We start from the raw sequence: 57,671 nt of genomic DNA, 5'->3' as shown, positions 1-57,671 counted from the left end.
TTGCCCAGCAGACCGGCGTGGGTTTCCTCAGTCGCCAGCTCGATCACGTCCAGCTCGATGCCGGGGTACTGCCGGTGAAACGATATCAGCTTGCTCTCCAGCAGATGGTTGCCGGAGCAGCCGATCCTCAAGCGGCCGCGCCTCATGCCGCTAAGCTGGCCGATTTCCAGCTTGGCTTGCTCCAGCTCGTAAATGACGCGGCGGGCATGCTCCATTAGAACTTGTCCGGCTTGGGTCAAGTAATTTTTTTTGCCGGAGCGTTGAAACAAAGGGGTCCCCAGCTCCTGCTCAAGAAGCCGGATTTGATGACTGAGCGTGGGCTGGCTAATGCCAAGCCGATCCGCGGCTTTGGTGAAATGCAGTTCTTCCCCCAAGACGATGAAGTATTCCAACAAGCGATGCTCCACGATACAACCTCCGACTTTCCTATGCCTTTAATAGATAATTTCTATGATTATAATCGATATTATGTCATTGATCAATGAAAGGGATACCGTTATAGTAAATGCAATAGAAAATAGAGAAGAAAAGAGGATGCGGAACATGGATCAGTTGAAAATCACGCTCAGCTCGAACAAAAAAGCGAAGCCGGCTGCGGATCAGCTTGGTTTTGGCAAATATTTTACCGATCATATGCTGCTCATGGATTATTCGGAAGAAAAGGGCTGGCATGACCCGCGAATCGTGCCTTACGGCCCGCTCATGCTGGACCCGTCGGCGATGGTGTTTCATTACGGACAGGAAGTGTTCGAGGGCATGAAGGCGTACCGTACGCCGGAAGGGAATGTCGTTTTGTTCCGGCCCGAGATGAATTTCCGACGGATGAACACATCGTGCATTCGTATGGGCATGCCCGAGGTTGATGCCGGCCCGGTCCTGGAGGCTATTCGCAAGCTGATTGAGCTGGATGAGGCTTGGGTTCCCGAAGGCGAAGGGAATTCGCTCTACATCCGCCCCTTTATGATCGCGACGGAAGCGGGCCTTGGGGTCAGGGCAGCCCGGGAATATCAGTTCATCGTGATTTTAACGCCGGTCGGGGCCTATTATTCGGAAGGGATCCATCCGGTACGGATTCATGTGGAGGATCAATACGTGCGGGCCGTGCGCGGAGGCACCGGCGAGGCGAAAACGTCGGGGAATTACGCATCCGGTCTCAAAGCCCAGGAGGACGCCAAGCAATTCGGATTTTCGCAGGTGCTCTGGCTGGATGGGGTAGAGAAAAAATACATCGAAGAAGTCGGCAGCATGAACGTGTTTTTTAAAGTGAACGGAAAGGTGATTACCCCGGAATTGAGCGGAAGCATCTTGGCGGGGATTACCCGGGATTCGGTGCTGCATTTGCTGCGGGAATGGGGGATTCCGGTGGAGGAGCGGCGCATCAGCGTTGGCGAGCTGTTTGAAGCAAGCCAGCGGGGCGAGCTGGAAGAAGCGTTTGGCACAGGGACGGCGGCGGTCATCTCTCCGATCGGCTGGATGCGATGGGAAGACCGTGAAATTGAAATTTCCGGGGGCAAGACAGGAGCGCTTTCCGAGAAATTATACAACGAGCTCACCGGAATTCAGCGCGGGGTGCTCCCTGATCCTTACGGCTGGAGACATGTCGTCAAATAAACGAATCAAGAGAGGAACCAAGCCAAAACGGTCATCCGCCCGGCAAACCGCCGGCCGCGGATGGCCGTTTTTGGCGCTGGCGTAAAGATCGGGTGCGGACAAGCAGGAATTTCCACTTTTGAAGGCGAATTGATTAATGACGTGTAAGCAGGGAGGGATAGGATTGCATACCGCTGAATTTGCCAGATTGCTGGATCTCATCGTGAAGGATTATCAGGACCATATGGAGGAGAAACTGGCTCCGACGCTGACGATGTCGCAATTGAACGTGCTGGAGCTCCTTACGCAGCAGGGCAATCTGAAGCCATCCGACTTGATTCCGCATTTATCGACGACGCCGGCGGCGGTGACGATGCTGCTGGACCGGATGGAACGGGGCGAATTGATCCGGCGCGACCGCGATGACCAGGACCGGCGCAACGTATGGATATCGATCACGGAAAAAGGACAGCAGGAGGTAGAGCGCGGCGTATCCGTCAGGAACGAATATTTAAGCGGCGTGCTTGACCGAATTTCGACCCACAATCAGCAACTGCTTGTTTATTTATTGGGGAAAATTGCCGGAACGAAATAACAGTATATCGGCATAACGGCGGCATATCAGGGCGCGAACCGAGGCGCAAACCAAATAGAGGCGGGATGCTTGGATTACCGGAAATCCAAACATCCCGCCATCTTCGTTTAAAAACTAAAAACCGTTTTCCCCCGCTTGAAGCATCGCCGCTAGATTGGTATATACGCGCTCCTCCCAGAGCTGCCAGGGATACTGGCGGGGAGGCAGCGAGATCAGGTCGACGGGCTGCTTGCCGACCGGATGCGGAAAACCTATGTACAGCGACCATAAAGCGATTTGCTGGCCCGGTTTGTTCAGGGCCGCGCCGTATTTCTGGTCGCCGTACAGCGGGCAGCCGATCCGGCTCATCTGCACGCGGATCTGATGCGGCCTGCCGGTGTGCAGCTCCACCTGCACCAGGCTGAGGCGCTCCTCGGCCGCAACGCCGAGCACTTTATAGTCGAGCCGCGCCTCTTTGCCGCCCGGCGTCCCGGCCGGAACGACGGCCACCGTATTGGTGCGCTCGTCCTTCAGCAGCGTGTCGGTCAGACGCCCCTGGCGCTGCGGCGGAGTGCCGTGCACGACGGCCACGTACGTTTTGCCGAAGCGGCGGCTGCGCACCGCTTCGGCCAGCCGCGAGGCCGCTTTCGACGTCTTGGCGAAGATCATCGCGCCGCCGACGGGGCGGTCCAGCCGGTGCACCAGCCCCAGGTAGACGTTGCCGGGCTTCTGGTAGCGGCGTTTGAGATCCTCCTTCAGCAGGTTCAGGAGATCAGGGTCGCCGCTGGCATCCTCCTGGGTCGGCACGTTCACCGGCTTTTCGATCCCGAGCAGGTGGTTGTCTTCGTACAGGATGGCCATCTCCGGCTGTCCCGTCGTCCGTTTTGCTCCGCCATCCATCATCGTTTACTCCTCCCAGCGGCCGAGAATGCCGCAGGGCAGATGCAGCCCGGATACGGTGATCGGCAGGCCCAGCTCCCCGGCGGAAATCCGCCCGCCGAACCGGCGCTTCACGGTCATTGATAACATGTTGTGCAGTACGGTTGGCGATATCCCGGTTGTATAAGAGTTGATCAGGAAAAACAGCGGCGTGTCCGATAAAATCGACAGGCACGATTCCACAAACGGGTACAGGCTTTGCTCCAGCTTCCACATCTCGCCGCCAGGGCCCCGTCCGTAGGACGGCGGGTCCATGATGATCGCGTCATAGCGGTTGCCGCGCCGCTGCTCCCGCTGCACGAACTTGAACACGTCGTCCGTAATGAAGCGGACCGGCCGGTCGCCAAGGCCGGAGAGGGCCAGGTTCTCCTTGGCCCACTGCACCATGCCTTTGGCCGCGTCGACGTGCACGACCGACGCGCCGGCGGAAGCGGCCGCGACCGATGCGCCCCCGGTGTAAGCAAACAGGTTGAGCACCGATATCGGCCGGCCCGCTGCGGCGATCTTGTCCATCATCCAGCGCCAGTTGGCCGCTTGTTCCGGGAACAGCCCGGTATGTTTAAAGTTGGTGGGGCGAATATAAAATTTCAGCCGGTCGTAGGAAACGGTCCAGCGGTCGGGAATTTGCTTCTTCATTTCCCATTGGCCGCCGCCCGAGGAACTGCGGTGATAATGGCCGTGCACCTCGCGCCACCGTTTATCCTCGCTCTCGATCGGCCAAATGATTTGCGGATCGGGACGGCGCAAAATCACGTCGCCCCAGCGCTCCAGTTTTTCCCCGTTCCCGGTATCCATCACTTCGTAATCTTTCCAGTCATCTGCTACGTACATAGTTACGATCCTTCCTTCCGCCGCCAGCACCTGCGGCTTTCCCTCCCGGGAAACATGTCCTTAATACGGTTGATCCGGTAGTTATTGTACCTTATTTTTCTATTCCCATGCCAGCATCCATGAAAACTTCTTCATTTTAGCGGATATTTATGATAGTCTTTTTTCCAAGCGCCGAAATGGATAGGTATGTCGCGTATTTCCAACGACCTGGACAATATCGGGGAAGTGGCCCAACACGGTCCGGAGGACCTGTTTATCGCCGGGATGACGCTGGTCGGCTCGTTCCTGCTCATACTGACAATCAACTGGAAGCTGGCGGTGCTCACGTTTCTGGTTGTACCGGTGCTCGTCTGCGCGATCGCCTGGATGTTCCTGAAAAATCCGCCGATCCTGATCCTCGACGAGGCGACGTCGGCGCTCGACACCGAAACCGAGCTGGCGATCCAGCAGTCGCTGGCCGAACTGTCGGCGGGCCGGACGACGCTCGTCATCGCGCACCGGCTGGCAACGATCAAAAATGCCGACCGCATCGTCGTCGTGACGGAGGAGGGTATTTCGGAGCAGGGGCGCCATGACGAGCTGATCGCCGCCGGCTGCTCCGGGCGCAGTTCGGGGAGATCAACGCCACGGCTTCGGCTTCAGCGGACTCGCGCAGCTGAGCCGAAATGAAGCGCGGCCTCGCCAGGGGGCCGCGCTTCATTTTTACGGAGGCCACGGAAATAGCGGTAAAAAGTGGCTTTATTTTCTCTAATATGGGAAGTTTGTTATAATAGAGGACTTTTTTACCGCTATGTTCTGAAAATGCGGATAAAGAGGCGTATTTCCCTGACTGTTGGCAGAAATAGATACTAAAAGTTCCGCTATTTTGCGAGCGCGAAGCAAAAGCTCAACATTAGCGCCACAATTTACCGTTATTTCCGGCAGACAGTGGCAGACAGCGAGAGACAGGCATAGTGCCCCCATCATAAGGCCGCCAGAGCTAATTGCTTTGGCGGCTTTTCCGATTTCCGCTATTTACGTTCGTACTCGTAATAATCCTGAGACCGCCAAACGCGGAAGCCAGCGTTTTCGTAGAGCTTTTTGGCGTTTGGGTTATCCAGGGCGACCTCGAGCCAAACATCGTAACCGGCCGCCTGTTCCCGCTTGATGACGTGGCGCAAGGCTGCGCTGCCGATGCCCTGGCCGCGCAGCTTCGCATCGACGACGAACCCGTAAATCCACGCTTCGCCTTCATGGCGGGAAATGCGGATTTTCCCGGCCGGCTCCCCAGCCAGCAAAATCAGCTCGTTTTGGGCCACTTCCCCAGGGGACAACTCCTCGTAAAAGCGCCGGACCTCTTCCGGCTCCATCTTGAACCCTTCGCTATCGAGCCGCTGTAACACGGCTTTGTCGGCTTCTTCGGCCGGCGCGAGCGAGATGGAGACGTCATCGGCGTCATTGGTGCGGGCGGCGTGTTCCCCGGCAAATCCGGAGGTTTCCAGCTTCATTTGATATTCGCTGAACGCAAAGCGGCAGCTCACGCTGTCCAGGAACCGCTTGCCGGTTTCCGAATCGCCCGGAGCGTTGAGCAAAATTTTCGCGTGGGCTTGCTGTGTCGGCGCATCCAAGGCACGCTCCAGCAAACCGGTAAAGATTCCTTGCCTGCGGTAATCCGGATGCACCATGCCGCAAATTTCCAGGCTGCCGCCAAACGAATATTTTCCGAGAAAAGCCACAAGCTTCCCGTCCTTGAAGTCGGCCAAGTGGACGCCGTCGTCTTCTTTACCGGCAAGCAGGGTGTCCCAGTTCAGCTTTAACGAAATTCCATCCTGCTGTTCGACGGCTTTTTGCAGTGCTGCAACATCCGCCCATGTAAATGTATGAGTCAAATTGAATCTCACTCCCTTCGCAAGTATTTTAGCCGATTTCAGCAACATAGGCACGAAGAATTGCCGAAGCTCCCTTATGCTGGCGTGCCGGGTTACCGGCTTTCCGGTTTGGCTTTCTTGATCGAGCCGCGCGCGATCCCCGCCATCCAATAGACAAACGGGATCAGAAATTCGGCGAAGATCATTAGTGCGGGCCAGTCGTTGGACAGAAAACGAGTTAATTCGGGCGGGGTCCTTGCGATGCACATGGAGAACACGATGATAAAGGCGGTTATAGGCAGCGTAAAGGGCTTATGGTCATTCACGCCGGTCAGTTGAGACAGGCAGGTTACCGCCGTAAAAACAATAAACGAGATTTTAACGAAAATGCTCGTCAGCCAAAGAATGATCAGAATCGGGTCCATCGTATCGATGAACGACCCGCCCCGGATAAAGCGGACCAGCTCCATATCGGGGTACATCAGATTGGCCCCCAGATTCGGCCCGAAGGTAAGCAGGACCGGGATCAGATGCGTAATGATGACCGCCAATGACGTAAGGGTTATAAAAAAATAAGTCCGGTAAACTTTTTTCGGTCTTTTCAAATAAGGAAAAAGCAAAAACAGGAAGGCCAGCTCGCCGAAAATGGAGATGGTCCCGTAGATGCTGTCCCACAAATCCTTCACCGTCAAATGGGTCGCTAGCGCGATGAACATGTCAATCTCCATTTCCTGAAACCCGATCAGCGGGATGGACAGGAAGGCCAAAGCGGTGATGAGGAATATTCCTTCGGCCGCAAGGAAAATTGTGTTTAACCCGCAGCGCACGGCGTAAGCGACACAAATGCCGAAGATGCCCACAACGGCCAAACTGGGGGTGTCGATCAAATACTCGGAGAGCAAATAGTCGGCCAGTTCCCTAAGATTGAGCGCGGCGAGAAGGATATGTATCAGCAAGATGTAAAGCATGAAGCAAAAATGCAAAGGCCGGCCGACAAGCTCGCTGCCATATTGCACGAGGAACTCGCCGGGACGCGAAGCCCCGACCTTATAAGCGGGGTATACCAGCACCAGAGCCAGAAAGCCTCCAACCAATGTGGCAACCGGTGCGGAATACTTGCTGCTCGCGATCATGATCCCCATGAAAAAAGCGATAACGGTGGTGAAAATATGTAAATTATAGAGCGAAAAAATTTGGGAAGAGGTTACATTTTTTAGCATGATTTTGGCCTCCTATCGCAATTATCCAAATATCCAATTTTGGATGGATACCCTGACATACTGAATAAACATCGGTACATTCCAACGTTCTTTCAGCAGGTATAACACTTCCGCGCAAGCGAAAAAACAGAGCGATATGAGCAGCACAAGCAGGCGGGGTTTAAGCCTTACTTGCTTTTTGCGCTGCCCAAACCAATCGAACAGGATAATAATCACATACATCGTTCCGATCCAGATCATCGCGCTACCTCGCTATTTATTGGTTTCTTGAACAACCGAGCGGTAAACGCCGCCGCTGCGGTTCAGCAGGATTTTGACTTTAACCTCGATAGGCAGCTCCTCCGCGTAGTAGGTTTTCCACTGCGGCCGAATATTCCTCCATATTTTAGGGTATCTCCAATCGAGATATTGGCTCATCAGGAACGCGTCGGAACGGGCTTTACGCGTTTTTTCCAGCACCTTTTTCAGCCGTTCTTCCACATCTTTTTGTAAAATGGCTTCCACTTGCTGAATGACGGCCGGATCCTTCAAATCGATTTTCGACAAGGAAGTTTGCACGAAAGCTTTCGCGCTGCTTGAAATTTGAAAGGCCACTTCCCCGCCTTTGACGTTTGGCTTGATGCTTGTTTTGATCCCTTCTATGAAACAGCTGATTTCTGCTCCGTCGCTTGGGGAAGCGATGGTGATGGTGGTCGTACTGAGCTGTGAGCTGATCCAGAGCGCGCCTCTTAACTCTTTTACGGAAAGCACCGTTTTCGCCATTTTTCCGCCGCTGAAAATCGCCGCGCCTCCCGTGCCCATCCAGCGGTCTTTTTTTGGATTTTCCACTTCGATCTCGGGCTGCTGCCCGAAAGTCAGCAAAGGAACAAGGATGTCACCGCCCTGGTACAAAGCGAGCTTATAGTCCTTGACCGTCGTATCCAAAGTGAAGTGGTTGGTGATGTATTTTCGCAAAATATCGCCGATGACTCTTTCAAACACCAACGGAATTCTCGTGATCTCCGTTACTTTATTGGGCGTTACGAACAGGTTGGCGCTCAGGCGAAAGGATGGCTGACGGAAAACGAACTCCACCACCTTGTCGAGCCCTTGCTCCGCAAGTCTCCTGCCGATGATGATGGAGCGCGTTTGACCGAAGGAAATATTTCTCGAAAGATCGACCTGAATCAACCGTAAAGCCTGGCTGATATTGTTTGCCCGTTTGGTGACAAAAGTGTACGGACTGCCTTGGGATTGTCCCGAGCCGCCGGCTTGCGCCGGGACCATACGGTTGGGCAACGGAAACCCGATGGACAGTTCGATCTCTCCGTTTTCCGTCAGATCGATGAGAACGGCATTCGCAAAAGCGCGATTGTTCAGCTCTTGGGAAGACCAGCAGCCGCCAACGCCTGTCAAAAGCAGGACCACCAGCGTGGCAGTACATATCGCTCTTCGCATTATTGTCACTCCAGTTCACTTTTTTCCTTCTCCCAGCCGCGGGCATTGTTTTTTTGCCGGGGTTCATGTTCCGCGATTTGAGCGGGCCGTCTGTACATCGCCCACCAGGGTACTCTGAGGAGCGTATCGCTCAGGTCTTCGGTAACCAGCGGTGCGATAGACGACATGTAAGGGACGCCAAAGGACCGCAGGTTCACCAAATGGATGTAGATCAGGATCATTCCGCAAGCGATGCCGTAAAGCCCGAACATCGAGGCTAGGATCATGATGGGGAACCTAAGCAACCGGAGAGCGAGCCCCAGATCAAAGTGCGGAATGATGAACGAAGCGATCCCGGTAAGAGATACGATAATGACCATGGCCGCGGAGGCGATGCCTGCCTGTACGGCAGCGGTGCCGATGATAAGCGCCCCGATGATGGATACGGCTTGCCCGATCGATTTCGGGATCCGGATCGAAGCTTCGCGCAGCGCTTCAAAGGCCAGCTCCATCGCAAATGCCTCGAGCAGCGCCGGAAAAGGAACGATTTCCCGGGAGGCGGCAATGGCAATCAGCAGCTGTGACGGGATCATCTCCGGATGGAACGTCGTGACGGCAATATAAAGCGACGGAAGCAGCAAGGACACCAATACGAAAAAATAGCGGATCCAGCGAATCCAGTTCGCTGACACGTACCGTTGGTAATAGTCCTCGGCGGATTGCAGCAGCATCGGCATCGTGACCGGGGCGAGCAGCACCATGGGCGACCCGTTTACGAGAATCGCGATCCTGCCTTCGAGCAGCGCAGCGCTGACGACGTCGGGCCTCTCCGTGTATTGCAATTGCGGGAAGGGAGAATAAGGGTTGTCTTCTATGCTCTCCTCTACGTAGGAAGAACTGAGCACGCCGTCCATTTTGAGGTAAGACAAGCGCCGCTGCACTTCTTTGATCAGTTCGGGTTTGCATACGCCCTCGACGTAAGCGAGCACAATATCGGTTTGGGTGTACTGTCCTTTAGTGATGGCCTGCGTTTTGAACTTTTTGTGCTTGATCCGTCTGCGCAGCAAGGTCAGATTTTTCTCCAGATCCTCGATAAATGCTTCCCTCGGCCCGCGGATGACCGACTCATTGGGCGTCTCCTCTATGGAACGGGTTGGGTATGACGAGATGGAAAAGGTCAGCATCCGCGCGTCTCCATCGATCAAAAGCAGAGCCCCGGCGTCCAAGACGGCATTTATGCCTTGGTTCAGATCACGGATCACACTGGTTTGGGAAACGGTGAGGCCTTCGTCCTCAAACAGGAATTGATAGATGTTCCTATCCTTCAATTGTGCTGATTCCCGCTGAAGGCTTCTGACAATGTAGTGCTGGGCCGTTTCCTGAGCGATCATTCCGCGGACATAGATGAGCACGCAGCGTTGACCGGAGCTGATCACGAACTCACGGTAGATCATATCCGAGCTGTTTTTCAGCTCCTCCTTAAGCCAGGCGAGCCGGATCGCCAGACTGCTGGTTGAAGCCATCCCGTTTGCCGCCGGCCCGCTTTGGTCTCTTGCCGGATTTCCGGCGGCTTTTCCGTTCCCGGCGTGAATCGTGCGCAGGAATTTTCTCCAAAACGGCATGAACGTTCCTCCTTCCTAAAGCCGGATTTTGCCTATTAAGATTTGCTTGAAGAAGGAAAAATATTCTGACCCGTCAAACCACGCGGCTCTTCATTGAGGGATTAATTTTGGACCAACATGGCAATAAAGGGTAACATATTTCAGTCAACTTGCTCGACGGAACGCCGTTTGCCCTGATTTTGCCGACCACTTTCGTTTCCTTGATTCAATCGTCGGAGGACTACTATGAACGTTGGCAGATCGGCACGCTGATCCGCACTTTGCGGTATGTGGCCGTCGGGATTTCATTAATTTTGCCGTCCTTATATCTGCGCTGGTGTCGTTCCATCAAGGCATGATTCCGTCCAAACTGGCATTTTCGATCGCCGCCGCCAGGGAGGGCGTCCCTTTTCCGGCCGTCGTCGAGGCTTTTCTTATGGAATTGACGCTGGAGCTGCTGCGGGAAGCCGGGGTTCGCTTGCCCAAACCGATCGGGCAAACGATCGGCATTGTCGGCGGTTTGGTCATCGGCGACGCGGCGGTGCAGGCGGGCATTGTCAGTCCGATTATGGTCATTGTGGTCGCGGTCACCGCGGTGTCCTCGTTCGCCATTCCGTCTTACAGCGCAGGGATCGCCTTTCGGATGCTGCGGTTCGTCACCATGATCGCCGCGGCGCTGCTATTTGTTTGACCGGACTCCGATCGAGGTCATCAGTCTGGTATTTCTGCTCGTGCTTGTGTATGGCGTGGCCGGGCCCAGTGTAGCCCTGTTCCGGCTTAACCTGCTGTTTTTGCCGATCGTCGTGCTGCTCCTGGTGGCGCTCATTCTAATGAACATCGGCTTCTTCGAAATCCGGAATTTTAAGCCTTTTTTTGCCGCGGATTGGCGCGATGTCGTGTTCGCTTCCAAAGAGTCGGTGTTTTCGTTTATGGGCTTGAAATCCTGCTGTTTTATAACACGTTCATCAATCAGTCCCAAAAAATAGCAAAAGCCGCGATGCTGGGCATGCTGCTGCCTTTTTGCCTGTATCTGCTCGTTTTTGGGTTTACGATCGGCGTGTTCGGCGTGGACCGTGACGGCCAGCGCGCTTTACCCTACCGCGGAATTGGCCAAGGAGGTTCAAGTGCCCGGCGGATTTTTCGAGCGGTTTGAATCGATCTTCTTTTCGGTGGCTAACCCCAGTCATTTACCTGGTCGGGATGCAGCCGCAAAATTTGCTGGAAATCAGGCTTTTCGGCGGGTGGATCAGCTATGTATCTCATTGCCAAAGAAAGCTTTGCGCTGTCGCGCATGCAAAAAAGCGGGGAACGAGGTGTCGGTTTCCGGCGCCGCCGTGTTTGACGGCGAGACCTTAAGCCTCAGAGGTTATTTAAATGACGACGAAACGTCCGGGTTGAATGTGCTGAAAGGAACTGCGCAGGACGGGATGCTGGAGTTTAAGCTTGACAATGATAACATGGCTTACGAAATCAAGGGATCCCGGCGCCAAATTTTCGCGGACATCTCCGATCCGGAGCATATTCGCTTTAAAGTCCGGGTCAACATGGAAGGAAATGTTGGCGAAACGCAGGAGAAGCTTAATTTAATGGACCGGGCGCAAATTGCGTAGTTCGAACGGAAAGCGGCCGAACATTTGGTCGCCATGATGCAGTCCACGCTGGAAAAAGTTCAGCTTGAGTATAAGCCGGATGTCATCGGTCTAGGGACCTATTTAAAACAGGAGTACCCCGCGGCGTGGAAAAAAATCCAAAACGATTGGGAACGGGGGGGAAACTATTTTTTCGCAGGCTGATATTGAGCTGGAAGCACGGGCCAAAGTACGGATTTTCGGTTCGACGATCGAGACGAAATAAGGAAGGGGAAATGGAGATGTGGCACTTTGTGCTGGACCGTTTGCCGTCCATGAAGGTGTGGGTGTGCGCAGTCCTTTCGGCGGCGATTCCCTGGGGAATTTATACCGTCAACCGGGCATTCCGCCGCTACGTGGACCCGCCCTGGAAAAAGGAACAGTCATAGCATTCTTTTCTCATAAATCCCTCCTAAAGCACTATTTATGAAATGTTATTCACGATCGATATTAAAGGTAATTAAGTTAATTCATCGGCGTTTCATGAGTCGCGGGGAAAAGAAGGGGATAAAATAAAATGAGAATTCATGTCATGGAGCTTCTGGAAGGCGACCGGCTCAGAACGGATGTGTTTAATCGGGCCGGACTGCATGTTCTTCCCAAAGGAACGAGCATTCGCACGGAGGAAATCGCGCTTCTGATCCGCCAAAGCATCGATTATGTCGATATCGAGCCGCGCGGTAGCGAAGCGTCCGAGCCTGAAGGCGAGCAAACCGATATAAAAGAGCGGATCAAGGAGAATTTCGATTTACCGCTGAAAGGCTTCCAATCGATTTTCCTTGAAGCGCTGACGACAGGCAAGTTCAACCAGTCGATGGTCGATCAGCATTTGGAGCCGATGCTCGAGGTGCTTGACCGCAATAAAGACGTCGTTTCGCTGCTTATCGCATTTACCGATGACGACGTAAATATTTATAACCATTCGTTGCAGGTTGGATTGTTATCGTATTACATAGCCACCTGGCTTGGGTATTCGGCCGAAGAATGTTATGAGATCAGCAGAGCGGGATATCTGCATGATATCGGCAAAAGCCGGGTTCGGCAGTCGCTCCGCAACCGTGAGCATGACCTGACGGGGGCGGATCTGGAGGAATTGCAGCGCCATACGTCGTACGGTTATGAGATTATCCGGAATTCGATGGGCGAAGAGAAGACGGCATTGGTCGCGCTTCAGCACCATGAGCGGGAGGATGGCACGGGCTATCCTCAAGCCCTTGGAAAAGCGGAAATTCACCCGTATGCGGAAATCGTGGCCGTGGCCGACGTGTTTGTCGGGATGACCGCGCCGGACGGAAGCCGCTCGCGGCAAGATCTTCTGACCGTGCTGCGCAAAACTTACGAGCTTGGTTTCGGTAAGCTGAACGAAAAAGCGGTACAGGCGTTAACCCGCCATCTGCTGCCTAATTTTATCGGCAAAAAAGCCCGCCTGAGCAACGGAGAGACCGTCACGATCGTGTGGAACAATCCGGCGGACATTTTTAAACCGCTGGTGCGGATCGATGAAGAGCGCTTCCGCGATTTATCGAAAGAACGGTCGATCGAACTGGAACAGGTATTCATCTAATACGTACAAAGGCTGCCCTGAAAACGCCAGCGGCAGCCTTGTTTTTTTATCCCCGGTTGTCCCGTTATTCCCACAATCCCAATGCCTGGTATACCTTTCTGGAAACAACGCCGTTCTGTATCAAGTTGTGATCCCGCTGAAACTGCCGCAAAGCCGCCGCTGTGTCGGCGCGAAACCGGCCGTTGCACACCCCTTGGAAATACCCGGCGCTTTTTAACCGGGATTGAATCAGCTGCACGTCTCCCCCCACATCACCTTCCGCCAAATCCCGCGGATTTTCCCAGGCATCCCCCAGGATATGGCCGTAAATGGTCACCTTGGTCCCGATCGGGACTAGATCGTAAAGCTCGAGCACGTCTCTGTTGCGCATCCGGATGCAGCCGTGGCTGAGGTGGCGGCCGATGGAGTCGGGACGGTTCGTGCCATGGATCCCATAGTATCCCCAAGGAACGTTAAGCCCCAGCCATCTGGGGCCAAATGCCGGCCCCCAATCCCTTCCTTTATAGGAAATCCGGTACTCGCCGACAGGGGTCGGAGTGGACGGATTGCCCACGGCAACGGGGTAAGTTTTGTACTTGTGGCCTTGGATGTTGACGATTAACCGATGCTGCCGGGGATATATCTCGAGCGAATATACCCCCTCCTCCTTGATGATGGGGAGCGACGGATCGGCCCCGGCGGGTCCGGCATGGCAAGCAGCCGCAAATCCAAGCAGCCCTGTCAAAATGGCTGCCCGTATGAACAATGTTTTGTTTTTCATCGTAGTTTACTCACCATTAATGTTGATAAAAACCGTTAGTAGTGTTAACGGGGGGCGCCGGGATTATGCGCGTCTTCGAAAAGCATGGGGCGGCTATACCGTTAAGCGCCATGGCAACCGTAAGAAGATTTTGCCGACGTGAGAAAATTGTGATATTTTAGTTTATAAGTAAACTATATTAGTGGGTATATCGGTAATATAGGATCTAATTATCATAATTATATTGTTTACTTGTAAATAAAAAACGAAAGGGGTATGACTTATGATTTCTTCAAAAACGATCCGGGAGCGCAGAACGATCCGGAATTTCAACGTTTCGCCAGTTTCCCGGGAACTTGTGGAATCCCTTTTGAAGCAGGCGGCGGGTCTGTATGAATCCGATGGCACTCCCCGCTGGCGCTGCATTTACATCGGAACGCCGGAGTCGCGCCGGCGTTTGGTGGAGTCCATGCTGGCCAAAACGAAGGAGAGCAGGTTCGGCAAGCTGATTCCTTCCAAAATGCTGGATATCCTGAGCAGGAGGGTGGCGGAGATCCCGGGGCACCTGATCGTTATGGCGGAATCCGGAGCCGACGAGCGGGAAAGCGACGAAAATTTCGCGGCCGCCTGCGGCGTTATGCAAAATTTTCAATTGCTGGGCTGGGAGCGCGGTTTGGGCATGTTGTGGGATACGGACCCGCTTATTCAAAGCGAACTGTTTTTTACGGAAATAGGTTTGCGGGAAGGGGAAAAATTTGCGGGTATTTTACATATGGGTTATTTCGATAAAGCTCCAAGGGCCCGGAAAAGAACGCCGGCGGAGCAGAAATGGACCGCCGTTCGCCTTGGCGGCGCGCCTCATGAGAGGGAGTTTCACCCCCCGATTTCCGAGCAGAACGTTCTCGAAGTGCTGAACGATGCCGTTTGGGCACCGAATGACCGGTTAAGAGAGCCTTGGCGGTTTATTTTTGTGACCGGCGGGATGGCAGACGCCCATGCACAAACGGTTGTTCCGGGCACAGTGCCGGCCCGGCTCCTCGTCGTAGTGAAAGAAGAGGCGGATCCGCATAAGCAGGAAGAGGATTTTGCCGCGGCGTGCTGTCTGGTGCAGAACTTTCAACTGCTGGCCAAATCGAAAAATTGGGGCGTACGCCGGACCAGGCCCGAGTGGATCTACGATCTGGAGCGGCGCCGGAGCTTTGGTGTTAAACCTCAGGAGCGGATTGCGGCGGTGCTGGAGCTGGGTATAACAGGAAGGATACCGCAAGCTCCATCCGCCGCCGCTCCTGTAGAGATCGGGTTTGAATTGCCGGGATAAAGGTGAAGCAGCAGCAAGGCAGGGCAGGGATTATTCCTGAACCTGCCTTTCTTTATACGGGCAGGCACCATATGGAGGCTAACGGACCTGAGTGACCTTATTTGCCCGAAAATGGCTGAATACGTGCACCTAAATGCTGAATAAGGTCTGTGGTGTCCGTTAGGCTTGGCTTTACGGATGCACTTAAACCCGTTGTATTCGTTTGCCGAGCAAAACCAGCAGCCAGATGATCCCGGCGCCAAGAATCAAGTGGCCCAGTCCGGCGATATAAGGCAGGGATGGGATGTCGCTGCCTTTCACCTGCAGCATGCCCCGGACGGCCATCGTCCCGATGGTGATCAGCAAACCTAGGTTGTAAACGAGATACCAGGCGCCAAACGACCTCATTTCATGCAGGCCGAACAGCTTGCCTAAACCTAACACGATGAGGAAAAACATAAATCCGAGCACCAGAAGGTGGGTATGAAGCGGAGACAGCGCGGTTTCGCCGGTGAATCCGTTATGCCTGGTCGCTTCCCGGTAAAAAACGCCTGCCAGTAAACCTAATACCGCATAGAAAAAAGAAGTGTAATAGAGCTTTTTCATGTCCAGCCATCCCCTTTATTTATGGCATTAATTAATGATTTCCAGGAAAATTATAGCATGCGAGTATGCTAAAAAATCGGCTGAGATATGACAAAAAAAGGAGAATATAGGTGTCGTCGACGCAATCTGTAAAAAATATCCTCTTTAAAAATGTGTTGTCTATAGAGTTCGTCTCTTGGTGTCCCTGCCTGCTGCCTTCCTTTGCATGATTATCCCTTTCGTTTAGGGGGGCAGGGGTGGGGGCTAGAGCAAGGGTTCCAAAAAAAGAGAGAAAAAGAAATAAGGAAAAAATGAGGCGGTTCAGGTGAGATTTTCGGCTTGAGTGGAGAACATTTGTTTGGTATAATGAAGTAAGGCGAACGTATGTGCGTAAATTCTCGATTTAGGGGGAGCGAATATGGAAGTCAATACGGGAACGGAACTTCAACCATTCAGCAGCCGTTACCATAGCGAGCAGGCCTGCATGGAGGCGGTGATCGCGATGAAGTGGCCAAACGGTTTCGTCTGCCCGCGCTGCGCTCACACCCGGTGCAGCCGTCTGACCTCCCGGCATATCCCCTTATTCGAGTGCGGAAAGTGCAAGCACCAAACGTCGGCTTTAGTCGGCACGATTTTTGAAGGAACCCGGGTGCCTCTGTTGAAGTGGTTCGAGGCGCTGGAGTTGTTCTTACTCCCCGATGGCATCTCGGCGATGCGGCTGAGCCAGGTAATCCGGGTCACCTACAAGACCGCCTGGTTGATGCTGCATAAAATACGCCATTCCGTTGGGGAATTCGATGCCCGGGAACTGCTCTGCGGAGACGTGAAGGTGAACAGCGATCAGTATGGGCGTAATCCGTCCCGGTTTCAGTTTTCGCAGCCGTACGCCTCGGCGGTAGTAGCGGGATGCACGGTCACGGAGTCGGGCGAGCTGGAGCAGGTCAAAATCCGCATGGTGCCGCATAAGAGGGGAGACGGGAAAAGAGCAAACCGTCTCGAACTCGCCGCGTTCATCAACGGGCATGTGGATGTCCGTACATCGGCGGTAGAGTCGTTTCCTCTAGCCTATCGGCTGTATGCGCCCTTGCGGAAAGTGGTGAGAGAGGCGTGGGAATCGCTGAAGAGTACATATATAGCCTTGGGATTGAAGCATCTGCAGGCGTACCTGAACGAGTATACCGTACGCCGCCGGCTGCACCTGCCCGGAGCGGAAGAAACGATGCGGCAGAAGTTGCTACACATGTGTGTGGCGATTCCGGCGATCCCTTACCGCCGGCTGATTGCACGCCAACCGAACCAGCCCCTTGCGGCTGCGGCCTGATAGAAATGCTTGGACGGTACAGACGTTGCTGCAAACGGGTTCAGGTTGCAGCAAGATCACGGTCTTTTCATTTTTCCCGGTGTCTTGCCCCATTCCTCCCGTCAGGTCTGCATCCCTTCTCCTAAACCTCCTTCTCCTAAACCTGTCTAATGATCTCGAACATGTCGTCTTCTCCTAAATATATCTCCTTCTACTGAATTTATCTTTCTTCTCTGCTTCCTGATCAAACGGGATAATTGTGCAAAGCGTCCGGGCAGCGTCGGTTGTTGATCTGCCGAACAACCCACCGGCCTTCCCTGTCCTCAAGTTTTCAATGCCCTTCCGGCATTTCTTGCCACGATATAAGGTTGAGTCCAAAAATGCAGCCTTAATTTATGTTTATCGTTTAATTAATCATGTCATCTGGCGAATTTAAAATTTCAAAAAAAATCTACCATAATTTACGATAATTGTATAGACTGTTATTTAGCAAGCATTTCGGAGAACAAGTCCGTTTTGGAGAGGGAATAAGTTATGGATTTAGGGAGAAAAAATTACGATATTATGATTGAGGAACTGCAGCGGATCATCGAAAGCGGGCTTGTGAAGCCCGGCGAAAAGCTGGATACGATCGAGAACTTGGCGAAGCGTTATCACGTTGGCCGCTCCACCGTCCGCGAAGCGATCAGCCATCTGAAAGCCCGCGGGCTGATCGAAACGAGGCAGGGCGGGGGGACTTACGTTAGAGCCCAGGCGCTCGAGACGATGGAAGCCCGGCAAATCGCGAATCGCCAGGAGCTGATCCAACTGCTTCAGGTACGGAAAATCCTCGAAATCGGGAGCATTGAGTTGGCTGCCGAGCACCGGAGAGAAGCGGACTTGAACGAGCTCACCCGGATTGTGAGCCACATGGAGGAAGCGATCGGCAATGAGGAGATCAGCCGGGTGCACGACGTCAATTTCCATTTCGCTATCGCCAAAGCAACGCAAAATCCGCTGCTGCAGCAAATGATGGAGCGTATTTCGGCGATGATGATGCGTACGATCCGTGACAGCAGGAGCCTGTGGTTGTTCAGCGAAAATGAGTCGGCGCACCGCCTGTTCCAGGATCATTATCAAATGCTTCAGGCGATTAGGGACCAGGACCGGCGCGGGGCGGCCGACATCATGAACACGCATTTGACCAAGGTCGCAGATGCCCTGATCGGCGCTTCGGCCGCGCCCGAAGCGGAACAAGCCGACTAAGGCGTCTTTCGGTTAGCCGTTCACCGCCGCGGCCTCCAGCTGCAGCACCGCATAAGCGGCTTCGGCGCCGTTGACGAGCAGGGCGATCCGGTGCGCGCCGGGATAGTGGCGGCGGGTTGTTAGATCCGCCCAGCTGTGGCGCCGTGTTCCGCTTACGTCCGCGCCGCCGGGGACGGTTTTGTCCACCAGCAGGAACAGCTTGCGTGATGTTTTGCCCCCGGCTTTGACGAAGTCGATGCCGTATTCGACGCGCACCTTCACCGGCTCGCCTTCGCGCACGGTCAACTCGTAGCGGAGCTCACAGCTGCCGCCGATGCGGAGCGCGCCAGGCTCCACCGCGAGCTCCGCCGCCGAGACCACCGGCTTGGCGTCTGACGGTGCGGCGTAACCAAACAGCTCCAGCACTTCGGGGCCGCCTTTGCGGATCAGCGTGCGGCAGCCATGGCGCACGATCCAGTCGGTGTACGGGTGCGCCGCGCCTTTCCAGCGCCGGGCAAGCTCGAGCACGAGTGCCGGGTGATCCTTGGCGATGTCGTTCAGATTGTTGGCCACGCTTTTGCGCACGTACAGGCTGGGGTCCTCTTTCAACCGCTCCAGGATCGGCAGAATCGGCGCCGGGTCGCGCTTGAACATCGGCAAAGCTTGTCCCCAGGGCAGGCGGGGCCGGCAGCCTTCGCTGGCGAGCCGGCGCACATGCTCATCCTTATGCTTGGACCATGCCGCCATCTGCTCCATCGTCCGTTCCGGATTACGCAGCAGGAAGGAGCGGACGGCAAATTCGGCCGACGATTTCGGCGTGAACCGCTCCAGCGCCCGCATCGCCAGCGGCCAATCCTCCTCCGCGCTGCCGTAAACCTCCACGAAGTCCGGGAAAAACAAGTAAGGGAATCCGACGCAAGATTCGTCGATGGCAAACAGCACGGCCACGGCCTCTTCAAAGCGCGCCGGCAGCTGGCTGCCCAACATCAGTGTGATCCGCCGCATTCTGGCTTTCAGTTCCAGCACGTCCCAAGTTGTATCCATCGTATCGGCCACGAATTTCTCCGTATCAAACGGCGCGTACGCCGCGTGAACCTTTTCGCCAAATTCCCGCAAAAACGCTTCATTATATATCGATTTTAATGCTTCAGCCATTCGCTAACTCCGTTCTCCCTTAAACACTGGAAAATTATTTCTTTCTGGTTTAATATTATTGTACCAGTCTAGCCTTGTCTACATCACGCAGTAATCAATGGACCGTACTATCATTAGTTCAACTTATATAGTTTAAACGAAGGAGTGTTCAAAATGGCAAATGCCGCAGATTTGCGTAAACCGGGTTTCGAAGTATCCCCTCAGTTTATAAACCGTTGGTCGCCGCGTTCTTTTTTGGAAAAAGAAATCCCTGAAGATGTTCTGCTCAGCCTTTTTGAGGCGGCGCGGTGGGCTCCGTCGGCATCGAATGTGCAGCCATGGCGGTTTATTATCGCCCGTACGCAGGAGGACCGGGAGAAATTTCATTCCTTTATTTTGCCGGGTAACCTTGTATGGTGTTCAAAAGCTCCCGTCTTGGCCGTCATCCTGTCCCAAACGGCGACCGAACGGGGAGCCAACGGCTGGGATGCCTTTGATGCGGGCGCCGCTTGGGGGTATCTTGCTTTAGAAGCGCATAACAAAGGATTGATCACCCATGCGATGGGAGGATTTGATCCCGGGAAAGCCCGCGAAGTGCTGAATGTGCCTGACGATTATGCTGTTCAAGCCGTCATCGCCATCGGTTACCAAGGCGAAAAAGAGGTTCTGCCGGACAACCTGCAGGAGCGCGAACAACCAAACGGCCGCCGTCCGCTGAAAGAATCGCTGTTTGAAGGTTCCTTTGGGAAGGACGCGCTTTAAGTAACTATGGCAGACGTCAAAACGAACGCCTTGCGATTGCTCGACAAATCCAAGACGCCGTACGAAGTTCACACGTATGACCCGGAGGATGGGCAGATTCACGGCACCGCGGTCGCGGAGAAAATCGGCAAACCGCCGGAGAAGGTATATAAAACGCTGGTCGCCCATCAAGGGGAGGCGATTTTTGTGTTCATCATTCAGGTAGCCGCGGAGCTGGATTTAAAAAAGGCGGCCAAAGCCGCCGGAGTCAAAAAGGTGGAGATGCTGCCGTTAAAGGACCTGCTGCAGCGGACCGGCTACGTCCGCGGAGGCTGCTCGCCGGTAGGGATGAAGAAGCTGTATCCCACCTTCCTGGACAGCTCGGCCGAAAGCCTGGACACCATGCTGGTCAGCGCCGGCAAAATCGGGCTGCAGATGGAGCTTAAGCCGCAGTTGCTGGCCGAGCAGGTGAAAGGAAGATTCGTTCCGCTGGTCTTTATGCCGAAAGCCAGGCAAAGTTGACTAGAAAACTAGAGACATGGCAGGGATTATGCTGCCGTGTCTTTTTGTGTTGAAGGGCGAATGATACGTCATGATTGCGCTGTCAAATCCAAAAATCGGTCGCTATGGGCCATTTTCAAAATATATGATTTCTGTATGATCAATAATGAATGCTTAGCCCACATACCGCTGTCTTGACAGGGAGGAGAACTGCAAATGGATGAACAGACCCGGTTAAGCGCGGAGGAATTGGACGTTTTGAGGGAAAAATTTGGGTTGTCCCTAGAGCCGTCGCCCCAGGCGGCGAATATCATCCGGCCGGCCCGGCTGCTTGAAGCAAAGCCATGCGCGGCTTGTCTGGATGAATTAACCCCCGTGCTCGGGTCCCCCTCCAGGATGATCACCGCCTCGCAATTTTCCAAGCGGTACGCGCAGCTGCTGGCCGCACCGCTTTTTTACGCCATGACGATCTATAACAAGGGGCTGGACCTGTCGGTAAATCATTGTCATCTCGAAGTGTCCGCCCCTGCCGGAGGGCGCTGGTCGTCCCGGCTGCTCGTGACGGAGCTGCAGGTAGACAAACCGGCTGCCATCGGCTTGCGCAGCTCGTGGAGAGAGAGGCTGGCCGAACATTTTTTTGTCGGGCATTTGTCGCGTGTTTGGCATGCCCTTGCCGAAGCCGCCTGCGTGCCTAAAGCGATTTTATGGGAGAACACCGCGGTGCGGCTGTTTTCCCTCTATGAAAAAAAGCTCGGACCGGGGAAAGACGCGGAGGAGAACCGCCGGATCAGCGAGGATTTTCACTACTTGGTTCATGAAGCCCCGGGATATGTATTCGGAGAAAAGAAAAACCCGCTGACCGCTTTTTATACACCCAAACTACAGGGGACGGTCTCCGGCAACACGCGCGTGCGGCATACCTGCTGCTTCTATTACGAGCTGGCCGGCGGGGAATATTGCTCCAACTGTCCGAAGGCGCGGGATCATCGGCAGAAATGAGGCAACGAATTGCAATTAGAGTATTTATTTTGCGGTAAACATAAGCTACACTCTAATTGAGAATCGTTATCATTGAGAGGATGAGGAGAAATGCCGATGCTGAACGGAACGGGCCCAACAGCTCATTTGGCCGATTATGTATATATGTTAAAGGATTTCCGGCGCATTCATGCGTGCAAGGACTTGCACCGGCGGGATCCTTTTTTGTATAGCCTGCTGGTTTTCGATAAGGCCGAAGGCGAACTCGTTATCGGTGGGCGAAGCTGCCTGCTGCGGCTGCAGCATATTTATGTGCTGCCCCCGGACCGCCACGCGATGCTGCAGCTTCCCGAAGATGGTGGGAGCGGGTATTGTTGTATTCGCTTTTATGCCCTGCAGCCCGCCGGAGAGGGACGCTTTGAGCCCGCGGTGCCGGCTTGCCCGGCGGAATGGCCTGCCGCGCAGTTGTCTTGTTTACCCGAGCGGATTCGGGAAATCGAAAAAACATGGTCCACCGGCAGCCCCTGGGACGCCATGAAGGCCAGTTTACTGTTTCAGAATTTGCTCTATGAATTGTTCCGGCAGGACACACGGGAATTTAAGTCCGATCTGGACCGGGCGATTCAGCAAACCCTGACCTTTATGGAGCAGCATTACGCCGAACCCGTCACCCGGGAGATGCTGGCGGAGCTGGCCGGTTTAAGTCCGGATTATTACTCCAGGGTGTTCAAGAAAAGGCATGAAAAAAGCCCAATGGAATATTTGCACGAAATACGCATCCGTCAAGCGAAAAAACTGCTGGTGTCTTCCGCCGGCTCTTTGCGCTCGATCTCCCAGCAGACCGGCTTCAGCGATGAATACTATTTCAGCCGCAGGTTTAAAGCGGCCACGGGCACCTCGCCGATCGCCTACGTAAAAAGAATCCGGCATTCCGGTAAAGTCGCCTCGCTCAACCATTTGGTGACGGGCGATTTACTGGCCCTTGGCATCGAGCCTTACGCAGCCGTGATCAATGACGTCTTTCCGCTCAGCGGCCGGCTGGAACATACCATCCCCGTCGGCCGGTCAGGACCCGATCTGGAGAAGCTGATGGCGGCGCGGCCGGATTTGATCATGATGCGCGGGTCCCGGGGGCAAGGGAAATCCGCCAAGGAAATGCTGTTTAACCAAATCGCTCCGACGGTAACCCTGCGTTACGTTGACGACTGGAGAAAGCATCTGCAAGAGATTGCCGGAATCGTGGGCAAGGAGCGGGAAGCTGCGGCCTGGCTGGCACGCTACGACGCGAAAGCGGAGGAGGTGCGTCATCTATTGAACTTCAGGGCGGGAGAGGAGACGTTTCTGATCGTCGGCATCGGGGAAGGCAAGCTGTGCGTTTACGGACAACGGAATCTCGGGACGGTGATGTACGGCGATTTGGGACTGGCCGCACCCCGGGGCGTTGCGGATATCGCCCATTACCGGGAGGTTGCTTTGGAGGAACTGGCCGCGTACGGCCCCGACCGGATTTTGCTCACCAGCTACAGACATAACGGCACGGAGCGGATGGACCGGGCCATCCGGAGCGAAGTGGCCGGACTGTACGGCGATTCACGGTGGAACGGCCTGAAAGCGGTGAAGGAGAGCAAGGTGTATTCCCTGTACGACAGCCGCCATCTGTACACGAGCTATAATGCTTTATCCCACGACATGTTTCTCGACAAGGTGCGGGAATGGTTTTTGGCCGAAAAGTCGGAAATGTCCAAAAACTGAGCGAGAATCTCCATGTCCGTAAGGTGACGCTCTTTTTATAATCAATAATGATAATCAATATCATTTGCTTGATGAGAAGAAGGAGCGATTACAGATGGTCAAGTCGTCCAAGTTTATGTTTACATTAGCCGCCATTTTCATATTTTTGTTTGTTTTTGCCGGGTGCGGAGGAAACGGGCAGGGAGCGGCCGGCGCGCAGCAGCCGCAGGTGCAGGCTGAGGCCGGAGAAGAAGGAGAAGGAGGAACGGGGGGCCAGGGGCAAAATACGGTGGATTCAGCAAATAGCGCCGCTGCGGGGGGTGAGGTACGGACCGTTGAACACGCGATGGGAACGACCGAAATCCCGGGAACGCCGCAAAAGGTCGTCACCTTGTTCCAGGGAGCGACGGACGCCGCGCTGCTGCTTGGTGTGAAACCCGCCGGTGCGGTGGAATCGTGGATCGAACAGCCCTGGTACAACTACATCCGGGACCGGATGGATGGGGCAATCAATCTGGGCTCGGAAAATCAGCCCAACCTGGAGGAGATCATCGCGCTTCACCCCGATGTGATCATCGCTTCCAAAACGCGGCACGAAAAAATCTACGAGCAGCTGTCGAATATCGCCCCTACGGTGATGACAGAGGAAGTACATATCTGGAAAGATACGCTGCACCTCACGGCCGAAGCGCTGAACAAGCAGGCGGAGGAACAGCAGTTCTTGACTGATTGGGAACAGCGGGTCGCCGATTTCAAAACGAAAATGGGCGACAAGCTGAAGCTGGAGGCAGGCATCGTCGATTTTCGCGTGGACCACGCCCGCATCGTGTACACCGGATTTTCCGCGCTCGTGCTGGAAGAACTGGGCATCGCCCGCCCGGCCGGGCAGCAAGGCGAGGATTGGGGCGTCCAGCTGACCTCCAAGGAGAACATTCCGCAGATGGACGCGGACATCATTTTCGACCAGACGAGCACAACCAGGGATGACGGCAGGCTGGATCTGCGCAAGGAATGGACGGAGCATCCGCTGTGGCAAAACCTGAAGGCCGTCCAGAACAACCGTGTGTTCGAAGTGGATACGGCGGTGTGGAACAACGGCTCCGGCCCGCTTGCGGCCCAGGAGATGCTCGAAGACCTGTACGAGTTCTACGGACTGGAATAACGCGCAGCTTACGCGTCTTGGGAATAAGTCAACGTTAACGTTAAAGGAAGGCTGCCGGGGCATAAGGCCGTGAACGGCAGCCTTCCGCAAGTTTTGCCGGGTAAGGAGGAACCGCGTGAATCAACCGTTTATACGCCAAACACCGGCTAAAGCAGCGGGGTTGGCGTTTGCTTTTTTGCTGTTTGCGCTTTGTTTCGTCTTAAGCATCGTGCTCGGGACGACGGAAATCCGCCTGGAAACGGCGCTTGCGTCCTTTATCCATTACGATCCTGCGTCGAGCGAGCATGTCATAATCCGGACGACCCGGCTGCCCCGGGCCGTGTTTGCCGCGGCGATCGGGGCGAGTTTGGCGGTGGCGGGCGTCTTGATGCAGGCGTTAACGCGGAATCCGCTGGCTTCGCCGGGGATTTTCGGCATCAACAGCGGCGCCGTGTTTATGGTCGTGCTCGCTTTGACCTTCCTGCCGGTCACGTCGCTTTCGCAGCTCGTCTGGTTTGCTTTTTTCGGGGCGGCCCTGGCGGCCGCGGCGGTCTATTTGCTCGGCTCGATCGGCAGGGACGGGCTGACGCCGGTCAAAATCGTGCTGGCGGGCGCCGCGCTGACGGCTTCGTTTTCTTCCTTTACGCAGGGGATGCTGGCCGTCAATGAAGCGAGCCTGCAAAACGTGCTGTACTGGCTGGCCGGCTCGATCGCCGGCAAAGAAACCGGCGATTTGCTCCCGGTGCTTCCGTACATGACTATCGCCGGGATCGCCGCGCTGGCCTTGGCCCGGCCGGTCAACATCCTCGCCTCGGGAGAGGATGTCGCCAAAGGGCTGGGACAAAAAACAGCCCTGGTCAAAACCGCGATTGCCCTGGCCGTGGTGCTGCTTGCCGGCAGCTCGGTGGCCGCCGCCGGCTCGATCGGCTTCGTCGGGCTGGTTATCCCCCATATGGCGCGATATTTGGTTGGGGTGGATCACCGCTGGGTGATCCCCTACAGCGCCGTTATGGGGGCGGTTTTGCTGCTGGCCGCGGACATTCTGGCCCGCTTTCTGATCATGCCGGGCGAAATTCCGCTCGGGGTCATGACCGGCTTTGTCGGAGCGCCGTTTTTCGTGTACCTCGCCCGGAAAAGCTTCCGCTCGAAAGGAGAAACTTCATGAATCGGCTGTTGGTTTGGCGTAGCAAATCGGGGCGGGTGTCGCTGCTGCTCTCCCGCAAAACGCTGCTCATTTGGGCCGGATTGACGCTGCTCTTGCTCGCGGCGTTTGTCGCCGGTCTTACGCTCGGCAGCAAATGGATTTCGCCCGCCGAGCTGCTTGGCTTGATGCGGGGGAAGGGCAGCGCCGACAGCGCGTTGACCGTCTGCGCGCTAAGGCTTCCCCGGCTGCTGCTGGCCGTGCTGGTGGGAGCGGCTTTAGCCTCGGCCGGCTGCATCCTGCAGGGGATGATCCGCAATCCGCTGGCCTCTCCAGATATGATCGGCATCACCGGGGGGGCCTCGTTTGCGGCCGTGGCGTTCCTGACTTATTTTGCCGGGGCGGTAAGCATCAAGTGGCTGCCGGTTGCGGCGATGCTCGGGGCGGGAGGCATTTCGCTTCTAATCTATCTGCTCGCGTGGAGCAAGGGGGTCACGGCAACGCGGCTCGTCTTGATCGGCATCGGCATTTCGGCGGCGACGGGATCATTTACGACGTTGATGCTCGTGCTTAGCCCGATCCATGCGGCCGGTCAAGCCTATATTTGGATGACGGGCAGCATCTACGGCGCGTCATGGAACGATGTGTTGACGATACTGCCGTGGTTCGCCGTGTTTTTTCCGCTGGCGCTCATCTGCTCCAGGCATGTCACCGTTCAGGAGCTGGGGGATGACGTCGCCCAAGGGCTAGGGGCTTCCGTGCAGCGGCAGCGCCTTGTGTTGCTGTTCATCTGCGTGGCGCTTTCAGGCGCCGCGGTGGCGGTGGCCGGGGCGATCGGGTTCATCGGACTGATGGCGCCGCATATCGCCAAGAAGCTCGTCGGACCCTCACTCGGAGGTCTGCTGCCCGTGGCCGCGGTCATCGGCGCGCTGCTGCTGGTCGTCGCCGATTCGCTGGCCAGAACCGTGTTTCTGCCGCTCGATATTCCCGCGGGTGTATTTACGGCAGGAGTCGGGGGACCGTTTTTCATCTATTTGCTGTACAGAAACCGCAACAGGTAAATCAATCCCACCGGTTAAAGTGTTTATGTTTAGCGCTAATTCGGTGAAGGAAAGAAACGGAGGGGAAGAGATGCAGGTGTTGAAAACGGAGGCTTTGGCGTTATCGTACGGCGAGGAGATGATTATCGATGAGCTAAGCTTAAACATTCCGCCGGGGAAAATCACGGTGTTCGTCGGCAGCAACGGCTGCGGCAAATCGACGCTGCTGCGGGCGGTTTCCCGGCTGTTGAAGCCCAAGGCCGGCGCGGTGCTGCTGGACGGCAAAAACATCGCCAAGCTGGCGACCAAAGAGGTGGCGAAAAAGCTGGCCATTTTGCCGCAAGGGCCGGCGGCTCCGGAGGGCTTGACCGTGCTGCAGCTCGTCAAACAGGGGCGGTATCCGCATCAAAGCTGGCTTTCGCAGTGGTCGCCGGAAGACGAGCGGATGGTCAAGCGGGCCCTGGAGGATACCGGCCTGTCGGCTTTGGCGGACCGGACGGTGGACTCCCTGTCCGGCGGGCAGCGGCAGCGGGCCTGGATCGCCATGACGCTGGCGCAGGGGACGGATGCGCTGCTGCTCGACGAGCCGACGACCTATTTGGACATGGCCCACCAGGTCGAAATTTTAGATCTGCTGTTTGAGTTGAACGAGAAGGAGCGGCGGACGATCGTGATGGTGCTGCACGACTTGAACCTGGCCTGCCGGTACGCCCATCATATCGTGGCGCTTCACGGAAAGACGGTATATGCGCAGGGGAAGCCGGAAGACGTGATGACCGCGGAGACGGTGGAGGCGGTGTTCGGCATGCGGTGCACGGTGAGCCGCGATCCGGTGTTTGGCACTCCGCAGTTTATCCCGCACGGGAAAGGCCGGCGGATCGATCCGCGGCCGCAGCCCAATGACAACCGCCTGCGGCCGGTTTATGTTTGAATCGTAGTGTACGCGCAACAAGCCTGCGTATTGCAGAATTTAGGCTGCCGGGAAAGTACCGGCGGCTATTTTTGTCGCAATGAATACTACCTCCAAACGCTGGATTAAACTGGAAATCGGCGCTTTACGGCCAGCCGGCTACTGGACGACCAACGGTAGTCTGGATTTTGCAGGCACCGCGTTTCTTATTTTCACAGGGGGTGCAAGAGTGTTTGACCATTTTGTGTTGTGCCCCCGCACAATGCAGGAGACGAATTCGTGTGGTAAGTTTATTAAGAAGAGTAAAATGAGTACAACTTACGGACGGAGAATGGAGGTTACGGAGATGAACGAAAGCGAACATAGCCGCCGGGACCAAACCGGCTCGGTCCGGGGGACCACCATCGGGCGGGTTAGGCTGGCCGGCGGTACGGAAGTGGCCGCCCTCGGCCAGGGCACATGGCGCATCGGCGACAATCCCCGGCGCTGGGGGGAGGAAATCGCCGCGCTGCAAGCAGGCGTTGAGCTGGGCATGAATCTTATCGACACGGCGGAAATGTACGGGGAAGGGCGCGCCGAATCGCTTGTCGGCGAAGCGCTTAAGGGGAAACGCGACAGCGTGTTTCTCGTGTCCAAGGTGTATCCGCACAATGCGGGCCGGGCCAGGATTTTCCGCAGTTGCGAGGAAAGCCTGAAACGGCTGGGCACCGACAGGCTTGACCTGTACCTGCTGCATTGGCGGGGCCGCGTACCGCTGGAGGAAACCGTGGAGTGCATGGAGAGACTGGCCGAGCAGGGGAAGATCATCCGCTGGGGCGTTTCCAACTTTGATACGGCGGATATGCGGGAGCTGGCGGCCCTTGCGGGCGGCAGCCGCTGCGCCGTCAATCAGGTGCTGTACCACCTCGGCTCGCGCGGCATTGAATACGATCTGCTGCCTTGGCAGCGGGAACGCGGCATGCCTATCATGGCCTATTCGCCGCTGGCCCAGGCGGGCGAGCTGCGCAAAGGGCTGACGGAGCATCCCGCCGTGGTGCAGGCGGCCGAAGCGCATGGGGCATCGCCGCTGCAGATTCTGCTCGCCTGGAGCATCCGCGGCGGCAACATTATCGCCATCCCCAAAGCTTCGTCCGTGCGCCATGTGACGGAGAACGCGCAGGCCGCGCGGATCAGGCTTAGCGACGAGGAGATCGCCGCGCTCGAGGATGCTTTTCCGCCGCCTTCCCGGAAGGTCCCGCTGGATATTATTTAATGAAAGCTGCCTGAGCGGACAAAACCGCTCAGGCGGTTTTTTTTGAGAAAAAATTCAGAGGCGGGTGAAGAGGGGGAAATCCGGGAAATCCCACGAAATGCAAAAGTGCATGCGAAATTCGTCGAAATTCCTCGAAATAGGTGGCTCAACTGCAAAAATGCATTTCATTCCCGGTCAAAAGTTCCTTTTTTATCGCACAGTCCCGAATGAGATGCACTTTTGCATTTCAATCGCTCTTAAACGTAAATTTGCGGGAAATCAAATGCACTTTTGCAGTTGATTACAGTCAGGATCAGGATTAAGGGATGATAAACGTAAAGCGGGTGCGGATTGCGGATTACGGATTATTGTGCGGAAGTCCAATTTTTGCCGGCCCCAAATCGCAAAACTTTGGGTTGGGCGCCAATGTGAAAAAGAGTACAAGGGAGTATAGTGAGGTCATGCGGAAAAGTAAGGAGGCCGTTCATATGAATGATTTACGCAATGATGCTCCCTTGTACATTAAGGTTCACGAAAAAGATAATGTGGCGATCATTGCCAATGCGGGAGGTTTGCCCGAAGGTACCGTATTTCCTTGCGGGCTTAAGTTAACGGAGCATGTTCCGCAGGGGCATAAGGTCGCCTTGGCGGATGTGGCCCAGGGAGAAGCTGTCGTTCGTTATGGCGAAATTATCGGCTACGCGGTGTGCTCCATCCCACAAGGCAGTTGGGTGGGCGAGTCGTTAATCGAACTTCCAACGCCGCCGTTGCTCCGGGAGCTGCCGCTTGCCACCAAAGTGCCGCCGCCTCAGCCGCCGCTTGAAGGCTTTACGTTCGAGGGATACCTCAATCCGGACGGCAGCGTCGGCACCAAAAACATCCTCGGAATTACGACGAGCGTACAGTGCGTGTCGGGTGTGCTGGATTATGCGGTAAAGCGGATCAAGGAAGAGCTTCTACCTAAATATCCGCAGGTGGACGATGTGGTGGCGATCCATCATACCTATGGCTGCGGTGTGGCGATCCAGGCCCCCGACGCCGTGATCCCGATCCGCACCATTCGGAACATCGCGGCCAATCCGAATTTTGGCGGCGAGCTGATGGTTGTCGGCTTAGGCTGCGAGAAGCTGCAGCCGGATCGTCTCATACCGGATGGCGACAGCGCTTCCAAGGTAGTTACGCTGCAGGATTATCAAGGATTTATCCCGATGGTTCAAGCGATTATGGAAATGGCGGAAGCACGGCTGGAAAAATTGAACCGCCGCAAGCGCGTCACCTGTCCCGCTTCAGGTCTGGTGGTCGGCCTGCAATGCGGGGGAAGCGACGCCTTCTCCGGCATCACGGCGAATCCGGCTGTCGGTTATGCCGCCGATCTGCTGGTGCGCGCCGGGGCGACGGTGCTGTTCTCCGAAGTGACCGAGGTGCGCGATGCCGTTCATCTGCTTACGCCGCGGGCCGTGAACGAGGAGGTCGGGCGGGCGCTGATCCGCGAAATGGAATGGTACGATGCCTATTTGCAGCGCGGCCAGGCTGACCGGAGCGCCAATCCGACACCGGGAAACAAAAAAGGAGGCCTGGCGAACATTGTGGAAAAATCGCTGGGTTCGATCGTCAAATCCGGCAGCAGCCCGATCACGGCGGTCCTGGCGCCCGGCGAAAAGGCGGTGCAAAAAGGGCTGATTTTTGCCGCGACGCCGGCAAGCGATTTTGTGTGCGGCACACTGCAGCTCGCTTCCGGCATCAATATGCAAGTCTTTACGACCGGCCGGGGCACCCCTTACGGCTTGGCGATGGCGCCAGTCATTAAAGTAGCGAGCCGCAATGCATTGGCCGAGCAATGGCCTGACCTGATCGATATCAACGCGGGGCGGATCGCTGACGGCGAGGCCACGATCGAGGACGTCGGCTGGGAGATATTCAGATTCATTTTGGACGTAGCCAGCGGGCGCAAGCAAACTTGGGCCGAGCAGTGGGGGCTGCATAACGCGATAAGCCTGTTCAATCCCGCGCCCGTCACATGAACAGCCGTCTTAATTCACCTGAACAGGGCCGACTATCCGGGATAGGCGGCCTATTTTTTGCCGGTGGAACCATTGTGCGAGAGCCCAATTTTACCAGGAAAAAGCTATAAAACTTTGTGAGTGCGGACCAATGTGAAAAACAGTACAAGAGTGTATAGTGAAGTCATGCGGATAAAGCAAGCCGCCCGGGCAGCGCGGGAATCCCGCAAAGTACGGCAAGCGCTGACCGGGGCTATGTTGCAAATCCGAAACTAGATAAGTTGAACTAGAGAAAAGCGGGAGTTAGGCAAGAGGGTTCAATATTCTAAAAGAATAAACATTTTATAATATTGAACCTAGGGGAAATGATTCTGAAGAAACTAAAAGCTTTCTGTAAGAAAGCTGCATCGGAAGCATATGCTTGGTCGCCTTTGTGACCGGATTTCTACCTTGTATGAATCTACTTAATCATAGAAATCTGGGGCGGGCAGCGATCGTAAGAACATTTCACACGGCTGCCCTGATCCGCACAATCAATAGTTCAACTTATATAGATAACGTCTGTTCCGTGTTTTCGCGGCAAAAATGAAAGCGTCATCAACAGGGTTTTACTTTCGCTGAGGAGATTTTGGTTGCAGGCAAAGAGAGACGGTAGGAGTGATGGAATGAAAATTTTGATTGCGCCCGACTCGTATAAAGGCAGTCTCAGCTCCAAGGCGGTGGCGGACTGTATGGAACAGGGCGTTCTGGAAGTGGTGCCCGAAGCGGTGATCCGCAAAATACCGATTGCCGACGGCGGCGAAGGCACGGTGGAAGCGATCCTCAGCGCTGCCGGCGGCGAATGCCGAAAACTGGAGGTTGTCGGCCCGCAGGGCGATCCCGTGATCGCCGAGTACGGCATCTTCGACGAGGGGCGTGCCGCCGTCATTGAAATGGCATCCGCTTCGGGGCTGACGCTGGTTCCGGCGGAGCGGAGGAATCCGCTGACGGCCACGACCTACGGCACCGGACAGCTCATCAAGGCCGCGCTTGACGCAGGCTGCCGGCAGCTCATCATCGGCATTGGGGGCAGCGCCACCAATGACGGCGGCATCGGCATGGCCCAGGCGCTGGGCGTGCGCTTTCTGGACGCGGCGGGCGCGGAAATCGGCTTCGGCGGCGGCGAGCTGCAGCGGATCGCCTCAATCGATACGGCGGGGCTTCATCCCGGCGTCGCCGGCTGCGAAATTACGATTGCCAGCGATGTGACCAATCCGCTCTGCGGGGAGCAGGGAGCCGCGCGCATCTTTGGCCCGCAAAAAGGCGCCACGCCGGAGATGGTCGCCAGGCTTGACGACGGCCTGAGGCATCTGGCCGGGATCATTCGCGAACAGCTTGGCGTCGATATCGCCGGCGTGGCCGGCGCCGGGGCGGCGGGCGGTCTCGGCGCGGGACTGATCGCCTTCCTGGACGCAGGCATGGCCCGGGGAATCGACATTGTGATGGAAGCCGCGCGATTTGCCGAAGAGGTCCGCGATGCCGATCTCGTCCTGACGGGTGAAGGACATACCGATGCCCAGACGGCGTTCGGCAAAACGCCCGCCGGTGTGGCCAAACTGGCCAAGCTGCACAACAAGCCGGTGATTTGCGTCTCGGGCGGAATTGACGCGGAAGTCCGCGGCATGTACGACAGCGGCATTGACGTGGTGGTAGGGGCTACCCAGGCCCCGATGACGCTGGAGCAGGCCATCGCCCAGGCGCCGGCCAACATCCGCCACGCCGTTTCCTCCGTTTTGCGTGCCATGCTCATTCCGCAGCGGTACGGCTCCGGAATCCGGGAAGAGGCAACGCGCGCTTCGGGGAAGCTCTGATCACGGAAAGGAGAATCGATATGTTGAATCAAACAGCAAAACAAGAGAAGCCGGTACTGCATGGTACGCCCGTCATTACCGGAATGCGGGTGATTCCGGTCGCCGGACGGGACAGCATGCTGCTGAATTTAAGCGGCGCGCACGGTCCCTATTTTACCCGCAACATCGTGATCCTGGAAGACAGCTCCGGCCATACCGGGGTCGGCGAGGTGCCCGGCGGGGAGAACATCCGCCGGACGCTGGAGGATGCGCGAATGCTGGTGATCGGGCAGTCCATCGGCACCTATAACCGGATTTTGGCCCGGATGCGGACGGCATTTGCGGACCGTGACGCCGCCGGGCGCGGTCAGCAAACCTTTGACTTGCGCGTCGCCATTCACGCCGTCACCGCCGTGGAAGCCGCTCTGCTCGATCTGCTCGGCCAGTACCTGGGCGTTTCGGTCGCCGCGTTGCTCGGCGAAGGCCAGCAGCGCGAGCGGGTGGATGTGCTCGGTTACCTGTTTTATGTGGGAGACCGCACCAAAACGGATCTGCCCTACGCCTCCGAGCCCGACAGCGAGGTGGCCTGGTACCGCCTGCGCCATGAACAAGCGATGACGCCGGAATCGATCGTGGCGCTGGCCGAAGCCGCCTATGATAAATACGGCTTTGGCGATTTCAAGCTCAAGGGCGGCGTGCTGCGCGGCGAAGAGGAAATCGAGGCGGTCACCGCGCTGGCGGAACGTTTCCCGGATGCGCGCATTACGCTTGATCCGAACGGCGGTTGGCTGCTGAAGGATGCCGTGCGCCTGTGCCGCGACCGGCATCATGTGCTCGCCTACGCCGAGGACCCGTGCGGCGCGGAAGGGGAATATTCCGGCCGCGAGATTATGGCCGAATTCCGCAGACAGACCGGCCTGCCGACGGCCACGAACATGATCGCCACGGATTGGCGGCAGATGGCCCACACGATCTCGCTGCAGTCGGTGGACATCCCGCTGGCCGATCCGCATTTTTGGACGATGCAGGGCTCGGTGCGGGTGGCGCAAATGTGCCGCGAATGGGGACTCACCTGGGGGTCGCACTCCAACAATCATTTCGATATTTCACTGGCGATGTTCACGCATGTGGCCGCGGCGGCTCCGGGTGAAATAACGGCGATCGACACGCATTGGATTTGGCAGGAGGGCGCCGAACGTCTCACCAAGGAACCGTTCCAAATCGCCGGCGGAGCGATCGAGCTGCCGGAAAAGCCGGGGCTTGGCGTGGAAATCGATATGGAGCGGATCGAGCAGGCCCACAACCTGTACAACAGCATGGGCTTGAACGCGCGGGACGATTCCGCGGCGATGCAGTACCTTGTGCCGGGCTGGAAATTCGACAACAAGCGTCCTTGCCTGGTGCGATGATTGTAAAAAGGGCTGGCTGATAGGAAAGTGGACAATAAGAAGGACGGCTATTAAGAAGGCTGACTATGAAGGTTCACTAGTAGACGATTCTGGAAATAACGTTAGCATGATGGCAAGTGAAGACTTGAGAAAACGGCAAAATTAGCCTATTGAAGATCTCGGGTGACAACATAAAGGAAAAAAAGGGCGCTATTTCAGCGACATCCCCTATGTTGCGTAAACATAGAGGAATTTTATGGCGCTATTTTCACGATTTAGTGGCAAAAGGCCGCCTTTCGACCTGTTCATCGAAAAATAAGACCCAAAAATTCCCCTATGGTGATGAATAGGCTCAAATTCGGAAAATAAGACCCAAAAATTCCTCTATTTCATGGGGATGATACTGAGCACAAGACTAATATAGAACAATGCGATCCATGGCCCCGTCCGCAGATAAGCTATATTATTTCCGGATCATTCTACTATGAAGGTTGACTATAAAACGGGAGGAGAAATAAAGATGAAGACAATCGGATTTATCGGACTGGGAATCATGGGCAAACCGATGAGCCTCAACCTGATCAAGGCGGGCTACAGCCTGGTGGTGATGGACCGCAACCCTGAGGCGGTGAAGGAGCTGCAAGCAGCCGGAGCGAAGGCGGCCGCTTCTCCCAAAGAAGTGGCCGGGCAGGTGGATACCGTTATCACCATGCTGCCGAATTCGCCGCACGTCAAAGAAGTCGTGCTTGGCGAAAACGGCATCGCCGAAGGGATCAAAGCCGGGTCCGTGGTCATCGATATGAGTTCCATCGCGCCGCTGGTCAGCCGCGAAGTGGCGGCGGCGCTGGCGGAGCGAGGGATTTCCTTCCTGGACGCCCCGGTCAGCGGCGGGCAGCCAAAGGCGATCGACGGCACCTTGTCCGTGATGGTCGGTGGAGACAAAAAAGTGTTCGAGCAAAGCTATGACCTGCTCAAGGCGATGGCCGGTTCGGTCGTGCATACCGGCGACGTTGGATCCGGCAACATCACCAAGCTGGCCAACCAGGTGATCGTCGCCCTCAACATCGCCGCCATGTCTGAAGCGTTTGTGCTGGCAAGCAAAGCCGGCGTAGAGCCCGAGCAGGTATTTCAGGCGATCCGCGGCGGCCTGGCGGGAAGCACGGTGATGGAGGCGAAAGCGCCGCTGGTGATGGACCGCAAGTTTGACCCGGGCTTCCGCATTGACCTGCATATTAAGGATTTGACCAACGCGCTGGACACTTCCCATGAAATCGGGGTGCCGCTGCCGCTGACGGCCTCCGTGCTGGAGATGATGCATGCGCTCAAAGCCGACGGCCTCGGGACCGCCGATCATGGGGCGCTGATCCGCCATTATGAGAAAATGGCCCATACCGAAGTCAAACGATAATTAGCGAGGTGAGCGATGAAATGGATACCAGCTTTATTCGCGGGGTTATTCCCCCGATTGTAACCCCGGTCGACGACGAAGAGCGGCTCGATGAGCAGGGGCTGCGCCGCATTGTGGACCATGTGATCGAAGGCGGCGTACACGGCATTTTGGCGCTTGGCAGCAATGGCGAATTTTTCGCACTGGACCCGGAGGATCAACAGCGGGTGGTGGCGGTCACTGCCCAGCAAAGCGCAGGGCGTGCTCCCGTCTACGCGGGAATCGCGGCGATTTCAACGCGGGAAGGCATAAAGCAGGCCCGCAAATACGAAGAGCTTGGCGCGCGGGCGATCTCGATCCTGCCGCCGATGTTTATTACGCCGACACAGGATGAACTATTTGACCATTTTAAGAAAATCGCAGAAGCGACCTCATTGCCGGTACTGTTGTACAACAATCCGGACAAAGTCGGCAACAACATTACCCCCGCCCTGCTGGAGCGGCTGGCCGAAATTCCGAATATCGTGGGGATCAAAGACAGCAGCGGCGATCAGACGCTGACCGCCGAATACATCCGCCGCACCAGAGCCCAGGGATTTAAGGTGCTGGCGGGCAGGGACATCATGATTTTAAGCACGCTCGTCTACGGGGGCGCCGGCTGCGTGGCGTCAACCGCCAACGTGGTGCCGCGGCTGGTCGTGGAAATTTACGACAAGTTCATGGCAGGCGACATCCAGGGGTCCCTGGAGGCGCAGTACAGGCTGGCTCCGCTGCGGATGGCCTGGAACCTTGGAAGCTTCCCGGTGGCAACGAAGGATGCGGTCAATTTGATCGGACTTCAGGCAGGCAAGCCGATTTTGCCCAATACCTCTTGCTCGGAGGAGAATCTGGGTAAGATCCGGGGAATTTTGGAAGGGCTTGGGGCCGTTCGGTCAAGTTAAAGTCAAAGTCAATAAAAAATTGAAAATTTAGGTATGGAACCTGTCCATGATGATGAATCATGCAGGGAACCGGGCCAGCTATTGTAACAACGATAGTTGGCCTGTCCTATTTTTGCGCCTGGAGGGGATTCGGATGAAAATAACGACCGAGCTGGCCTTGCCTATCGTAGTCCAATTGATGTCCGTCATGGAGTTCAATATCAACATTATGGACGATCAAGGGGTTATCGTCGCCAGCGGGGAAACGGAGCGGATCGGCAGTCTGCATGAAGGCGCGCTGCAGGTGCTCGGCTCCAGAAAACAGGTGCTGATCGGCGAAGAGGAATGCCTGAGTCTGCCGGGCTCCAAGCCCGGAGTCAATCTGCCGATTGAATTTCAGGAGAACATTGTCGGCGTTGTTGGGATCACCGGCAATCCCGACGAGGTGTACCGATTCGGAAAGATCATCAAGATGAACGTGGAGGCGCTCCTGCAGCAGATCCATATGAACAAGCAGCTGCACTTCCGCAAGATGGTGCTGGAAAGCTTTATTATGGAGCTGATCAGCCCGTATGAATTCTCCGAAAAGAAGCTGCGGATGACGGCTCGTACGCTGCAGATCGACGTCAATGCCGAACGCAGCGTGATGGTCGTGGAGATCGAAGAGTTGAAATGGCCGGAAGAGACGGTAAGCGGGGAGATGCTGCAGAAAACAGGTGAGCGTAAGGAACAGTTTTTGAACGATCTCAAGGCGATGGTCAGTATGCAGGCGCTATACGCCTATGTGGAGGACGGCGCTTTTTTTATCGCCATTCCCGTAAGCGATTTCCTCCAGCCCCTGGTCGGCAAAATTGAAGCTTGTCTGCGCCGGCGGGGCTACCGTTACTGTATCGGTGTTGGACATCCGCGCAGCGGTCTTGCGGGGTACAAGCAATCATACGGCGAAGCCCGCCGCTGCATACGCCTGAGCCGAAAATTCGGACGGCAGCCGCAGAGCGCCAGCTTTATCGATGATTGGGGAATCGTTCCTTATCTTGAGATGGTGCCGCCGGAAGCGAGAACGGAATTTTTGCAAAAATACGGGTTGTTTCCCCAAACGCTTAACGAGGAGTATAAGCTGACGCTGCGCACGTTTCTGGACTGCGACCTGAATGTGAAGCAAACCGCGGGCTTGCTGCACGTACATAGAAATACCCTGTTTTACCGTCTGGATAAAATATCCCAACTCCTGCAACTGGATTACCGCAAATTCAACGATCTCGTCAAAATGAAGCTGCTGCTTACATTCGAACGGCTGCAGGAGTAGGAAAGAGCCCCAGGCCCGCTCGCGGCTGTTCCGGTTTGAGCGGCGCCGCAAACCCTTGTTCTGAAGCACAATTTTCCCGTTGAAATACGCCGCCGATTTTGGATGGGCAAACAATGTGAACAAAGGAACATGCTGTTATATTTTAACTATACCGGAGAGCGGGATGAGCTTGGAGCAGTGATGATAAGACATATTTCGCAAGAGGCATGCGCACCGCGGCAATTTTCCGGGAAGCGGCGCAGGCCAGAGGAAGCTATTATCTGCGTGTTGCTCAGGCGTCTCGTTGAAAGCGCTTACTGAAAAGTTTTGATCATGGCATAGAGAGGAGAGACGTTTGTGTTCAGAAACCGGAAAGTGCTTACATGCTTAACCCGGATTAACTCACTTAACCACAGAATGGATGATTGGAGGAATAGACGATGCCGTTGTTAATCGTTGCGCTAGGGGTGGCGCTGCTGCTTGTGCTGATGGTGGGCTTTAAGCTCGAAGGCTTCATTTCGCTCGTGCTTGTCGCCATTGTGGTCGGTTTGCTGAACGGCCTGACGTTATCGGATGTGGTGAATTCGGTGGAAGAAGGGATCGGCGGGCAGCTCGGCCATCTGGCGCTGATTATCGGCTTTGGCGCGATGCTCGGCAAGCTGATGGCCGACTGCGGCGCCGCGCAGCGGATCGCCATGACGCTGACCGCCAAATTCGGCGAAAAAAGACTGCAGTGGGCGATTCTGATTACCGCTTTTGTGCTTGGCGTTACCCTGTTTTTTGAAATCGGCTTCATCCTGCTTATTCCGATCGTCTTTACGATTGTTTCGCGGATGAAAGTGAACCTGATGTATATCGGCCTGCCGATGGCGGTGGCATTGTCCACGACGCACAGCTTTCTGCCGCCCCATCCGGGACCGGCGGCCGTGGCCAGCGTGTTTGGTGCCAGCATGGGCAAGACGCTGCTGCTCGGGCTGGTCATCGCCATCCCTTCGGCGATTATCGCGGGGATATTTTTCTCGAAAACGAAATTGATCCGCGGCATGAATCCCTCGATTCCGGAGGGGCTGTACAACACCAAGGAGTTTACGGAGGAGGAAATGCCGAGCTTTGGCGTCAGCCTGTTCACCGCGCTCGTGCCGATTGTGCTCATGGCGGTGCTGGCTGTTGCCGAAATGGCGATGCCGCAGGATTCCGGCGCCTTTAAAATGATCGCTTTCTTTGGGGAATCGGGGATTGCGCTGTTGATTTCGGTGCTGATCGCCATCTATACGTTTGGCATTGCCCGCGGGCGCAAAATGAAGGATATCATGGGCAGCGTCGGCTCCTCGATGAAATCGATCGCCACCATCATGTTCGTCATCGGCGGCGGGGGCGCTTTCAAGCAGGTGCTGGTGGACAGCGGGGTTGCCGATTATATCAAAGATATAATGACCGGTCTTGACATTTCGCCGCTGATTCTCGCCTGGATTATCGCTGCCGTGCTGCGGCTCGCCCTGGGATCGGCCACGGTCACCGTGATGACGGCTTCCGGCATCGTGCTGCCGCTGCTGGGCATGAGCGGGGCTAATCCGGAGCTGATGGTGCTGGCCACGACATCGGGCAGCGTTATTTTTTCCCATGTCAACGATCCGGGCTTCTGGATGTACAAAGAATACTTTAACCTGTCGCTGCTGGACGCGATCAAATCAAGATCCGTTTATACGACCATACTGGCGGTCTGCGGCCTGCTTGGGGTATTGGCCCTGAACGCGGTGATGCAATAAGCGCCGGCCGCGGGGCGATCCGCATTATCGGTTTAATAACTCTGCGGATCGCCCTTAAGTTCCTTTTTGTTCCTCGGCTTCCGTCAGCCCGATCAGCCGGTCCAAATACCGGATGCCGCGCATGCGCATGCGGTTTACCCCGTTCAGGTACTGCAACGAATCCCTGGCCATCCGCCGCGCCTGTTCCAGATTGTTGTGATCGAGCTCCCGGATCACTTCCTTGATGAAGTCCAGCGACCACACCGCTGCGCGCAGCGTCCCGATAATGAGAATCCGGCGGATCTGTGCGGGGCTGAATGACCGGTATCCGTTGTCCGGGTTGCGCGACACCTCAATCAGGCCCCGTTTCTCCCAATGGCGAATGGCCGAAGCGGGGATCATCGTTTCTTTGGCGATCTCCCCGATCGTCATCCAGCGTTTTTTTCCCCGAGTGTCCAGATGATCCAGTTCTTTCGTATCGAGGATTTGAATCGTTTTCTCGGCTTTCTGCCTCTCCTTATGAAGCTCCGCTTGCGCCTCGTTCACCATCCACAAGGCTTCGTCGACTTCCTTTTTGAGCAGCTTTTTGAGCACGGCTTTCGTCGTATCCATACCGAACCCGAGACTCATGGCGCGAATGCATTCGAAATACGCCACATGAAGCTCCGTATAGATCCGGTAACCGTTAGGCCCCCGCTCTACGGGTGGAATGATGCCCCAATCCTCGTAATGCCTCAGCGCGCTGGTGCTGATCTCCAGCTTCTTGGCGATATCGATCGGCCTTAGGTTCATGGGCTCTCGCCTCCTTAACTTGAAAGATTAAAGTGCATGGTAAAGTTGTTGTCTACTTAATCTCTGATATAACGGGAATTTAGAAACGATAACCTTAGCACTTGCATAAATGTCATAAGATTAAGGTATCAAAAGCAAAAGGAGGAAGCAATGGGACTGAACGAAAACGCAATTGAAGTTGGCGGCTTGAGAAAATCTTACGGGAATGTGGAGGTGCTGCGCGGAATCGATTTGAAGGTGGCGGCGGGAAGTGTCTACGCCGTCTTGGGTCCGAACGGGGCTGGCAAAACGACGCTAATCCGCATTCTCTCCACCTTGCTGCGGCCGGATGCCGGTTCGGTGCGAATATTTGGACTCGACGTAGGCCGGGATGCGGACGCCGTTCGCGGGCGTATCGGCCTCACCGGACAATTCGCCGCGGTCGACGAAGGTCTTAGCGGCCAGGACAATCTGGCGTTGTTTGGCCGGCTGGCCGGCTATAGCGCGCACGAAGCTAAAGCGAGAGCGTCCCGGTTATTGGAGGCTTTCGGCCTGGCGGAAGCCGGCAATCGGCCGGCCGGGAAATATTCCGGCGGCATGCGCAGGCGGCTGGATATCGCCGCGGCCATGTTGGCCGCTCCGGATCTGCTGTTTCTGGACGAGCCGACGACAGGGCTTGATCCGCGCAGCCGAAACGAGGTGTGGAGCATCGTCCGCGCCTTGGTGGCAAGGGGGACGACCGTCCTGCTGACGACGCAGTATCTGGAAGAGGCGGATCAACTGGCCGGCCGGTTGGCCGTTATCGATCGCGGCATCGTGATCGCCGAAGGCACAGCCGCCGAATTGAAGGCCTCGGTCGGATCGGGGACTGTGCACATCCGCCTGGCAAGGGCCGATCAGCGGGGAGACGCCGAACAGGTGCTTCAGCGGGTGTTAGACGGCACTGCGGTGCGGCGGCATCCCGATCCGGCGGCGTTGTCAGCTGCGGTAGCGGAGCAGGCGTTGGCGGCGGCCGCTTTGGCCGAACTGTCCCGGTCGGGGATTCAGACGATTCAGTACTCGCTCGGTCAGCCTAGCCTCGATGAAGTGTTTCTGGCCTTGACCGGCCATCCTGCCGAGGAAGCAAAGGAAGGGGAAAACGTATGATGAACTTGAACGCGGATGAGCATATGAGCTTTGGCGAGTCCAAGCTGCTGGAGGTCCTATCCGAAGGCGCGCCGCCCAAGCGGCCGAATGCGCTGCAAGCCGTTGCGGCGTTTACGTGGCGGGCGGTGAAGGGGACATTATCGCAGCTCCCGTATATGGCGATCGACGTGCTGATTTTCCCGGTGATTTTTCTGCTGATCTTCACCTTTATGTTCGGCGGGGCGATCTCCGGCTCCACGGGAAATTACCTGCAGTTCCTCTTGCCCGGGATGCTCGTATATACCGTTACGACGATGACGGTGTATATCGGGATCGGGATTAAAACCGACATCGACCGCGGGGTGTTTAACCGGTTTAGAACGCTGCCGTTTTGGCAGCCAGCCGCGATTATCGGCACGATGCTGGTCAATTTGCTGACTTACGCCGCCGCATTGGTGACGACGGTCGTTTTCGGCATGGTTCTCGGATTCAGGCCGGAGGGAGGTTTGATCGGGGCCGTTCTGGCGCTGCTCCTGGTCGTGATGTATGCCTTCAGCGTCAGCTGGATTTTTGCCTGGATTGGGGTTGTCGCCAAAAAACTCGAATCGATCACCAGCATGACCTACATTGTGCTGTACCCGCTGATGTTTACGAGCAACGTGTTTGCGGACACATCGACGATGCCGGACTGGCTTGGCGGAATCGTGGCTTGCAATCCGATCAGCCTCGCGGCCACGGCCGCCAGGGGACTGATGCACGGAACGGCCGGCCAAGCGGATCTGCTTCCTGCGTTTGCGGGGATGGCGCTGTTCATTCTGGTGTTTGCTCCGCTGACATTCCGGCAGTACAGACGAAAAGCTTTTGAATAATTTGAACTTGGGGAGGGTGCGATGGACGATTTTTTCGAAATCCGGGGTGGTAGAAGACAGATTTCCGCGGGTTGATAAACATGCTGATTGGATATATCCAATAGAACTGAAAATGAGTGGTGAATACAGTATTGTGATTGGATTTTTCCAATTGAAGGTCACCGTTCGCAACAATGATTCAAAAATGTTTCAATTTTTAAGAGATTGGTTTACTTTGCCACTCCCCTTTTTTTATACTCTTATTTGAAATTCATCATTAATAGATACTAGCTATCTAGAAGGAGAGAAGTGATGGGTATAGGTATAAAATATAAGGCGGCATTGGTCTTGCTTGCCGTGCTGCTGCTGATCCCCGCGAGTCCGTTAATGGGATCCGGGCGGGCGCTTGCCGCTTCCCCGCAGGGCCTAGCGGCCGACCTTGAGGGCCATTGGGCCGGGGACGTCCTGTCCCGTTGGCTTGAACAGGGGTTTATCTCCGGCTATGCGGACGGGAAGGTCAAACCCGATCAGCCGGTGACGCGCGCGGAGTGGATGGTGATGGTGAACGGGCTTTTGGGCATTGACCCCGAAGCAGAAACGGAAGCGGCATCCTTCACCGACGTGAAGCCGAGGGCGTGGTTTGCCGCAAATGCCGCCGCTGCGGTCCGGCAAGGGTACATCACCGGCTACCCTGATGGAACCCTCCGGCCGAATGCCCCGGTAACGAGAGCCGAAGCGGCCGTAATGCTCGGCCGGTTAGCCAAGCTTGAGCCGGCGGCCGAGCTGGCGTCTTTTAAGGACGCGCTTCCGGCATGGAGCAGCGGTGCGGTCGGCGCCGTCGCCGGTGCCGGCTGGATGAACGGCTATCCCGACGGCACGTTCCGCGGAGCAGCGGTGCTTACCCGGGCTGAGGCGGTCGTCACATTGGATCGGACGCTCGGGGTAAATATTGGCCTGGAGAGCGAAAGCCTATCCGGCGATATGGATCGTCCGGGCGTTTACGGTCCGGTTGAGGGAACCGCGGAAATCGCCGGCGATGCGGTTATCGAAGCGGACGGGATTACGCTGAGGAATACCGTTGTTAAAGGGAATTTGACTTTAACGGAGGAAATCGGCTCCGGGGAAGTCCATTTGGAAGGTGTCACTGTCGAGGGAGAACTTCGCGTAAACGGCGGCGGGCCAAACAGCGTTTATTTGCAGGACACCGCGGCTAAACGGGTGACCGTGAGCAAGAAGGATGGCCAAGTCCGGATCGTCGCCTCCGGCAAGACCACCTTGGAAACGGCGGTGCTGTCTTCGGGAGCGATTCTGGAGGAGAATGGGCTGACCGGGGGAGGGCAAGGTTTCGTGCTTATCGATGTTGCTACGGAAGTGCCGAAGTCATCTTTGGTGCAGCTTCGCGGCAATGCCGAAACCGTTCGGATCGCGGCGTCCGGTATTCGTTTCGAACTGCTGTCCGGGCAAATCGACAGGCTTGAAGTGGGAAGCGGAGCCGTGAACAATCTTGTTTATTTGGCTCAAGGCACGATAGTGATCGTTGCAGAGCTGAATAGCGCGGTTACTTTTGAGGGGCCGGGCCAGGTTTTGCAAAAGCTATTGCCTGGCGGTTTGCAGGTTCGCGGCGGACGGTCGCATGGAGGCGGAGGTTCAACGGCGCCGACTACGCCGACCGATCCAGGTCCGACAGACCCAACGGACCCGCCCGACCCGGAACCAACGGTGACGGAACTGGTGTACAGTCCTGAGGCGTTGAAATTTGATGCCGTACGGACCGATGCCAGTGTTACATTGAAGGCAGTGCTAAGCAATGGTAAAAAAATCGACGTTACTGATGCGGCTGATTGGTTCACCGAGGATGAAACGGTGGCGACCGTCGCGGGCGGGACCGTCACTTCGCAAGGCGAAGGCGAAACCTGGATCGGTGCTGAATACGGCGGGTTAACGATGCGGATTCCGGTTAAGGTCGAGCCGGAGACAACGCCAACGCCGACGGTGACGGAGCTTGTATACAGCCCCGGCGAGTTGAACTTTGATGAGGTCGGTGAAGAGGCTGGCGTCACGCTGAAGGCGGTGCTTAGCGATGGCACGGAAGTTGACGTGACCGAAGCGGCCACATGGTTCACCGAGGATGAAACGGTGGCGACTGTCGCGGGCGGGACCGTCACTTCGCAAGGCGAAGGCGAAATCACGATCGGCGCGGAATACCGCGGGTTAACGATCCGAATACCGGTCAAGGTGACGGTTACGCCGGAAGCCACGCCGGCATATCGGGTGACGCTGAGCGGTACGCCGGATGGCCCGATTGCCGGCTCGGACATGAATGTCACCCTGCGCGTTGAAAAATCCGACGGCAGCCTGGACACAGGCTTCTCCGGTATGAAAAAGCTGACGTTCACAGGGATTCGGCAAGCGCCGGACGGCAGTTACGGCAGCTTGTCCGGGACATCCTTGCCTAGCAGTTCGGGCGAAGCGAATGTCAGGTTTGAGGCAGGCGAAGCGGCCGTTTCTATCACCTTGAATCTTGCGGATACGCAGCTGCTAACGTTTGCGGTGGACGGCGTGGTCCAGCCGGCGGCGGAACTTGCGATTAAGCCGGTTCCTGCGGCTGCGGCAGAGCTTCGCATCGCAACTCAGCCAAGCGATTCCGCCATCAGCGGGGAAATCTTCCCGGTTCAGCCCGTCATCCGTGTGCTGGATGCTTTCGGCAATTTGACGAACGAGCCCCTGACCGTCACGGCCAGCGTGGGCAGCGGGGCGGCAACGCTTATGGGGACAGCGGCTGTCCAAACGGTAGACGGAATCGCCTCCTATACAGATCTTGGGTTGGCAGGGGACAACTCCGCAATCTCGCTGCAATTCACGGCGGGTTCGCTGCCTTCGGTCTCCAGCACGCCGATTGCGGTCCATGCTTTTTGGTCGGGCGACGGGACGGCCGGTTCGCCGTATGTGATTACCTCGGCGGCCCAATTGGATAATGTCAGGAACCATTTAAACGGCCATTTCGTCTTGGGCGACGATATCGATTTAAGCGGCTACAGCAGCGGTCAGGGCTGGGTGCCGATCGGCACCGATATGGCCGGGTTTACGGGAACCTTAGACGGCCAAGGATATACCGTTCGCCACTTAACCTCGCTTCGTCCTGCCGGTGGGTTGATCGGATTGTTTGGTTATCTCGACGGGGCTACAATCAACAATTTGAACCTCAGCGACGTAACCATTTCAGGTTATATATACGTAGGAGGGTTGGCAGGTTATATGAAATCCGGGTCTGTAAGCGGAGTTCATGCGGAAGATGTAACCATTGCCGGGGCTTCCAATAATCTGCTTTACGCCGGCGGTCTCCTTGGAAGAATGGAAGGAGGGACGCTCAGCAGGTCTGCGGCCACCGATGTGAACCTCAGTGCCACTTACTATTTGGGTGGACTTGTCGGCGTGACCGATGCTGCTTCCTCCATATCGGAATCGTATTCTACGGGGGAAGTGTTCGTAAATGGCGCCAATTTGGGCGGGCTGGTTGGCACTCATTACGGTACGATCTTCGACTCTTATTCGCTTGCCAACACTACGGGAGCAGGTTCCGTAGTGGGTGGTCTCCTTGGCACAAACAGAGGCATGGTATTCAATTCCTATGCTGCCGGAAGCATCAACAGCGCCGGATTTGCTCTTGGCGGACTCGTCGGGGACAGTATGGGTTCAGTATGGGGCTCTTATTACGACTCGGACACCACCGGGCAAACCGACACCGGCAAAGGCACGCCGAAAACAACGGCGGAAATGCAGCAACAGGCCACCTTTGCGGGCTGGAATTTTGGTTCGATCTGGGCGATCGACGCCGGCGGCTATCCTTATTTGCGGTGGCAGCGGCCATAATCGCTATCTTACTTTCATATCGGGGCTATGTTCCGGGGATACTATTGTATCCGGAGCGTAGCTCCTTTTTTGGGCTGTTTGCCGGAGTTGATTATTCGTTAACATTCCCTGTCTATACTAGGAGTACATATATCTAAAAAGAAGGATGGCTGATAAGATGGGCATTCATACTTATTTTCGGTCGTTGAACGAATTGGAGCGAATTTATCGCTGTCCGGGAAAATTCAAGTTCGAGGAACACAGCGTTGCCGAGCACTCCTGGAAAGTTGTGCAGTACGCCAAAACACTGGCCGATATCGAAGAACGCCATGGGGCGCAAATCGATTGGAAGAAGCTTTATGAGATCACGAGCAGCCACGATTACGGAGAGATTTTTATCGGCGATATCAAAACCCCGGTCAAACATTACTCGATGGAACTGCGCAATCTGATCCTGCAAGTTGAAGAAGGCATGGTTCATCATTTCATCGAAGAGCACATCCCCGATGAGTTCAAGAGCATTTTCCGCAATCAATTGCGCGAAGGCAAGGACGATTCGGTTGAGGGACTGATTCTGGAGGTCGCCGACAAGCTGGATCAAGTCTACGAGGCGTTCGCCGAGATGCAAAGAGGGAACACGGAAAAAGAGTTTGTCAAAATGTACCGCGATGCCCTGGTAAAAATTAAAAACATCAAGCTGAAATGCGTCGATTATTTTCTCAGCGAAATTTTAACCGACATGGTGAACGAAGGGGGAATGTCGCCGATTGATATCAAACGGATCACGCAGGAAGCGTTGGAGAGCTGAATCATGCTCTAGAATTAGCGCCATTTCTATGCTAACGGTTGTCATAGTGCTTAATAGGCCAAAAAAACGAAGGTTTCTTTTCTAAAGGTTGTATGCGTGCTTATTTAGGCGAAACAGCCTCTTTACGTGTGAAAAAAGAGAAATAAGCTCGCTGGCAACCGTTACATTTTGTAACCCCTCGTTTTTGGCCGAATAGCGTCGCTCACAACCGTTAGATTTTTCGCGCTTTTTTACGCACCCGCACATTTCTTTATTTCGTTGAACTCTTTTTATAACTCAACTTTCGTGGACCCAAAGTCGGTTTAACCACTGATGCAGCGAAAGTTTAGTTATAACAAATACGGCGCAATAAACTGCCGGAATACGTCGGCGGGGGGCCGGTCTCTTTTGCGCTTGTCGTCGGTCAGCACCACGACGGTTTCCAGACTTGGGATGACGTAAATAAAATTTCCGCCGTAACCGCGGGCGTAAAAATAATCGAAAGCGGGGGATGAGGAGGAAGCGGTGAAGTGGCCGCCATCCCGCGCAGGATCTGAAGCAGAAGTCATGTTGTTCTCCATTGAGCCTGCGGCCGGCAGCCAGGTATCCGTCCACCAATGCCAGGCATAGCAGCCGCGGCGGGGGGCTTCGACGCCGATTGCCGGCTTAACGGAATGCGAGACCGTCACAGGCGAAATCAACGGCTTGTCTTCCCAGACTCCCCCTTGCAAATAAAGCTGCCCGAACTTCAGCATGTCGCCGGGGCGAAGCCACAGTCCGAAACCGCCGGTATGCACGCCCTGCGGATCTTGCTCCCATTTGTACGCTTCGATGCCAAGCGGACCGAACAGGTGTAGCTCGGCAAAGCGGGCGGCCGGCAGTCCTGCGGCTTGGACCAAAATGGCCGAAAGCAGCTGCGATGCGCCGGAGTTGTATTCCATCCGGTCGCCGGGGCGGTCGGACATCGGCTGCTCAAGCGCGAACCGTACCCAATCCGGGGACCGGGTCATGCGCGGAAACGAGTTGTGGCCACCAAACTCCGTCCAGTTGAACCCTGCCGACATCATCAGGAGATGCCGCAGAGTGATTTGCCGCTTGCGGGGATCGTCATCCTTGTCCAAAAGCTGCGGAAAAAATTCACTTATCGGCGTATCCGCCGAAGGCAACAGTCCCCGGTCAAAGGAGATGCAGATCAGCGCGGACAGGAAGCTTTTGGTGCAGGAGTTGATTTTGGCGATTTGCCCGGCCGTCTGCCGATTCCGGTAATGTTCGAACACCAGCCGGCCTTGCCTGCTGATTAAGCAGCTTCTTAAATTTACCGGCGCAATGGCCGAAGCGATGGATGATAAATTCATCGATAACGTAAGGGATACTCGAGACTTTAGTCATGAGAGGAAATTGCGTAGTCTCCACCTCACTGACAAGCTATATTCCTTTACTTCCTCCCTTCAAAATATTGCAAAGACATTACTATTGCTTTAAATGGGAACAATTGTTTGTTACAATGAAATGAGACAGATGTTGCTTCCTTATATTGACTTCACCTTTCTTTGAAGTGTGGTGATAGGTTTGAAACTTACTTTAACAGCGAAAGTGAAAATACTGCCTACTGGGCAACAAGCGGATTGGTTACGACAAACCTTGCACGTTTACCGCGATGCGAGCAACCACTTGTCTGTACTTGTACATAAAGACAAAATCCTCTCTAAGACTTTACTCCACAACATGATGTATCGAGTATTGCGCAATGTTTTTTCTCTCCGGTCGCAAATGGCCCAGTCCGTTATGAGAACCGTCATCGCCAGATATAAGTCGTTACTCAGCAACAAACACCCTTGGACACAAATCCTTTTCAAGAAATCCGAGTACGACCTAGTGTGGAATAGGGACTATTCGCTCTCCGAACAAATTATCTCCATCAACACGCTGTATGGTCGGATCAAAGTACCCTATAACGAAAGGTATGGATTCTTACTTTGATGGATCTTGGTCCTACGGGACTGCAAAGTTGGTCCACAAGAAGGGAAGGTTCTTCCTCCATATTTCAGTATCCCAAGAAATCGCCGAAATCGAAACAGGGGCCATTCATCAAGTTGTTGGTATTGATCTTGGGATCAACTTTATCGCCACCAGTTATGATTCGCAGGACAAGTGTACGTTTTTCCATGGTCGACCGATCAAAGACAAGCGGTCGAGGTACAAGCATATGCGTAAACAACTGCAACAAGTCGGCACAGCCTCCGCCAGAAGGAAACTAAAACGGATTGGAGGACGAGAAAACCGTTGGATGCATGATGTCAATCATTGTATATCTAAGGCACTCGTCCGTAAGTATGGTGCAAACACTTTGATGGTGGCTGAGAATTTAACAGGTGTTCGTAGTAAAACGGAAAAGATTCGACTTAACGAACGTTATGAATCAGTATCTTGGTCCTTCTATCAACTAAGAAAAATGATCGAGTACAAAGCCGCATTACATGGAGCAAAAGTGATTGCTGTGGATCCCAAGTACACCTCTCAGACCTGCCCAAAGTGCGAACATAAAAATAAAGGGAACCGGGACAAGAAGAAGCATCACTTTAAATGTAAAGAATACGGGTATAGCTCAAATGATGATCGAGTTGCCGCCATGAATCTTCAGCGTATTGGAATGAAGTACATCACTGAAGGGATTGTATAGGTATACTTATACAATTGGGCAGATGTCAACCTGCCTATAGTAACGCCATGTTAAGGAAGGAGACTTTTTGCCGCATGCACTTCCGGGCAGTTACAAGCTCGTGACTTTAGTCATGAGTAGTTGACGAGATACCTTCCTTATGCGATGCAAGTATGTAATCTAACTTTAGGGTGGTAAAAACCGCTTTTCATGCGCAACGCGGCCTGCGCGGGGGGATTTGCTATCAGTCATAACGGCTGCACGGCATAACGGCATAACGGCATTACGGCATCAGGCCATTACGCATTATGGCATTACGCATTATGGCATTACACATTGCGGCATCACGCCATCAATGGCGCGGCGCCCACAACATCACCGACACGCCGACAAGGCAGATCGCGGCCCCGGCCCAATCGTAGATATCGGGCGTTTTTTTATCCACCCACCAGCCCCAAAGCACGGCCAGAGCGATGAACACGCCTCCATACGCCGCATACACCCGCCCAAAGGAAGGGAAGTTCTGCAGCGTAGGGATGATCCCGTACGCCACCAAAATAAGCCCTCCGACAATGCCGTACCATAGGGGCTTTGATTCACGCAGCCATAACCAGACTAAATACCCTCCGCCGATTTCCGCCAAACCCGCGGCCACAAACAATAAAATCGTGATGATCATCGTATGAGCATCCCCATTCCTTTTTGACTTATTGTAACACGGCTCACGGCTGCCCGGTTCTCAAAAACTAGGTGATTCCGGCCGAATCGTATATAATAGAGACAACACATATATAAAATTTTAATCATTTCCCTGTTAAAAGGAGAGGATCCGCATGGAGAGAGTACAATCCGCTGAACAATTCGAACAGCTGACTCAAAGAGACCAATTTACCGTCATTAAATTCGATACGACGTGGTGCCCGGATTGCAAAAACCTGGACCGCTTTATCGGCGATATTATCGCGGAACATCCGGACAAGGAGTTTTACGCTATGGACGCGGAAGAGTTCCAGCCGATTGCCGAAGCTAATCAAGTTCGTGGCATCCCGAGCCTGCTCGTCTACAAAAACGGGGAAAAGCTCGCCCATCTGCACAGCAAATTCGCCAAAACTCCGGGGCAAATCAAAGAGTATCTGGAAAGCTTGTAAATTCTGGCCGAGCATTAGGGTGAAGTTGTCCCGGGGAAGGGAGATGGAAGCATGATTTTTGAGCGCGTAGCCTTTAGGATCAGTTCGTCTAAACTCCGGGAGACGCAAGCGTTTTATGCCGATCGGTTCGGTTTCGAGCTTGCGGAGCAGGGGGAGGACCGGTTTACGATCCGGGCCGGGGCGACTTTGTTGACGTTCAAAGCGGCTGCTGCGGGAGAGCGGCCTTTATATCATTTCGCTTTGAATGTACCGGAGAATAAATTCGCCGAAGTGAAAACGTGGGCGGCTTCCAAAGTGGCTTTAATTGAGGAAGAGGGCGACGATGAGGTGTTTTTCACCTCCTGGAACGCTCATTCCGTTTATTTCGAGGACCCGGCAGGCAACATTGTGGAGTTCATCGCCAGGCACAACTTGGCGAGCGGGATCGATCACGCGTTTACGGCCAGCGACGTGATGAGCATCAGCGAGGTGGGCATTGTGGCCGAGGAGACCCTGCCTTTGGTAAGAGAGCTGAATGCGGCGGGACTATCCAACTGGCGGGAAGCTTCCGAAGAATTCACTCCGGTCGGGGATGAGCAGGGGCTCCTGATCGTCGTCCGGAATGAGCGGGAATGGTATTTTTCCAATGGCAAACAAGCGCGCTTTTATCCTGTGGAGGTCACGGTGGCCGGGGTGGGCCGGTTCCGTTTTTCAAGCATCAACCGGGTTGAGACAGGAAGTTCTGTTTGACGCAGATCGATGTTTTTCTTGAGTCAATGGCGTTAACAACTGCAAAAGTGCATTCTATTTCCCGTAAATCACCATTTGAGAGCGCTTGAAATGCAAAAGTACATCTCATTTAGGGCTATCCGATAAAAAAGCAGCTCTTGGCCCGAAATGAACTGCACTTTTACACCTGAACCACCTGTTTCGTGGAATTTCGACGAAAACCGCCTGCACTTTTGCATTTCGTGGGATTTTCCAGGTTCCTGCCTCCTCCTTCTTCCTTAGATTTGAGTCATGTTCACCTCATTACGCGCGGGCTGCAGAGCCGTTGATTCCAAACGAATAGGGATGCTGACCTGTAGGGTCATATGAAAAAAGCAGGGGAGTTCGCTACCGTTAGGGACTTTCCTGTTTTTTTTGCGTTCGCATCAGCAGTGTAAGTAAGTAGTTCTTTTTACCTATTTTATGAAAACTATCACACTTCTCTATTAAAATCGTTATACCGTGCGACGATAAATCATTTGTATATTGATTTAGATTCCAAATTTTGGAATCATACCAAGTATTTTGGAGGCGCGAAGGGAGGCCGCGAGTAAAGGGACGGGTAGCGAATCTAGATTTGTTCCATCAGCAGTGCAGACCAATTCATGAAGGAGAGAGGACATGGGGAAATTATTCCTGAGCAAGCGGAAGGCTCGCGGGATCTGGGCCCATTTTGCGTTGGCCGTCATGTTGCTGATTAGCAGCGTTCCGATGTTTTCTATGCCGGCGGCTTATGCGGAAGAGCAAGATTATTTGCTTTCTCGAAACAGACCGGTCTATAGTTCATCATCGCTGGGCGGCAATACGCCGGATATGGCGGTCGACGGTAACGAAAATACCCGTTGGGAAAGCGTATGGCAGAAGGACCCGCAATGGATTTACGTCGATTTGGGCAAAAGTGCTTCCATCTCGAAGATTTCCGTAAAATGGGAAAATGCTTATGCCACGTCGTTCGAATTGCAGGTATCGGATGACGAAATCCACTGGAAACCGGTCTATTCCACGACCAAGGGCGAAGGCGGGCTGACCGAAGTGGATAAACTGGCGGAGCAGGGCCGGTATGTCCGCGTCTACAGCACGGACCGCGCTCAAAAGGCTTACGGCATATCGATTTGGGAATTCAGCGTGTACGGCACCGGGGGCGTCAACCTGCCGCCTAAACCGGAGGCCGTCAACCTGGCGCTGGGCAAGCCGGTCACGGCGTCTTCGCTGGAGATCGACGAGCCTAGCAGATCGCCCGAAGACAAAGCCAAGATGGAAGAGCGGAACTATTTGGCCAAAAACGCCACCGACGGCAACGGCGATACCCGCTGGTCGTCCATCTATGCCGACAATGAATGGATTTATGTGGACCTGGGCCAATCCAGCGAAATCGGCAGCGTGTCGTTCAAATGGGAAACCGCCTACGGCAGAGCTTACGACATCCAGGTGTCGGACGACGCCCAAAGCTGGACCACCGTGTACCGGCAACTAATCGGATCGGGCGGAACGGAGACGATTCCGGTCTACGCGAAGGCCCGTTACGTCAAAATGGCGGGGCTCGGACGCGGCTCCACGAACGGATACTCGATGTACGAGTTCGGCGTGTACGCTTACCGCGAAGGCGATCCGAAATCAAGCTACGATATTCCGGACATCCCGGCGGTTTCTTCGGTTCAAGTCGGAGCGGGCAGCTACGAAATCAACGATGTGACGATGCTGGCGCCGAAAAATCCGAAATACCGCACCGCAGACGTCGAGGCGCCGATTCCATCCAACGACTGGTGGCAATCGATCCTGATCGAAAACCTGGGCGGCGGCAACAGCCTGATCACGCTTCCGCTGAAAAACCGCTACACCAAGCAGGGGCTGAACATATTGAACCCTGGGGCCGGTTATGCTTCGGCGGACGGCGGCTCGATCGACGCCGACGGCGATCCGGATTTGATTCTGTCTCTGGCCAATATCAATCCCGCCGACGTAGTTACGAAAATTTCCGGCTATGGGGATTTTTCCGCGAGCGTCGTGATGAGCGATGACGAGACGGCCAAGATGACCACGACGTTTGTGAAGGGGTCGCCGTTCTTGTACAACACCTACGAGAACCCGGACGCCGTAATTCTCCAATCGCCGGTCATCACCCGGTTATACGACGACAACAATCAGCCGATCCTGCTGAATGACGGGGATGTGCTGACGGCCGACCATATCGGCATCGAAGTGACCAATAAGGACAGAGCGCCTGTCCCGCAAACCTTCGTGCGCAACTACGGTGTGTTTGCTCCTGAGGGAACGACGTTTATGAAGCTTGGAAACACGATCAAAATCAAGCTCGGACAAGGCGAAAATTACCTGTCTTTGGCGGCGCTGCCGTCAGCGTCCGATCTGGGCGATTATTATCGTCATGCTTATGCTTTCGTCACGGATACGAGGGTTGAATACGAATATGATGAGGCGGAATCGCTTGTAACCACGCGCTTTGAATCTATCACCGAGCTGAAGCGGCCGGGATTTTCTGCGGAAACGCTGATGGCGCTGCTGCCGCATCAATGGAAAATCGCTGCCTCGCCGCTGACCGATCTGACGTATCCTTCGATCCGCGGTCTGCTGAAAGTCAGCGAAGGCAATACGTTTACGACACAGGACCGGTTTTATGGCATCATTCCGCAGTTTGTGGAGCCCAACGATCCGTTGTACTCCCGCGCGCAATTAACCGCCTATCTCGATCAACTGGACGCGGATGTGGCAAATGGAGCGATGAACGCTGAACCTTATTGGCAGGGGAAAAAGCTGCACCCGCTCGCCCTGGCGGTCTTGATCAGCGATCAGCTTGGCGATACCGAACGCAAAGATCATTATCTGGCTTTGCTGCGGACGATTTTGACCGACTGGTACACGTATTCTCCTGACGAGAAGGTGCATTCGACCTATTTCCACTATGACGACACGTGGGGGGCCGTGTTCCCATACGGCAGCGGATTCGGCATAAATACCGGATTAACCGACCATCATTTTACGTACGGGTACTATATTTTCGCCTCTGCTGTACTCGCCACGTATGACCAGGAATTTTTGCGGGATTACGGGGATATGGTGGAGCTTTTGATCCGCGATTACGCCAATCCTTCGAGAACGGATGAGTTATTCCCTTGGTTCCGCAACTTCGATCCTTATGAGGGCCATTCCTGGGCCGGCGGCTATGCGGACAACCGGAGCGGCAACAACCAGGAAGCGGCCGGAGAAGCGCTGTTCAGCTGGGTCGGCGAATACATGTGGGGCCTGGTGACCGGCAACGATACTTACCGCGATGCGGGCATCTGGGGCTTTACCACCGAGGAAAAAGCCGCCGAGCAGTATTGGTTCAACTATGACCACGACAATTGGGCGGAAGGCTACAAGCACGCAACGGTCGGGCATGTTTACGGCAGCGCCTATTTGTATGGCACTTATTTTTCCGGAGATCCGGAGCATATTTACGGCATTCACTGGCTTCCGCCGGCGGAATGGATGACCTATTACGGCCGCGATCCGCAGAAAACGGCGGATTTGTACGCCGGTCTGATCAAGGACCTCGGCGGCACGCCGGAGCGTACCTGGGAGCATATCATCTGGCCGTTCCAATCGATCAGCGATCCGGAAGGGGCGCTGGCCAAGTGGGATACCAGCAATATGCAGCAAAACGAAGTGTTTAACGCCTACTGGTTTATTCATAGCATGGTGACGACGGGCACAAGAACGATGGATATTTGGGCGGACGATCCGGCGGCAACGGTCTATGAAAAAGACGGCGTCTACACCGCGCAGATTTGGAATCCGGGGGACACGCCTAAAACCGTTCGTTTCTTCAATGAAGACGGCGCATTGGGCTCCGCCACGGTATATCCCAAAGCGCTCGTCGCCGTCAACCCGCTGGAGGACACGGTTGTGGAAGGTCCGGACCCCGCGAAGGGCGTTCGATACCTGGACCGCACAGGCTGGGTGATTACGGCATCCTCCAGTTCCGAACCGGCTGAACGCATGATCGACGGCGACCTGTCGACCCGCTGGTCTTCGGGACAAGCCCAAGCGGCCGGCGACTGGCTGCAAATCGATTTGGGCGCCGAGCAGGTCTTTGATGCGCTGTTCATGAATTCCGGCACGAACTGGGGCGACTACGCGCACGGATATGAAGTATACGTATCGGCCGACGGCCAGAATTGGAACGAGGCGGCAGCCAGCGGCAAAGGCAATTCGCCAAGCCTGGCGGTCTCGCTTCATGAACAGAAGGCCAGATATGTGAAAATCGTCCTGACGGAGCCGGCGGACAGCTGGTGGTCGATCTCCGAGGTAAAGCTGGCTCTCTTCGGTTCGCAGGCGGCTAAGACACCTCTGCCGAATTTGGGCGCGCTGGACGACCGCTCGGGCTGGGTCGTTACGGCATCCTCCACCTTTGGCGAAGACGTAACGGCCAATATGCTGGACGGAGATCCCGGAACGCTTTGGACGAATGGCCGCGAGCAATCGAACGGCCAATGGCTGAAAGTCGATTTGGGCGCGGAGCACAGCTTCGATACGATCGTGCTGGATCCGGGTAATTCGGCGGACGATTATCCGCGCGAATACAGGGTATATGTTTCCGGCGACGGCAAAAATTGGGGCAGCCCCGTTGCCGGCGGTTCCGGCGAACCGGGGACACTGTCGATCACGTTCCCAGTACAAACCGCCCGTTACATCAAAATCGTGCAAATCGGCGATGCTACGAAATGGTGGTCAGTATCGGAGCTGTACGTGCACAATTACGGCAACGGTAAGCAGAAGCGGCTTGCTGCGGACGGTTGGACCGTAACGGCTTCATCCGGAGAAAACGCGGAGGCCATGCTGGACGGCCTTAAAGACACCCGCTGGACCTCAGGCCGCGAACAGGCGGGCGGCGAATGGGTCCTGCTCGATTTGGGAACTGCGCAGCCGGTCGACCAAATCGTGCTGGACAGCGCCCATAGCCGGGATGATTTCGCCCACGGTTATGAAGTGTATACATCCGTCGACGGACAAAACTGGGGTGCTCCCGTCGCTGCCGGCGAAGGCAAGGAGCCGGTGGTTACCGCCGCCTTTCCGCTGCAAACCGCGCGATATATCAAGGTGGTTCAGACCGGAAGGGATTCGCATTGGTGGTCCGTTGCGGAATGGAGCGTATTTACGGCGGACGACGAGCCATGGGCGCCGGAGCAAGGAGCCGGCCCCGAAGCGTTGGATCGTTTGGGCTGGACCGTCACGTCGTCAACGTACGGAGACGCCATGGCGATGGTGGACGGTGACAAGAACAGCCGCTGGACTTCCTCCGCAGGGCAAACGGCGGGCCAATGGATTCAGCTCGATTTGGGAAGCGTGCAAAACTTCAGCCAAATCAGCATGAACTCCGGCGGCAGTGAAAATGACTACGCCCGCGGCTACCGGCTTCTCGTATCTGAAGACGGGGAGAATTGGGATCTGATTCTGGAAAACGAATCGCGCTCGCCGCAGATTTCGGAGAGCTTTCCGGTGCAATCGGCCCGGCTTGTGACCATCGAGCTGACGCAGGATACGCCGGAATGGTGGTGGTCTATCGCCGAGCTCAACCTGTACCGTTAAATACCATGAAAGAAACTCCCGTCTCCGTGAACCGCTCATGGAGCGGGAGTTTTATTACGAAGCGGCAATTCAAGGAGGAGCCATGAATCTGAAAAATGTCTTTCCCTATATCCATTACTGCAACAGCCGGTCCCCAATCGATCCGCGGAAGCTGCGGAGCCTGATCACCCGAACGCTCCAGCACCACGAACTGATTCTGGTGACCGGAGGAAAGGGCCGTTTTATCGTGGACAACAGAAGTCATTCGGTGCAGGAGGGCACGCTGTGCTACATCCGTCCCGATGTTTTACATACGATCGAGTTCGATGCCCGTGAGCCGATAAGCTGCTTGACGGTGCATTTCAGCTATGCGAGCATCCGCTTTGATGACGGCGCCTGGTCGGTCGGAAACGAAGTCCATCCGCTCCCGCTGCAGGATGCGCAGATGCTCAAAAACGGCTATCAAATCGCGGATACCTTCAAAAAGCTGGTGGATAGCTGGGATTCGAAGCGGCCGGGGTACGAGCTTATTTCGAAAGCATATCTTCTCCAGCTGCTGTTTGAAATTTCTCAGCATCGGCAGAAGCAAAATGAAAATCACGCGGTCAGCTTGAAAATCGAAAAAGTGATCGAATACATGCATCAACATATCGGGCAGCGGGTGACTTTGGCGGAATTGGCCGAGTTGGTTCATCTGTCCACGTATTACCTTTCG

45 protein-coding genes and 5 pseudogenes (2 of these 50 cut by a window edge) are annotated in these 57,671 nt (G+C 55.3%); 36 read left to right on the top strand and 14 right to left on the bottom strand.

Annotated features, from left to right (window positions below):
- On the bottom strand, positions 1-407 hold the 5' end (the start) of the coding sequence (locus tag EHV15_RS27255; protein ID WP_128633995.1) for a LysR substrate-binding domain-containing protein. Its footprint begins 499 nt before the window's first position; only the first 407 of its 906 coding nucleotides appear in the window; it begins with the start codon at positions 405-407; its stop codon lies beyond the left edge, outside the window.
- A gap of 136 nt (positions 408-543) precedes the next feature.
- Here EHV15_RS27255 and EHV15_RS27250 point away from each other — a divergent pair, with 136 nt between their 5' ends.
- Both EHV15_RS27250 and EHV15_RS27245 read left to right on the top strand, forming a co-directional pair.
- Complete coding sequence (locus EHV15_RS27250) at positions 544-1,611, top strand: branched-chain amino acid aminotransferase (RefSeq protein WP_128633994.1); 1,068 nt, start codon at positions 544-546, stop codon at positions 1,609-1,611.
- Between the two features lie 163 nt (positions 1,612-1,774).
- Positions 1,775-2,185, top strand: coding sequence for a MarR family winged helix-turn-helix transcriptional regulator (locus EHV15_RS27245; protein ID WP_128633993.1), 411 nt, complete (start codon positions 1,775-1,777; stop codon positions 2,183-2,185).
- A gap of 114 nt (positions 2,186-2,299) precedes the next feature.
- Here EHV15_RS27245 and EHV15_RS27240 read toward each other — a convergent pair whose 3' ends face one another.
- The gene (locus EHV15_RS27240; RefSeq protein ID WP_128635563.1) at positions 2,300-3,064 is read right to left on the bottom strand and encodes an RluA family pseudouridine synthase; all 765 of its coding nucleotides are present in this window, start codon (positions 3,062-3,064) and stop codon (positions 2,300-2,302) included.
- 6 nt (positions 3,065-3,070) lie between these two features.
- Positions 3,071-3,934, bottom strand: coding sequence for a class I SAM-dependent methyltransferase (locus EHV15_RS27235; RefSeq protein ID WP_128633992.1), 864 nt, complete (start codon positions 3,932-3,934; stop codon positions 3,071-3,073).
- Positions 3,935-4,144: 210 nt separating this feature from the next.
- On the opposite strand from EHV15_RS27235, the pseudogene EHV15_RS27230 reads away from it, so the two are divergent.
- Positions 4,145-4,603: pseudogene (locus tag EHV15_RS27230) on the top strand (hypothetical protein); the annotation flags it as partial.
- Between the two features lie 341 nt (positions 4,604-4,944).
- Here the strand turns inward: EHV15_RS27230 and EHV15_RS27225 are convergent.
- From EHV15_RS27225 to EHV15_RS27205, 5 genes are all read right to left on the bottom strand, one after another.
- Positions 4,945-5,802: a GNAT family N-acetyltransferase gene (locus EHV15_RS27225; RefSeq protein ID WP_178075978.1), complete on the bottom strand. Its 858-nt coding sequence runs from the start codon at positions 5,800-5,802 to the stop codon at positions 4,945-4,947.
- A 92-nt stretch (positions 5,803-5,894) separates the two neighbouring features.
- Positions 5,895-7,001 (bottom strand): GerAB/ArcD/ProY family transporter, encoded by a 1,107-nt coding sequence (locus EHV15_RS27220; protein WP_128633989.1) that lies wholly within the window; start codon positions 6,999-7,001, stop codon positions 5,895-5,897.
- 21 nt (positions 7,002-7,022) lie between these two features.
- Positions 7,023-7,241 carry a hypothetical protein gene (locus EHV15_RS27215; RefSeq protein ID WP_128633988.1) on the bottom strand — a complete coding sequence of 73 codons (219 nt, stop codon included), beginning with the start codon at positions 7,239-7,241 and terminating at the stop codon, positions 7,023-7,025.
- 12 nt (positions 7,242-7,253) lie between these two features.
- Positions 7,254-8,438: a Ger(x)C family spore germination protein gene (locus tag EHV15_RS27210; protein WP_128633987.1), complete on the bottom strand. Its 1,185-nt coding sequence runs from the start codon at positions 8,436-8,438 to the stop codon at positions 7,254-7,256.
- A gap of 5 nt (positions 8,439-8,443) precedes the next feature.
- Positions 8,444-10,039, bottom strand: coding sequence for a spore germination protein (locus EHV15_RS27205; protein ID WP_128633986.1), 1,596 nt, complete (start codon positions 10,037-10,039; stop codon positions 8,444-8,446).
- A 149-nt stretch (positions 10,040-10,188) separates the two neighbouring features.
- Here EHV15_RS27205 and EHV15_RS27200 point away from each other — a divergent pair.
- The 5 genes and pseudogenes from EHV15_RS27200 to EHV15_RS27175 all read left to right on the top strand — a co-directional run.
- Positions 10,189-10,697: pseudogene (locus tag EHV15_RS27200) on the top strand (spore germination protein); the annotation flags it as partial.
- Between the two features lie 52 nt (positions 10,698-10,749).
- Positions 10,750-11,171: pseudogene (locus EHV15_RS38465) on the top strand (GerAB/ArcD/ProY family transporter).
- Positions 11,092-11,811: pseudogene (locus tag EHV15_RS38105) on the top strand (Ger(x)C family spore germination C-terminal domain-containing protein). Before EHV15_RS38465 ends, EHV15_RS38105 begins: the two co-directional pseudogenes overlap by 80 nt.
- Before the next feature lie 71 nt (positions 11,812-11,882).
- On the top strand, positions 11,883-12,035 hold the full coding sequence (locus EHV15_RS36695; protein WP_178075700.1) for a hypothetical protein: 153 nt from the start codon (positions 11,883-11,885) through the stop codon (positions 12,033-12,035).
- Positions 12,036-12,163: 128 nt separating this feature from the next.
- Complete coding sequence (locus EHV15_RS27175) at positions 12,164-13,210, top strand: HD-GYP domain-containing protein (protein WP_128633981.1); 1,047 nt, start codon at positions 12,164-12,166, stop codon at positions 13,208-13,210.
- Between the two features lie 64 nt (positions 13,211-13,274).
- On the opposite strand, the gene EHV15_RS27170 is transcribed toward EHV15_RS27175, so the two are convergent.
- Positions 13,275-13,970 (bottom strand): L,D-transpeptidase family protein, encoded by a 696-nt coding sequence (locus EHV15_RS27170; protein WP_128633980.1) that lies wholly within the window; start codon positions 13,968-13,970, stop codon positions 13,275-13,277.
- A gap of 262 nt (positions 13,971-14,232) precedes the next feature.
- Here EHV15_RS27170 and EHV15_RS27165 point away from each other — a divergent pair, with 262 nt between their 5' ends.
- The gene (locus EHV15_RS27165) at positions 14,233-15,267 is read left to right on the top strand and encodes a nitroreductase family protein (protein WP_128633979.1); all 1,035 of its coding nucleotides are present in this window, start codon (positions 14,233-14,235) and stop codon (positions 15,265-15,267) included.
- A 183-nt stretch (positions 15,268-15,450) separates the two neighbouring features.
- Here EHV15_RS27165 and EHV15_RS27160 read toward each other — a convergent pair whose 3' ends face one another.
- Complete coding sequence (locus tag EHV15_RS27160; RefSeq protein ID WP_128633978.1) at positions 15,451-15,852, bottom strand: DUF2871 domain-containing protein; 402 nt, start codon at positions 15,850-15,852, stop codon at positions 15,451-15,453.
- Between the two features lie 397 nt (positions 15,853-16,249).
- Here EHV15_RS27160 and EHV15_RS27155 point away from each other — a divergent pair, with 397 nt between their 5' ends.
- Together EHV15_RS27155 and EHV15_RS27150 are read left to right on the top strand one after the other, a co-directional pair.
- Positions 16,250-17,152: a transposase gene (locus EHV15_RS27155; RefSeq protein WP_128633977.1), complete on the top strand. Its 903-nt coding sequence runs from the start codon at positions 16,250-16,252 to the stop codon at positions 17,150-17,152.
- 513 nt (positions 17,153-17,665) lie between these two features.
- Positions 17,666-18,376 (top strand): FadR/GntR family transcriptional regulator, encoded by a 711-nt coding sequence (locus EHV15_RS27150; protein ID WP_128633976.1) that lies wholly within the window; start codon positions 17,666-17,668, stop codon positions 18,374-18,376.
- A 12-nt stretch (positions 18,377-18,388) separates the two neighbouring features.
- On the opposite strand, the gene EHV15_RS27145 is transcribed toward EHV15_RS27150, so the two are convergent.
- Complete coding sequence (locus tag EHV15_RS27145) at positions 18,389-19,510, bottom strand: DNA alkylation repair protein (RefSeq protein WP_128633975.1); 1,122 nt, start codon at positions 19,508-19,510, stop codon at positions 18,389-18,391.
- A 153-nt stretch (positions 19,511-19,663) separates the two neighbouring features.
- On the opposite strand from EHV15_RS27145, the gene EHV15_RS27140 reads away from it, so the two are divergent.
- From EHV15_RS27140 to EHV15_RS27065, 16 genes are all read left to right on the top strand, one after another.
- Positions 19,664-20,251 (top strand): nitroreductase family protein, encoded by a 588-nt coding sequence (locus tag EHV15_RS27140; protein ID WP_128633974.1) that lies wholly within the window; start codon positions 19,664-19,666, stop codon positions 20,249-20,251.
- Positions 20,252-20,257: 6 nt separating this feature from the next.
- A complete protein-coding gene (ybaK, locus tag EHV15_RS27135; protein ID WP_128633973.1) occupies positions 20,258-20,752 on the top strand; it encodes a Cys-tRNA(Pro) deacylase in 495 nt (164 codons plus the stop codon).
- 195 nt (positions 20,753-20,947) lie between these two features.
- Positions 20,948-21,730 (top strand): IucA/IucC family C-terminal-domain containing protein, encoded by a 783-nt coding sequence (locus EHV15_RS27130; protein ID WP_128635562.1) that lies wholly within the window; start codon positions 20,948-20,950, stop codon positions 21,728-21,730.
- 96 nt (positions 21,731-21,826) lie between these two features.
- Positions 21,827-23,461 (top strand): helix-turn-helix domain-containing protein, encoded by a 1,635-nt coding sequence (locus EHV15_RS27125; protein ID WP_178075976.1) that lies wholly within the window; start codon positions 21,827-21,829, stop codon positions 23,459-23,461.
- A 94-nt stretch (positions 23,462-23,555) separates the two neighbouring features.
- The gene (locus EHV15_RS27120) at positions 23,556-24,602 is read left to right on the top strand and encodes an ABC transporter substrate-binding protein (RefSeq protein WP_128633971.1); all 1,047 of its coding nucleotides are present in this window, start codon (positions 23,556-23,558) and stop codon (positions 24,600-24,602) included.
- 115 nt (positions 24,603-24,717) lie between these two features.
- Positions 24,718-25,746 (top strand): FecCD family ABC transporter permease, encoded by a 1,029-nt coding sequence (locus tag EHV15_RS27115; RefSeq protein WP_246061798.1) that lies wholly within the window; start codon positions 24,718-24,720, stop codon positions 25,744-25,746.
- On the top strand, positions 25,743-26,783 hold the full coding sequence (locus EHV15_RS27110; protein WP_128633970.1) for a FecCD family ABC transporter permease: 1,041 nt from the start codon (positions 25,743-25,745) through the stop codon (positions 26,781-26,783). Before EHV15_RS27115 ends, EHV15_RS27110 begins: the two co-directional genes overlap by 4 nt.
- Positions 26,784-26,853: 70 nt before the next feature.
- Positions 26,854-27,693 carry an ABC transporter ATP-binding protein gene (locus tag EHV15_RS27105; RefSeq protein WP_128633969.1) on the top strand — a complete coding sequence of 280 codons (840 nt, stop codon included), beginning with the start codon at positions 26,854-26,856 and terminating at the stop codon, positions 27,691-27,693.
- Between the two features lie 325 nt (positions 27,694-28,018).
- Positions 28,019-28,924, top strand: coding sequence for an aldo/keto reductase (locus tag EHV15_RS27100; RefSeq protein ID WP_128633968.1), 906 nt, complete (start codon positions 28,019-28,021; stop codon positions 28,922-28,924).
- 467 nt (positions 28,925-29,391) lie between these two features.
- Entirely contained in the window at positions 29,392-30,924 is a 1,533-nt protein-coding gene (garD, locus tag EHV15_RS27095) for a galactarate dehydratase (protein WP_128633967.1), read from the top strand.
- 644 nt (positions 30,925-31,568) lie between these two features.
- Complete coding sequence (locus EHV15_RS27090) at positions 31,569-32,753, top strand: glycerate kinase (RefSeq protein WP_128633966.1); 1,185 nt, start codon at positions 31,569-31,571, stop codon at positions 32,751-32,753.
- Positions 32,754-32,773: 20 nt separating this feature from the next.
- Entirely contained in the window at positions 32,774-34,141 is a 1,368-nt protein-coding gene (gene gudD, locus EHV15_RS27085; protein WP_128633965.1) for a glucarate dehydratase, read from the top strand.
- Positions 34,142-34,604: 463 nt separating this feature from the next.
- Positions 34,605-35,528, top strand: a complete 924-nt coding sequence (gene garR, locus EHV15_RS27080; RefSeq protein ID WP_128633964.1) for a 2-hydroxy-3-oxopropionate reductase — start codon at positions 34,605-34,607, stop codon at positions 35,526-35,528.
- A gap of 20 nt (positions 35,529-35,548) precedes the next feature.
- A complete protein-coding gene (gene dapA / locus EHV15_RS27075) occupies positions 35,549-36,448 on the top strand; it encodes a 4-hydroxy-tetrahydrodipicolinate synthase (RefSeq protein WP_128633963.1) in 900 nt (299 codons plus the stop codon).
- 133 nt (positions 36,449-36,581) lie between these two features.
- Positions 36,582-37,733: a CdaR family transcriptional regulator gene (locus EHV15_RS27070; RefSeq protein ID WP_178075975.1), complete on the top strand. Its 1,152-nt coding sequence runs from the start codon at positions 36,582-36,584 to the stop codon at positions 37,731-37,733.
- A 419-nt stretch (positions 37,734-38,152) separates the two neighbouring features.
- Positions 38,153-39,478, top strand: coding sequence for a gluconate:H+ symporter (locus tag EHV15_RS27065; protein ID WP_128633961.1), 1,326 nt, complete (start codon positions 38,153-38,155; stop codon positions 39,476-39,478).
- A 54-nt stretch (positions 39,479-39,532) separates the two neighbouring features.
- On the opposite strand, the gene EHV15_RS27060 is transcribed toward EHV15_RS27065, so the two are convergent.
- Positions 39,533-40,249: a MerR family transcriptional regulator gene (locus EHV15_RS27060; protein ID WP_128633960.1), complete on the bottom strand. Its 717-nt coding sequence runs from the start codon at positions 40,247-40,249 to the stop codon at positions 39,533-39,535.
- Positions 40,250-40,399: 150 nt separating this feature from the next.
- Here EHV15_RS27060 and EHV15_RS27055 point away from each other — a divergent pair, with 150 nt between their 5' ends.
- From EHV15_RS27055 to EHV15_RS27040, 4 genes are all read left to right on the top strand, one after another.
- The gene (locus tag EHV15_RS27055; protein WP_128633959.1) at positions 40,400-41,374 is read left to right on the top strand and encodes an ATP-binding cassette domain-containing protein; all 975 of its coding nucleotides are present in this window, start codon (positions 40,400-40,402) and stop codon (positions 41,372-41,374) included.
- Complete coding sequence (locus EHV15_RS27050) at positions 41,371-42,222, top strand: ABC transporter permease (RefSeq protein WP_128633958.1); 852 nt, start codon at positions 41,371-41,373, stop codon at positions 42,220-42,222. Before EHV15_RS27055 ends, EHV15_RS27050 begins: the two co-directional genes overlap by 4 nt.
- Positions 42,223-42,513: 291 nt before the next feature.
- On the top strand, positions 42,514-46,071 hold the full coding sequence (locus EHV15_RS27045) for an S-layer homology domain-containing protein (RefSeq protein WP_128633957.1): 3,558 nt from the start codon (positions 42,514-42,516) through the stop codon (positions 46,069-46,071).
- Positions 46,072-46,228: 157 nt separating this feature from the next.
- Complete coding sequence (locus tag EHV15_RS27040; protein WP_128633956.1) at positions 46,229-46,858, top strand: YfbR-like 5'-deoxynucleotidase; 630 nt, start codon at positions 46,229-46,231, stop codon at positions 46,856-46,858.
- A gap of 329 nt (positions 46,859-47,187) precedes the next feature.
- Here EHV15_RS27040 and EHV15_RS27035 read toward each other — a convergent pair whose 3' ends face one another.
- Positions 47,188-48,192: a serine hydrolase domain-containing protein gene (locus EHV15_RS27035; RefSeq protein WP_128633955.1), complete on the bottom strand. Its 1,005-nt coding sequence runs from the start codon at positions 48,190-48,192 to the stop codon at positions 47,188-47,190.
- Between the two features lie 214 nt (positions 48,193-48,406).
- Here EHV15_RS27035 and EHV15_RS27030 point away from each other — a divergent pair.
- A pseudogene (locus EHV15_RS27030) lies at positions 48,407-49,517 on the top strand (RNA-guided endonuclease InsQ/TnpB family protein).
- A 331-nt stretch (positions 49,518-49,848) separates the two neighbouring features.
- Here the strand turns inward: EHV15_RS27030 and EHV15_RS27025 are convergent.
- Positions 49,849-50,175, bottom strand: a complete 327-nt coding sequence (locus tag EHV15_RS27025; protein ID WP_128633954.1) for a YnfA family protein — start codon at positions 50,173-50,175, stop codon at positions 49,849-49,851.
- Positions 50,176-50,329: 154 nt separating this feature from the next.
- Here EHV15_RS27025 and EHV15_RS27020 point away from each other — a divergent pair, with 154 nt between their 5' ends.
- The 4 genes from EHV15_RS27020 to EHV15_RS27005 form a co-directional block, all read left to right on the top strand.
- On the top strand, positions 50,330-50,644 hold the full coding sequence (locus EHV15_RS27020; RefSeq protein WP_128633953.1) for a thioredoxin family protein: 315 nt from the start codon (positions 50,330-50,332) through the stop codon (positions 50,642-50,644).
- Positions 50,645-50,695: 51 nt separating this feature from the next.
- Positions 50,696-51,373 carry a VOC family protein gene (locus EHV15_RS27015; protein ID WP_128633952.1) on the top strand — a complete coding sequence of 226 codons (678 nt, stop codon included), beginning with the start codon at positions 50,696-50,698 and terminating at the stop codon, positions 51,371-51,373.
- Positions 51,374-52,012: 639 nt separating this feature from the next.
- On the top strand, positions 52,013-56,977 hold the full coding sequence (locus EHV15_RS27010) for a discoidin domain-containing protein (protein WP_128633951.1): 4,965 nt from the start codon (positions 52,013-52,015) through the stop codon (positions 56,975-56,977).
- Positions 56,978-57,059: 82 nt separating this feature from the next.
- Positions 57,060-57,671, top strand: the 5' portion of a protein-coding gene (locus EHV15_RS27005) for a helix-turn-helix transcriptional regulator (protein ID WP_128633950.1). It continues 219 nt past the right edge of the window; the window shows 612 of its 831 coding nt (coding positions 1-612); its start codon is at positions 57,060-57,062; its stop codon lies beyond the right edge, outside the window.

The sequence above is a fragment of the Paenibacillus oralis genome, from assembly GCF_003863965.1.
Taxonomy (GTDB): Bacteria; Bacillota; Bacilli; order Paenibacillales; family Paenibacillaceae; genus Fontibacillus; species Fontibacillus oralis.
This window is presented reverse-complemented; position numbering and strand designations above follow the sequence as displayed.

Excerpts from the sequence above, each read along its gene's own strand:
- EHV15_RS27250 (WP_128633994.1), top strand. The coding sequence starts at position 544 with ATGGATCAGTTGAAAATCACGCTCAGCTCGAACAAAAAAGCGAAGCCG.
- EHV15_RS27240 (WP_128635563.1), bottom strand. The coding sequence starts at position 3,064 with ATGGATGGCGGAGCAAAACGGACGACGGGACAGCCGGAGATGGCCATC.
- EHV15_RS27235 (WP_128633992.1), bottom strand. The coding sequence starts at position 3,934 with ATGTACGTAGCAGATGACTGGAAAGATTACGAAGTGATGGATACCGGG.
- EHV15_RS27220 (WP_128633989.1), bottom strand. The coding sequence starts at position 7,001 with ATGCTAAAAAATGTAACCTCTTCCCAAATTTTTTCGCTCTATAATTTA.
- EHV15_RS27215 (WP_128633988.1), bottom strand. The coding sequence starts at position 7,241 with ATGATCTGGATCGGAACGATGTATGTGATTATTATCCTGTTCGATTGG.
- EHV15_RS27210 (WP_128633987.1), bottom strand. The coding sequence starts at position 8,438 with ATGCGAAGAGCGATATGTACTGCCACGCTGGTGGTCCTGCTTTTGACA.
- EHV15_RS27205 (WP_128633986.1), bottom strand. The coding sequence starts at position 10,039 with ATGCCGTTTTGGAGAAAATTCCTGCGCACGATTCACGCCGGGAACGGA.
- EHV15_RS36695 (WP_178075700.1), top strand. The coding sequence starts at position 11,883 with ATGGAGATGTGGCACTTTGTGCTGGACCGTTTGCCGTCCATGAAGGTG.
- EHV15_RS27175 (WP_128633981.1), top strand. The coding sequence starts at position 12,164 with ATGAGAATTCATGTCATGGAGCTTCTGGAAGGCGACCGGCTCAGAACG.
- EHV15_RS27170 (WP_128633980.1), bottom strand. The coding sequence starts at position 13,970 with ATGAAAAACAAAACATTGTTCATACGGGCAGCCATTTTGACAGGGCTG.
- EHV15_RS27165 (WP_128633979.1), top strand. The coding sequence starts at position 14,233 with ATGATTTCTTCAAAAACGATCCGGGAGCGCAGAACGATCCGGAATTTC.
- EHV15_RS27160 (WP_128633978.1), bottom strand. The coding sequence starts at position 15,852 with ATGAAAAAGCTCTATTACACTTCTTTTTTCTATGCGGTATTAGGTTTA.
- EHV15_RS27155 (WP_128633977.1), top strand. The coding sequence starts at position 16,250 with ATGGAAGTCAATACGGGAACGGAACTTCAACCATTCAGCAGCCGTTAC.
- EHV15_RS27150 (WP_128633976.1), top strand. The coding sequence starts at position 17,666 with ATGGATTTAGGGAGAAAAAATTACGATATTATGATTGAGGAACTGCAG.
- EHV15_RS27145 (WP_128633975.1), bottom strand. The coding sequence starts at position 19,510 with ATGGCTGAAGCATTAAAATCGATATATAATGAAGCGTTTTTGCGGGAA.
- EHV15_RS27140 (WP_128633974.1), top strand. The coding sequence starts at position 19,664 with ATGGCAAATGCCGCAGATTTGCGTAAACCGGGTTTCGAAGTATCCCCT.
- ybaK (WP_128633973.1), top strand. The coding sequence starts at position 20,258 with ATGGCAGACGTCAAAACGAACGCCTTGCGATTGCTCGACAAATCCAAG.
- EHV15_RS27130 (WP_128635562.1), top strand. The coding sequence starts at position 20,948 with ATGGATGAACAGACCCGGTTAAGCGCGGAGGAATTGGACGTTTTGAGG.
- EHV15_RS27125 (WP_178075976.1), top strand. The coding sequence starts at position 21,827 with ATGCTGAACGGAACGGGCCCAACAGCTCATTTGGCCGATTATGTATAT.
- EHV15_RS27120 (WP_128633971.1), top strand. The coding sequence starts at position 23,556 with ATGGTCAAGTCGTCCAAGTTTATGTTTACATTAGCCGCCATTTTCATA.
- EHV15_RS27110 (WP_128633970.1), top strand. The coding sequence starts at position 25,743 with ATGAATCGGCTGTTGGTTTGGCGTAGCAAATCGGGGCGGGTGTCGCTG.
- EHV15_RS27105 (WP_128633969.1), top strand. The coding sequence starts at position 26,854 with ATGCAGGTGTTGAAAACGGAGGCTTTGGCGTTATCGTACGGCGAGGAG.
- EHV15_RS27100 (WP_128633968.1), top strand. The coding sequence starts at position 28,019 with ATGAACGAAAGCGAACATAGCCGCCGGGACCAAACCGGCTCGGTCCGG.
- garD (WP_128633967.1), top strand. The coding sequence starts at position 29,392 with ATGAATGATTTACGCAATGATGCTCCCTTGTACATTAAGGTTCACGAA.
- EHV15_RS27090 (WP_128633966.1), top strand. The coding sequence starts at position 31,569 with ATGAAAATTTTGATTGCGCCCGACTCGTATAAAGGCAGTCTCAGCTCC.
- gudD (WP_128633965.1), top strand. The coding sequence starts at position 32,774 with ATGTTGAATCAAACAGCAAAACAAGAGAAGCCGGTACTGCATGGTACG.
- garR (WP_128633964.1), top strand. The coding sequence starts at position 34,605 with ATGAAGGTTGACTATAAAACGGGAGGAGAAATAAAGATGAAGACAATC.
- dapA (WP_128633963.1), top strand. The coding sequence starts at position 35,549 with ATGGATACCAGCTTTATTCGCGGGGTTATTCCCCCGATTGTAACCCCG.
- EHV15_RS27070 (WP_178075975.1), top strand. The coding sequence starts at position 36,582 with ATGAAAATAACGACCGAGCTGGCCTTGCCTATCGTAGTCCAATTGATG.
- EHV15_RS27065 (WP_128633961.1), top strand. The coding sequence starts at position 38,153 with ATGCCGTTGTTAATCGTTGCGCTAGGGGTGGCGCTGCTGCTTGTGCTG.
- EHV15_RS27060 (WP_128633960.1), bottom strand. The coding sequence starts at position 40,249 with ATGAACCTAAGGCCGATCGATATCGCCAAGAAGCTGGAGATCAGCACC.
- EHV15_RS27055 (WP_128633959.1), top strand. The coding sequence starts at position 40,400 with ATGGGACTGAACGAAAACGCAATTGAAGTTGGCGGCTTGAGAAAATCT.
- EHV15_RS27050 (WP_128633958.1), top strand. The coding sequence starts at position 41,371 with ATGATGAACTTGAACGCGGATGAGCATATGAGCTTTGGCGAGTCCAAG.
- EHV15_RS27045 (WP_128633957.1), top strand. The coding sequence starts at position 42,514 with ATGGGTATAGGTATAAAATATAAGGCGGCATTGGTCTTGCTTGCCGTG.
- EHV15_RS27040 (WP_128633956.1), top strand. The coding sequence starts at position 46,229 with ATGGGCATTCATACTTATTTTCGGTCGTTGAACGAATTGGAGCGAATT.
- EHV15_RS27035 (WP_128633955.1), bottom strand. The coding sequence starts at position 48,192 with ATGAATTTATCATCCATCGCTTCGGCCATTGCGCCGGTAAATTTAAGA.
- EHV15_RS27025 (WP_128633954.1), bottom strand. The coding sequence starts at position 50,175 with ATGATCATCACGATTTTATTGTTTGTGGCCGCGGGTTTGGCGGAAATC.
- EHV15_RS27020 (WP_128633953.1), top strand. The coding sequence starts at position 50,330 with ATGGAGAGAGTACAATCCGCTGAACAATTCGAACAGCTGACTCAAAGA.
- EHV15_RS27015 (WP_128633952.1), top strand. The coding sequence starts at position 50,696 with ATGATTTTTGAGCGCGTAGCCTTTAGGATCAGTTCGTCTAAACTCCGG.
- EHV15_RS27010 (WP_128633951.1), top strand. The coding sequence starts at position 52,013 with ATGGGGAAATTATTCCTGAGCAAGCGGAAGGCTCGCGGGATCTGGGCC.